This is a genomic window from Agromyces zhanjiangensis (genome assembly GCF_040496055.1).
GTDB classification, from domain to species: Bacteria; Actinomycetota; Actinomycetes; order Actinomycetales; family Microbacteriaceae; genus Agromyces; species Agromyces zhanjiangensis.
In genome coordinates, this window is sequence record NZ_JBEPKB010000013.1 from 1 (window position 1) to 57,232 (window position 57,232).

Annotated in this window: 49 protein-coding genes and 3 tRNA genes (1 of these 52 cut by a window edge); 32 read left to right on the forward strand and 20 right to left on the reverse strand. The window is 72.2% G+C overall.

Annotated features, from left to right (window positions below; translation table 11 throughout):
• Positions 1-164: 164 nt before the first annotated feature.
• On the reverse strand, positions 165-1,430 hold the full coding sequence (locus tag ABME02_RS18020; protein WP_353816742.1) for an ABC transporter substrate-binding protein: 1,266 nt from the start codon (positions 1,428-1,430) through the stop codon (positions 165-167).
• 271 nt (positions 1,431-1,701) lie between these two features.
• Here ABME02_RS18020 and ABME02_RS18025 point away from each other — a divergent pair, with 271 nt between their 5' ends.
• The 4 genes from ABME02_RS18025 to ABME02_RS18040 all read left to right on the forward strand — a co-directional run bounded on the left by ABME02_RS18025 (position 1,702) and on the right by ABME02_RS18040 (position 6,252).
• Complete coding sequence (locus tag ABME02_RS18025; RefSeq protein WP_353816743.1) at positions 1,702-2,433, forward strand: amidase domain-containing protein; 732 nt, start codon at positions 1,702-1,704, stop codon at positions 2,431-2,433.
• A 65-nt stretch (positions 2,434-2,498) separates the two neighbouring features.
• Complete coding sequence (locus ABME02_RS18030; protein WP_353816744.1) at positions 2,499-3,239, forward strand: M15 family metallopeptidase; 741 nt, start codon at positions 2,499-2,501, stop codon at positions 3,237-3,239.
• 64 nt (positions 3,240-3,303) lie between these two features.
• On the forward strand, positions 3,304-4,554 hold the full coding sequence (locus ABME02_RS18035; RefSeq protein WP_353816745.1) for an MFS transporter: 1,251 nt from the start codon (positions 3,304-3,306) through the stop codon (positions 4,552-4,554).
• A 141-nt stretch (positions 4,555-4,695) separates the two neighbouring features.
• Complete coding sequence (locus ABME02_RS18040) at positions 4,696-6,252, forward strand: amidase domain-containing protein (protein ID WP_353816746.1); 1,557 nt, start codon at positions 4,696-4,698, stop codon at positions 6,250-6,252.
• A gap of 4 nt (positions 6,253-6,256) precedes the next feature.
• On the opposite strand, the gene ABME02_RS18045 is transcribed toward ABME02_RS18040, so the two are convergent.
• Positions 6,257-7,486 carry a polysaccharide pyruvyl transferase family protein gene (locus ABME02_RS18045; protein ID WP_353816747.1) on the reverse strand — a complete coding sequence of 410 codons (1,230 nt, stop codon included), beginning with the start codon at positions 7,484-7,486 and terminating at the stop codon, positions 6,257-6,259.
• A 129-nt stretch (positions 7,487-7,615) separates the two neighbouring features.
• Between ABME02_RS18045 and ABME02_RS18050 the strand changes: the two genes are divergently transcribed.
• Both ABME02_RS18050 and ABME02_RS18055 read left to right on the forward strand, forming a co-directional pair.
• Positions 7,616-9,772, forward strand: coding sequence for a glycosyltransferase (locus ABME02_RS18050; protein WP_353816748.1), 2,157 nt, complete (start codon positions 7,616-7,618; stop codon positions 9,770-9,772).
• A complete protein-coding gene (locus ABME02_RS18055) occupies positions 9,769-11,118 on the forward strand; it encodes a nucleotide disphospho-sugar-binding domain-containing protein (RefSeq protein WP_353816749.1) in 1,350 nt (449 codons plus the stop codon). The genes ABME02_RS18050 and ABME02_RS18055 overlap by 4 nt, the downstream gene beginning before the upstream one ends.
• On the opposite strand, the gene ABME02_RS18060 is transcribed toward ABME02_RS18055, so the two are convergent.
• The 3 genes from ABME02_RS18060 to ABME02_RS18070 form a co-directional block, all read right to left on the reverse strand.
• Positions 11,013-11,723: a hypothetical protein gene (locus ABME02_RS18060; RefSeq protein WP_353816750.1), complete on the reverse strand. Its 711-nt coding sequence runs from the start codon at positions 11,721-11,723 to the stop codon at positions 11,013-11,015. The genes ABME02_RS18055 and ABME02_RS18060 overlap by 106 nt on opposite strands.
• A gap of 82 nt (positions 11,724-11,805) precedes the next feature.
• Entirely contained in the window at positions 11,806-13,437 is a 1,632-nt protein-coding gene (pgm, locus tag ABME02_RS18065; RefSeq protein WP_353816751.1) for a phosphoglucomutase (alpha-D-glucose-1,6-bisphosphate-dependent), read from the reverse strand.
• A 58-nt stretch (positions 13,438-13,495) separates the two neighbouring features.
• Positions 13,496-14,782 (reverse strand): DUF445 domain-containing protein, encoded by a 1,287-nt coding sequence (locus ABME02_RS18070; RefSeq protein ID WP_353816752.1) that lies wholly within the window; start codon positions 14,780-14,782, stop codon positions 13,496-13,498.
• Positions 14,783-15,045: 263 nt separating this feature from the next.
• Between ABME02_RS18070 and pheA the strand changes: the two genes are divergently transcribed.
• From pheA to ABME02_RS18085, 3 genes are read left to right on the forward strand one after another with little or no spacing between them, the layout of a single operon-like run.
• Positions 15,046-16,005, forward strand: coding sequence for a prephenate dehydratase (pheA, locus tag ABME02_RS18075; RefSeq protein WP_353816753.1), 960 nt, complete (start codon positions 15,046-15,048; stop codon positions 16,003-16,005).
• Between the two features lie 5 nt (positions 16,006-16,010).
• Positions 16,011-16,673, forward strand: coding sequence for a hypothetical protein (locus ABME02_RS18080; protein ID WP_353816754.1), 663 nt, complete (start codon positions 16,011-16,013; stop codon positions 16,671-16,673).
• Complete coding sequence (locus ABME02_RS18085) at positions 16,673-16,975, forward strand: hypothetical protein (RefSeq protein WP_353816755.1); 303 nt, start codon at positions 16,673-16,675, stop codon at positions 16,973-16,975. The genes ABME02_RS18080 and ABME02_RS18085 overlap by 1 nt, the downstream gene beginning before the upstream one ends.
• A 49-nt stretch (positions 16,976-17,024) precedes the next feature.
• Here ABME02_RS18085 and ABME02_RS18090 read toward each other — a convergent pair whose 3' ends face one another.
• Complete coding sequence (locus ABME02_RS18090) at positions 17,025-18,269, reverse strand: diacylglycerol/lipid kinase family protein (protein ID WP_353816756.1); 1,245 nt, start codon at positions 18,267-18,269, stop codon at positions 17,025-17,027.
• 93 nt (positions 18,270-18,362) lie between these two features.
• On the opposite strand from ABME02_RS18090, the gene serS reads away from it, so the two are divergent.
• The 12 genes from serS (at position 18,363) to ABME02_RS18150 (ending at position 33,656) form a co-directional block, all read left to right on the forward strand.
• Positions 18,363-19,631: a serine--tRNA ligase gene (gene serS, locus ABME02_RS18095; protein WP_353816757.1), complete on the forward strand. Its 1,269-nt coding sequence runs from the start codon at positions 18,363-18,365 to the stop codon at positions 19,629-19,631.
• The gene (locus ABME02_RS18100; protein WP_353816758.1) at positions 19,628-20,440 is read left to right on the forward strand and encodes an HAD family hydrolase; all 813 of its coding nucleotides are present in this window, start codon (positions 19,628-19,630) and stop codon (positions 20,438-20,440) included. The genes serS and ABME02_RS18100 overlap by 4 nt, the downstream gene beginning before the upstream one ends.
• Positions 20,441-20,531: 91 nt before the next feature.
• Positions 20,532-21,947: an LCP family glycopolymer transferase gene (locus tag ABME02_RS18105; RefSeq protein ID WP_353816759.1), complete on the forward strand. Its 1,416-nt coding sequence runs from the start codon at positions 20,532-20,534 to the stop codon at positions 21,945-21,947.
• Between the two features lie 151 nt (positions 21,948-22,098).
• Positions 22,099-22,183, forward strand: a tRNA-Ser gene (locus ABME02_RS18110).
• Between the two features lie 47 nt (positions 22,184-22,230).
• Entirely contained in the window at positions 22,231-23,541 is a 1,311-nt protein-coding gene (locus tag ABME02_RS18115; RefSeq protein ID WP_353816760.1) for an LCP family protein, read from the forward strand.
• Between the two features lie 98 nt (positions 23,542-23,639).
• A tRNA-Ser gene (locus ABME02_RS18120) sits at positions 23,640-23,728 on the forward strand.
• Between the two features lie 156 nt (positions 23,729-23,884).
• Positions 23,885-25,918, forward strand: coding sequence for an acetate--CoA ligase (gene acs / locus ABME02_RS18125; protein WP_353816761.1), 2,034 nt, complete (start codon positions 23,885-23,887; stop codon positions 25,916-25,918).
• A gap of 91 nt (positions 25,919-26,009) precedes the next feature.
• Positions 26,010-26,483, forward strand: a complete 474-nt coding sequence (locus tag ABME02_RS18130; RefSeq protein WP_353816762.1) for a hypothetical protein — start codon at positions 26,010-26,012, stop codon at positions 26,481-26,483.
• Between the two features lie 188 nt (positions 26,484-26,671).
• Positions 26,672-28,879 (forward strand): glycogen debranching protein GlgX, encoded by a 2,208-nt coding sequence (glgX, locus tag ABME02_RS18135; protein WP_353816763.1) that lies wholly within the window; start codon positions 26,672-26,674, stop codon positions 28,877-28,879.
• Positions 28,876-31,353, forward strand: coding sequence for a malto-oligosyltrehalose synthase (treY, locus tag ABME02_RS18140; RefSeq protein WP_353816764.1), 2,478 nt, complete (start codon positions 28,876-28,878; stop codon positions 31,351-31,353). Before glgX ends, treY begins: the two co-directional genes overlap by 4 nt.
• Complete coding sequence (gene treZ / locus ABME02_RS18145; RefSeq protein ID WP_353816765.1) at positions 31,350-33,116, forward strand: malto-oligosyltrehalose trehalohydrolase; 1,767 nt, start codon at positions 31,350-31,352, stop codon at positions 33,114-33,116. Before treY ends, treZ begins: the two co-directional genes overlap by 4 nt.
• Positions 33,117-33,125: 9 nt before the next feature.
• A complete protein-coding gene (locus ABME02_RS18150) occupies positions 33,126-33,656 on the forward strand; it encodes a ClbS/DfsB family four-helix bundle protein (RefSeq protein WP_353816766.1) in 531 nt (176 codons plus the stop codon).
• A 25-nt stretch (positions 33,657-33,681) separates the two neighbouring features.
• Here the strand turns inward: ABME02_RS18150 and ABME02_RS18155 are convergent, their stop codons facing one another.
• The gene (locus ABME02_RS18155) at positions 33,682-34,449 is read right to left on the reverse strand and encodes a DUF4386 domain-containing protein (protein ID WP_353816767.1); all 768 of its coding nucleotides are present in this window, start codon (positions 34,447-34,449) and stop codon (positions 33,682-33,684) included.
• 90 nt (positions 34,450-34,539) lie between these two features.
• Here ABME02_RS18155 and ABME02_RS18160 point away from each other — a divergent pair, with 90 nt between their 5' ends.
• Complete coding sequence (locus ABME02_RS18160; RefSeq protein ID WP_353816768.1) at positions 34,540-35,184, forward strand: TetR/AcrR family transcriptional regulator; 645 nt, start codon at positions 34,540-34,542, stop codon at positions 35,182-35,184.
• A gap of 52 nt (positions 35,185-35,236) precedes the next feature.
• Here ABME02_RS18160 and ku read toward each other — a convergent pair whose 3' ends face one another.
• Positions 35,237-36,163 (reverse strand): non-homologous end joining protein Ku, encoded by a 927-nt coding sequence (ku, locus tag ABME02_RS18165; protein ID WP_353816769.1) that lies wholly within the window; start codon positions 36,161-36,163, stop codon positions 35,237-35,239.
• A 68-nt stretch (positions 36,164-36,231) separates the two neighbouring features.
• On the opposite strand from ku, the gene ABME02_RS18170 reads away from it, so the two are divergent.
• Together ABME02_RS18170 and ABME02_RS18175 are read left to right on the forward strand one after the other, a co-directional pair.
• The gene (locus ABME02_RS18170; RefSeq protein WP_353816770.1) at positions 36,232-38,703 is read left to right on the forward strand and encodes an ATP-dependent DNA ligase; all 2,472 of its coding nucleotides are present in this window, start codon (positions 36,232-36,234) and stop codon (positions 38,701-38,703) included.
• A gap of 54 nt (positions 38,704-38,757) precedes the next feature.
• Entirely contained in the window at positions 38,758-39,099 is a 342-nt protein-coding gene (locus ABME02_RS18175) for a DUF7882 family protein (protein ID WP_353816771.1), read from the forward strand.
• A gap of 25 nt (positions 39,100-39,124) precedes the next feature.
• Here the strand turns inward: ABME02_RS18175 and ABME02_RS18180 are convergent, their stop codons facing one another.
• The 4 genes from ABME02_RS18180 to ABME02_RS18195 all read right to left on the reverse strand — a co-directional run bounded on the left by ABME02_RS18180 (position 39,125) and on the right by ABME02_RS18195 (position 42,537).
• Entirely contained in the window at positions 39,125-40,279 is a 1,155-nt protein-coding gene (locus ABME02_RS18180; protein WP_353816772.1) for a fatty acid desaturase family protein, read from the reverse strand.
• Positions 40,280-40,373: 94 nt separating this feature from the next.
• On the reverse strand, positions 40,374-41,348 hold the full coding sequence (locus ABME02_RS18185) for a DNA topoisomerase IB (RefSeq protein ID WP_353816773.1): 975 nt from the start codon (positions 41,346-41,348) through the stop codon (positions 40,374-40,376).
• A 10-nt stretch (positions 41,349-41,358) separates the two neighbouring features.
• Complete coding sequence (locus ABME02_RS18190; protein ID WP_353816774.1) at positions 41,359-41,631, reverse strand: DUF7218 family protein; 273 nt, start codon at positions 41,629-41,631, stop codon at positions 41,359-41,361.
• Positions 41,632-41,655: 24 nt separating this feature from the next.
• Positions 41,656-42,537, reverse strand: a complete 882-nt coding sequence (locus ABME02_RS18195; protein WP_353816775.1) for an SDR family oxidoreductase — start codon at positions 42,535-42,537, stop codon at positions 41,656-41,658.
• 114 nt (positions 42,538-42,651) lie between these two features.
• On the opposite strand from ABME02_RS18195, the gene ABME02_RS18200 reads away from it, so the two are divergent.
• Entirely contained in the window at positions 42,652-43,005 is a 354-nt protein-coding gene (locus ABME02_RS18200) for a DUF7882 family protein (RefSeq protein WP_353816776.1), read from the forward strand.
• Here the strand turns inward: ABME02_RS18200 and ABME02_RS18205 are convergent.
• Together ABME02_RS18205 and ABME02_RS18210 are read right to left on the reverse strand one after the other, a co-directional pair.
• Complete coding sequence (locus ABME02_RS18205) at positions 43,002-43,532, reverse strand: SRPBCC family protein (protein WP_353816777.1); 531 nt, start codon at positions 43,530-43,532, stop codon at positions 43,002-43,004. The genes ABME02_RS18200 and ABME02_RS18205 overlap by 4 nt on opposite strands.
• Before the next feature lie 154 nt (positions 43,533-43,686).
• The gene (locus tag ABME02_RS18210; RefSeq protein WP_155840233.1) at positions 43,687-44,010 is read right to left on the reverse strand and encodes a DUF7882 family protein; all 324 of its coding nucleotides are present in this window, start codon (positions 44,008-44,010) and stop codon (positions 43,687-43,689) included.
• A 168-nt stretch (positions 44,011-44,178) separates the two neighbouring features.
• On the opposite strand from ABME02_RS18210, the gene ABME02_RS18215 reads away from it, so the two are divergent.
• Positions 44,179-44,251: transfer RNA gene (locus tag ABME02_RS18215), tRNA-Arg, on the forward strand.
• A gap of 66 nt (positions 44,252-44,317) precedes the next feature.
• On the opposite strand, the gene ABME02_RS18220 is transcribed toward ABME02_RS18215, so the two are convergent.
• On the reverse strand, positions 44,318-46,258 hold the full coding sequence (locus ABME02_RS18220; RefSeq protein WP_436408297.1) for an alpha-amylase family protein: 1,941 nt from the start codon (positions 46,256-46,258) through the stop codon (positions 44,318-44,320).
• Positions 46,259-46,362: 104 nt separating this feature from the next.
• Here ABME02_RS18220 and ABME02_RS18225 point away from each other — a divergent pair, with 104 nt between their 5' ends.
• The 4 genes from ABME02_RS18225 to ABME02_RS18240 all read left to right on the forward strand — a co-directional run bounded on the left by ABME02_RS18225 (position 46,363) and on the right by ABME02_RS18240 (position 52,345).
• Positions 46,363-48,240, forward strand: a complete 1,878-nt coding sequence (locus ABME02_RS18225; protein WP_353816778.1) for a glycoside hydrolase family 15 protein — start codon at positions 46,363-46,365, stop codon at positions 48,238-48,240.
• Between the two features lie 127 nt (positions 48,241-48,367).
• Positions 48,368-49,603, forward strand: a complete 1,236-nt coding sequence (locus tag ABME02_RS18230; protein ID WP_353816779.1) for a DUF998 domain-containing protein — start codon at positions 48,368-48,370, stop codon at positions 49,601-49,603.
• A 41-nt stretch (positions 49,604-49,644) separates the two neighbouring features.
• Positions 49,645-49,959 (forward strand): GNAT family N-acetyltransferase, encoded by a 315-nt coding sequence (locus ABME02_RS18235; RefSeq protein ID WP_353816780.1) that lies wholly within the window; start codon positions 49,645-49,647, stop codon positions 49,957-49,959.
• Between the two features lie 514 nt (positions 49,960-50,473).
• Positions 50,474-52,345, forward strand: coding sequence for a S41 family peptidase (locus ABME02_RS18240; protein WP_353816781.1), 1,872 nt, complete (start codon positions 50,474-50,476; stop codon positions 52,343-52,345).
• A 24-nt stretch (positions 52,346-52,369) separates the two neighbouring features.
• On the opposite strand, the gene ABME02_RS18245 is transcribed toward ABME02_RS18240, so the two are convergent.
• Positions 52,370-52,840, reverse strand: coding sequence for a MarR family winged helix-turn-helix transcriptional regulator (locus tag ABME02_RS18245; RefSeq protein ID WP_353816782.1), 471 nt, complete (start codon positions 52,838-52,840; stop codon positions 52,370-52,372).
• 397 nt (positions 52,841-53,237) lie between these two features.
• Between ABME02_RS18245 and ABME02_RS18250 the strand changes: the two genes are divergently transcribed.
• Complete coding sequence (locus ABME02_RS18250) at positions 53,238-53,588, forward strand: hypothetical protein (RefSeq protein ID WP_353816783.1); 351 nt, start codon at positions 53,238-53,240, stop codon at positions 53,586-53,588.
• A gap of 53 nt (positions 53,589-53,641) precedes the next feature.
• On the opposite strand, the gene ABME02_RS18255 is transcribed toward ABME02_RS18250, so the two are convergent.
• Both ABME02_RS18255 and upp read right to left on the reverse strand, forming a co-directional pair.
• Positions 53,642-54,439, reverse strand: a complete 798-nt coding sequence (locus ABME02_RS18255) for a winged helix-turn-helix domain-containing protein (protein ID WP_353816784.1) — start codon at positions 54,437-54,439, stop codon at positions 53,642-53,644.
• Positions 54,440-54,982: 543 nt separating this feature from the next.
• Positions 54,983-55,615 carry a uracil phosphoribosyltransferase gene (gene upp / locus ABME02_RS18260; RefSeq protein ID WP_353816785.1) on the reverse strand — a complete coding sequence of 211 codons (633 nt, stop codon included), beginning with the start codon at positions 55,613-55,615 and terminating at the stop codon, positions 54,983-54,985.
• Between the two features lie 49 nt (positions 55,616-55,664).
• On the opposite strand from upp, the gene tadA reads away from it, so the two are divergent.
• Positions 55,665-56,147 (forward strand): tRNA adenosine(34) deaminase TadA, encoded by a 483-nt coding sequence (gene tadA, locus ABME02_RS18265; protein WP_353816786.1) that lies wholly within the window; start codon positions 55,665-55,667, stop codon positions 56,145-56,147.
• A 7-nt stretch (positions 56,148-56,154) separates the two neighbouring features.
• On the opposite strand, the gene ABME02_RS18270 is transcribed toward tadA, so the two are convergent.
• Both ABME02_RS18270 and ABME02_RS18275 read right to left on the reverse strand, forming a co-directional pair.
• Positions 56,155-56,904, reverse strand: coding sequence for a glutamine amidotransferase-related protein (locus tag ABME02_RS18270; RefSeq protein ID WP_353816787.1), 750 nt, complete (start codon positions 56,902-56,904; stop codon positions 56,155-56,157).
• Positions 56,901-57,232 carry the 3' portion of a cation diffusion facilitator family transporter gene (locus ABME02_RS18275; RefSeq protein WP_353816788.1) on the reverse strand. It continues 631 nt past the right edge of the window, so 332 of the gene's 963 nt are visible here — the last part of the coding sequence; its start codon lies beyond the right edge, outside the window; the stop codon is at positions 56,901-56,903. The genes ABME02_RS18270 and ABME02_RS18275 overlap by 4 nt, the downstream gene beginning before the upstream one ends.

A 57,232-nucleotide genomic window follows, 5' to 3' on the forward strand; every position in this document is an offset into this window, starting at 1 on the left:
GGGGGGGGGGGGGGGGGGGGGGGGGGGGGGGGGGGGGGGGGGGGGGGGGGGGGGGGGGGGGGGGGGGGGGGGGGGGGGGGGGGGGGGGGGGGGGGGGGGGGGGGGGGGGGGGGGGGGGGGGGGGGGGGTGCGGGCCGATGCGGGCCCGCACCCCCGTGTCGGCCTTAGAAGGCCTCGACCTCGCCGACCCAGGTGTTCCAGGACGACGACGCGTCCTCGGACCCGTCGAACACGCGGTTGACCGCGTTCTGGAGCGCGTCGTGGTACTTGAAGTAGTCGGCGTCCTTGTACGGGGCGACCGACACGGCCGCGGCGCGGCTGGAGAGGATCTCGCCGGTCGGCGCGTCGTTGAAGTACTCGTTGGTCGCGCTCGCGAGCTCATCGCCCTCGAGGGCCTCGAGCTGGCTCGGGAACGTGCCCGCGTTGGCGAAGGCCTTCATCTGCGTCTCGGGGCTGGTCAGCCAGTCCGCGAGCTCGAGGGCCGCCTCGACGTTCTCGCCGTCGGCCGGGACGGTCAGGTAGGACCCGCCCCAGTTGCCGCCGCCGTTCGGGAAGACGTCCGCGACGTCCCAGCCGGACACGTCCGCGGCGGAGCCGGAGATGACGCCGAGCATCCAGCCCGGGCAGAGCATGGTCGCGAACTCGCCGTTCGCCATCGAGGCGAACCAGTCGTCGGACCACTGGCCGGAGTACGCCGAGTTGGGGATGGCGCGCTCGGTCACGAGCTCGTAGGCGTCCGCGATCTCGGGGTTCTCCGTGGCGATCACGGTGCCGTCGGGCTCGGTGTAGGTGTACTCGATCTGGTTGACGATGCCCTGGAGCACCGAGTTGGCCGAGTCGATCATCGGCTTGCCGGTGGCCTCGCGGTAGTCGTCCGCGACGTCGAGGAAGTGCTCCCAGTCGCCGTCGAACAGCTCGGCGACCGACTCGCGGTCGCTCGGGAGTCCGGCGGACTCGAAGAGGTCGGCGCGGTAGCAGATGCCCTGCGGGCCGATGTCGGTGCCGAAGCCGATGAGGCGACCGTCGGCGTCCGTCGCGGCGGCTTCCTTCCAGTCGAGCCAGCGGCCCTTGACGCTGTCGGGCGCCTCGGCGAGCAGGTCGGAGTACTGCATGGCCTCGGCGAACCAGTCGATCTCGACCGCCTCGATGTCGGCCAGGCCGCCCTTGCCGAGCTTCTGGAAGTAGTTGGCGCGGGCGTCGCCGGACTCGGCGGCGACGTTGTGGACGATGGTCACGTCCGGGTGCTCGTCCATGTACTCCTGGAGGAGCTCGTCGGTGTAGCCGAAGTTGTTGAACGTGGCGACGGTCAGCTCGATCGGGCCGCCGTCGTCCGAGGCGGTGTCGTCGCCGGCGGCGCAGCCGGTGGCGATGAGGGCGAACGATGCGGCGCCTGCGAGTGCGGCGATCGCCTTGGTGCGTCGTGAAAGCATCACGGTCACTCCCTTGTGTGCGTGGAATCGGATTGCGGGCGCGTCGTTCAAGCGCCGGTGATCTCGGGTGAGAGCGCTCTCACGATGCGGTTCACGAGACTAAGCAGTCGTCAGTGCATCTGTCAAGAGAGCGCTCTCATGTCGCGATGATCGTGACCGTCGCGTGACCGTCCCGCGCCCCCGGCGGCGCACACCTCCGGCACCGGCGACGCACCGCTCGCACGCAGCCCGCTCCCGGCTTCCTCAGAGGCGTCGCGGTTAGCGTGAACGCGTGCCACGAACCCGAACCTCCCGTCGCCGTGCCGTGGCGACCCTGCTCGGCGTGGCCACCCTCGGCGGGCTCTGCCTGACCGGCTGCGGCGGCATCCCGCCGCTGCCTCCGCAGGTCGCGTCGGCCGACTCGGCATCGCCGACGCGGAACGGCGGAATCGACGCCGACGACGGCGAATCCCCCGACGACGAGTCGGGTTCCGACGTCGCCGGCTTCGGCGACGAGCTCGGATTCGTGGCCGACGAGACGAGCGACCCCGCCGTGCTGGCGCAACTCGACTACGCCCTCGCATACTGGTCGGACTACAACGTCGAGGAGTGGGGCGTGCTGGAAGGCAACGATTGCGTCAACTTCGCCAGTCAGGCGCTGGTCGCGCGCGGGTGGGCGCAGACCGAGGAGTGGAACCACGGCGGCGACCCGTACTCGTCGACCGCGTCGTGGCGCAGCTCGACCGCGATGCACGACTGGCTCGCCGACCACCCCGAGCTCGCGACACCGCTCGACGACGACGAACGCGAGCTCGTGCGGCTCGGCGACGTCGTCCAGTTCGACTGGGACCGGTCGGGCGACCGCGACCACACGGGCATCGTGACGCGCATCGCACGCGGCGACGGAGAGGTGCGCATCTACTTCGCCGGGCACACGAAGGACAGCGCCTACCGCGACGTCGACGTCGCGATCACCGAAGAGCACCCCGGGGCCGAGGTCTACTACTGGAGCCTCGCCGGGTGATGTCGTCCGGAACCGGCCCATCTCCTCGCGTCCGACGCAACCGCCTGATCGCCGCCCTCATCGGAATGGTCCTGGTCGCCGCCGTCGCCGTCTGGGCGATCCTCGCGTTCACCCCGTCGGCCGACTCCGCCGCGCCGACGCCGACGCCGACGCCGTCGCCCGCACCGACCGCGACCCCGCGCCCGGCCCCGACGGCGACGTCGACGCCGACTCCCGTCGACACCTTCGACAGGACGGCGCACTCGATCGACGACCCGGACAGCATCTGGGTGGTCGTCGACAAGCTCCGTCCGCTGGATCCGGCGGACTACGAGCCCGCCGATCTCGTCGTCGTCCCCGTCCCGCACACGTGGGAGCCGCTCATGCGCGCCGAGGCATCCGACGCGATCGTGAAGATGTTCCAGGCCGCGTCCGCCGAGGCGGGGCTCTCGCTCGCCTCGAACAGCGCCTATCGGTCCTACGAGGCGCAGGAGCGGGTCTACGACAACGACGACGAGCTCACCGCGCGCCCGGGGTTCAGCGAGCACCAGACCGGTCTCACCATGGACATCGGCCCGGAGTCGGGCAACTGCTCGCTGGCCGTGTGCTTCGGTGACACGCCCGAAGGCCAGTGGCTCCGCGACAACGCGTACCGCTTCGGGTTCCTCCTCCGCTACCCGGCCGACAAGGTGCAGGTCACGGGCTACCAGTTCGAGCCGTGGCACTTCCGCTACATCGGCACCGATCTCTCGAACGAGATGCACGAGAAGGGCGTGACGACGCTCGAGGAGTTCTTCGGCCTCCCGGCGGCGCCGAACTATGAGTGATCGGAGCCCGGAACCGTCGGGTGCCGCTGCGGCGGGACGCGCCTCGCCGAGTGCCGGTGAGCGGATGCCGGGTCACGAGCCCGCACGTGGCCGCCAGGGCCTGCAGCTGGGCCTCCTGATCGTCAACCAGCTGCTCGCGGGCATCGGCGTCGCGACCGGCATGACGCTCGCCGCGATCCTGGTCGCGGACCTGACGGGCGTGACGGCGCTGGGCGGCCTCTCGCAGTCGGCCAGCGTGCTGGGTGCGGCGGTCGCGGCCATCCCGCTCGCGCGGCTCGCCGTCCGCTCCGGCCGGCACGTCGCACTCGCGACGGGCTACGCGTCGTCGGCGCTCGGCGCGGTGCTCATCGTCGTGGCGGCGTCGACCGGCCTCGTGCCCGTCGTCTTCCTCGGCCTGGCCGCGTTCGGAGCCGGCACCGCCGCCGGCCTGCAGGCGCGGTTCGCCGCGACCGAGGTGGCATCGCCCGGGTTCGAGGCCCGCTCGATGTCGCTCGTCCTCTGGGCGACCACGATCGGGTCGGTCGCCGGGCCGCTGCTGTCGTCGACCGGCGACCAGCTCGGCCGGGCGATCGGGCTGCCGGCGCTCGTCGGGCCGTTCGTGCTGTCCGGCGCGGTCTTCGCGATCGCCACGCTCGTCGCGGCCGCCGTGCTCAGGCTGCCGAAGGCCGGCCGGCTCGTCGCCGACGACTCCGGCGCCGGATCGAGCGAGCGCGTCGGGTCGTGGCCGGCCTTCCGTGCGGCCTTCCGCGACGCTCGCGGGCGCCTGGCGATCCTCGCGATCGTGTGCGCGCACACGGTCATGGTGGGCGTGATGGTCATGACGCCGGTGCACATGACCGGCCACGGGGTGCCGATCGCCATGGTGGGCGTCGTCATCAGCATCCACATCCTGGGCATGTACGCGGCGAGCCCGCTGATGGGCTGGCTCGTCGACCGGGTGGGCGCGCCGCGGGTGATCGCCCTCGGCGGCGCCATCCTGCTCGTCTCGACGCTCATCGGCGTCTTCGCGCCCGGCGATTCGATGGTGCTCATCCCGGTCGCGCTCGGATTGCTCGGGCTCGGGTGGTCGGCGGCCCTGATCGGCGGCTCGACGCTGCTCACGACGACGGTCGAGCCGGCCTCGCGCGTCGCGCTGCAGGGGGCGACGGATGCCGCGATGAACGTCGCCGCCGCGGCATCCGCCGCGCTCTCGGGTGTCGTGCTCGGGCTCGCCGGCTTCGCGGGCGTGAACGTGGTCGCGATGGTCGTGCTCGTGCCGCTGGTGGTGGCCGGCGTCGCGCTGGCGCGCCGAGCGCGCCGCGAACGCACCGCCTGAGCGGCCCGGGCGTCCGAGGCGACGACGGCGCCGATGATCGCGCTCTCACGGTCCTCCCAGTAGGCGCGAGGGAACCTCACAAGATCGCGTGATGGGCTGTGGTGTCCCCCGAAATGCCGACACGGAACAGCCCCACGCCTCGTGCCACGAAACCTCCTCCAGCCTGCCCACCGCCGCTCGACGTACCGCGCTCCCCACCCTGATGCCGCGCGCGACTTCGACCTGACGCAGCCCTCCGCCGACGTCGAGCCCGACGGCCGTCGGGGCGCGGCGCTCGCCGCGATCCGCGCCGAGCTCGACCTTCCCGAGTCCGGTGTGGTGCGGACGGCATCCGCGGAGCCGACCCGCCCCGGCGCGGCCCGGTCGACGTTCACCCCGGCCGCGCCCGGACCCCGGACCCCCATCGACTCGACCGTGCCCGATCCGGCCGAGCCGAACCCCGATGCCGCGGCCGCCGGTGCGGCGACGTCCGTCGACTCGACCGTGCCCGATCCGGCCGAGCCGACCGCCCCCGAGCCGAGCGCCGGCGACCCGGGCGCCCCCGACCCGGCCGCGCCCCACCCGGGCGGTGCGGATGCCGGCGCCCGCACCGCCGGCATCCGCGGAGTCGGCGCGAGCTTCGGGTTCCCGCGGCACCGCGCCGACCGCCGGGGCAACCGTCGCCCCTCGAGCGGCCCGCGCCGGCCCCTCCTCGTGGCGTGCGCGGCGTTCCTCCTCGGCAGCGCCGTCGGCGGCGGCGTGCTCGTGAACGGCATGGACGGCACGGCCGCGGCGAACACGTCCGCGCGGGAGGCCGCGATCGACGAGCTCGCGGCGTCCACCGGCGAGGACGACAGCGTCATCCCCCCGGTGACGACGGACGACCGCCCGGTCGTCACGACCGAGTTGTCCGCGAGCGAGGCGCCGTTCACGGGCGGCACGCGGATCACGGTCGAGGGCCGCAACCTCGACCACGTCGCCGAGGTCACCGTCGCCGGCGCCCCGGCGGAGATCGTGGAGTCCGACGCCGCCACGATCACGTTCGCCGTGCCCGCGGTCGACGACTCCGTGCGGGGCGACGCCGAGGTGGTCCTCGCGGGCGCCGACGGCTCGACCGTCGACGTCGAGGTGCCCGTGGCATCCGCCCCCGCGTCGATCACGACCTCGGTCCAGGGCATCATCGAGGCGTCCGCCCCGCTCGAGGCCCACGAGGTCGACCGCGAACCGCTCTCGATCACGTACACCGACGACCCCGGCATCGAGGCGCAGGTCTCGTACGTGCTCGCGCACTGGTCGAACTACAACACCGCCGAGTACGCCGTCCTGGGCGGCGTCGACTGCGCGAACTTCGCCAGCCAGTCGCTCATCGCGCGCGGCTGGGAGATGGACGCCGCGTGGAACTACGACCGCGGCACCGGGCAGATGACGAGCGCGTGGTCGAGCTCGACCGCGCTGCGCGACTACCTGCGCACGCGCACCGACGTCGCGACCGAGCTCACCGACGCGCAGCGCGGCGAGGTCAAGGTCGGCGACATCGCCCAGTTCGACTGGGACGGCTCGGGAGACCGCGACCACACGGCCGTCGTCACCCGGGTCGAGCACACCGACGACGGCACGAAGGTCTGGGTCGGCGGCCACACGAAGGACGCCGACTACTGGGACGTCGACGTCGCGCTCGCGACGGGCGGCGGCTCGGTGTCGTACTTCTCGCTGCGCTGAGCGCTCACCCCGCGACGATACCGGCGACGCGGTCGAACCAGCTCGCGGACTCCTCCATCGCCCGGTCGCGCAGCGCCAGCGCCGTCGTCCGGGTCGTCGCCCGGCGCTCCCAGACGCGACCGAGCGCGTCGTCTCCCTCGCCGGACGCGGCCAGGCCGAGCGGGATCACGCCGTCCTGGCCCCACCAGCCGGTCGCGCCCCGCAGCTTCACGGCGGTGTAGTCGTCGGCCGAGAGCGCGGCGACCGGGACGCCGGCAGCGGTGGCGAACACCGCCGGGTGGTAGCGACTCGTCACGAGCATCGCCGCGGCGCGCGCGAGCCGCGCCGCTGAGCGCGCGTCGCCGGGCTGGAGCACCTCGGCGGGTGAGCACATGGCGTCGCGGACGGCGGCGTGGAGCACCTCGTCGCCGGCCTCGATCCCCGGATCGAGCGAGCCGAAGTGCGGGTGGAAGCGCACGGGCGCGCCGACGCGATCCGCCACGCGGTCGAGTGCCGAGGCGAGGCCTCGGACCGTCTCGTCGCGCGGAAGGCCGCCGAGGTGGAGCGAGAGGCTGGCGAGCACGTACGGCTCCGAGCCGCCGGCGCCGGGGCCGGCGTCGAGGTCGGGGCCCGCATCGGACCGCGGGTCGCCGATCCCGAGGAAGCTCGCATCGTCGCGGGTGCCGGCGAGTCGATCGGTCGGCACGCCGAGCTCGCGCGCGAGCGCCAGCGACGCCGGTTCGCGCACGCCGACGAGCCGGGCGGATCGCAGGAGCTCGGCGACGAGCGCCCGGTCGGGCCCATCGAGCCACGGGCCGAGGGTCTGGCCGGAGACGACCAGCGGGCGTCCGAGTTCCTCCGCGATCGCGCCGAGCGCCGCGCGCTCGAAGACGTGCGTCGGCCAGTTCGACGCGAGGTTCCCCCCGCCCGCGATCACCACGGCGTCGGCCCCGGCGACGGCCTCGATCACGGCCGCAGCCGGGTCGCCGTCGGCGAGGGTCGGCGCTCCGCCCGAGGCGGACCGCACCGCCTCGAGCCGCTCATCCATCCGTGCGCGCGTTCCGCTGAAGCCGATGCGCGCGACGGCGGCGAGGTCGTACCGGTCCGCGGTCTCCTCCGGTGCGGCGGAGATCGCCGTGACCGCGTCGACGCCCCGATCGCGAAGCGCGTCGACCATGGCGTCGAACATCGCCTCGTCGCCGATGTGCATCATCCCGTCCACGACGCCGACGTCGCCGATCGCCACGATCCGCATGCGCGCCACCTCCCAGCGAACTGTCAACCGGGTGACAGGAACGTCCATTGTGCCGAAGTATCATCCAGATCGCATGCGCCGTCGACGTCGGATCCAGCCGCGTCGAGCGCCGCGGGCAGGGGGATCGCCATGGGGGTCATGACCGCACTCGACGACGTGCTCGCCGCGCCCACGATCATCGACGCGATGCGTGCGGCGGACGATCTCGCGTTCGAGGCCGGGCGCGACCCCGGCGCACGCACCATCCGGATCCTCCATCGGGTGGCACGCGGAGACGACGAGCTCGCCGCGATCGCCGCGACGCACGCGCTCGCCGGAATGCTCGACGAGGAGGCGTCCCGCGTGCTGGTCGACCTCCTGGCGGACGATCGGGAGTTCGAGCGCGAGCACGCCGCCTGGGCGCTCGGATCCGGCCTGCCTCGGCATGCGGCCGTGGGGGGCCTCCTGCGCATGGTCGTCGCCGGCGGATTCACCGGCATGCTCGCCCAGCGCACCCTCGAGCAGTGGTCGGGATTCGCCCCGGCTCCGCTCGTGGCGGGCGTCGAGGGCGGCCTGCTCGGCATCGACGATCCGGCCCGGCGGGCGCGGCTCGTCGAGACGCTGGGACTCGTCCGGGATCGGCTCGCCACCGCACCGCTGGTGCGCCTCGCCTCGGACCCGGCCGAGCCGGAGCAGGTCCGCATCGCGGCGGTCGCGGCGCTCGGCCAGCGTCCCGACCCGGTCGCGGTCACGGCGACGCTGGAGTCGATCGCCGCGGCCGGCGGAACGCTCGGTGCGGTCGCGCGCCTCGCGCTCGTCGACGTGGCCGCGACCGGACCGATCCGTTCACGAGGCGCGACGGGTGCGACGGTGGCGCAGCTGTTCCTCCACGCCGACATCGACCCGGCGATGAGCACCGCCGGCGCGGGGGACAACGGCGGCATCGCGACCCTGCTCGTCCGACTCGGCGACGCCCTCGTCCGCGATCCCGGGACCGCCGTCGACCGGGTCATCACGCTGTCGCGCGGCTCCGTCACCGGTGCCCTCGACGATCTCGTCTCCGTCGAGGCGTCGGAGCGGGGACACGAGTACGGCCGCATCCCGCTCCTGCACGACCCCGTCCCGGCCTCCGACGCGTGGCCGCTGCGCGTCGCGGCACGGCGGGGCATCCGTCGGATCCTGCGCGCCGCGGGCGGCGTCGACGTGCTCCACCTGCGGATGGCCGACGTCGGGAGCCTCGCCGCGGCGGACGTGGCACGCGAGCTCGGCACGCCGGTGGTCTTCACGCTCGCACCCGATCCGCACGCGGTGATCGACTCGCTCGACCGGTCGGGCCGCGTCGGTCGTGGCGACTTCGGCCGGGTCGACCTGGTGGAGCACTTCTGGTTCCGCACCCGGCTGGTCCACCGGCTGGCCGCCAACGCCGCGCACACGGTGCTGTTCCCGCGACCGCGGCTCGAGGAGGACCTGCGTCGCCTCCTCGGAGTCGACTCCTCCTCGGACGACGGACGGCGCACCGTCGTGCCGGAGGGCGTCGACGCCCCCGCGATCGACCGCGCTGTGGCCGAGGCGGAGGCCTACCGTCACGACACGGGCGCGTCGCCCGCGCTCGACGAGCTCCGCGACCTCGTCGACGGGCTTGCCCCCGAACGTCGCGGCCTGCCTCTGATCCTGAGCGTCGGCCGCCTGCACCGCGTGAAGGGGATGGCCTCGCTCGTGGAGGCGTGGGCGGCCTCGTCGATCGCGTCGCAGGCGAACCTCCTGCTGGTCGGCGGCGACCTCGACTCGCCCTCGGAGGACGAGCGCGAGCAGCTCGATCGGATCGACGCCCTCGTGCCGGCGGCCGAGCGGGCGCATCGCGGGCTCCTGATGCCGGGCCACCGGCCCAACGACGTCGTCGCACGCTGGCTCGCGGGAGCCCGGCTCGGGGTGCCGCGGGCGGTCGCTCCCGGCGGCGTCTACGTGTGCGCCAGCCTGAAGGAGGAGTTCGGCATCGCGCTGCTCGAGGCGATGGCGGCCGGGCTGTTCGTAGTCGCGCCCGACGGCGGCGGACCGGCGACCTACGTCGACGACGGCGAGACGGGCATCCTCACGGCCACGTGGGATGTCGCGCAGCTGGGCTCCGCGGTGGATGCGGCGGTGACCGCGGCACGGGCCGAACCCGACGACCGACGGGCGGAGCGCTCGCGCACCGTGGTCCGCGAGCGCTTCACGGTCCAGCGGATGGCCGAGGCCCTCGGCGGCGTGTACCGGACCGTCGCGCGCGACGAGGCGGGCCTGCTCGAATCCGCGGAGCGCGCGCGATGACGCTCCTCGTGATCAGCCCCGACTACGCGTCCCACCTGCTCCCGCTCGCGACGCTCGCGACGGCGTGGCGGGACCGCGGCGAACGCGTCGTGGTCGCGAGCGGACCGGCGACCGCCGGCATCGTCGGGGCGTTCGGGTTCGAGCGCCGTGACCTCCGACTGGGGCGCGGCTCCAATCCGGGCGTCATCGCCGCGGGGGAGCAGCCGCCCGACGAGGGCGCGTCGCTCCGCGGCTTCTTCCGCGCCACCGAGGAGGGTGCGCTGGCGACGCTCGGCTACCAGGCGCGGGAGCGGCTCACCGACCTGATGTGGGACCCGGTCGGCCGTGCCGCGGAGACCGCGCGGATCGTCGACGACCTCGCTCCCGACCAGGTGCTCGTCGACCACCTCGCGTTCAGCGCGCGACTCGGGCTGCTGGGCGCGGGCACGCCCCACGGCGACGTCGTGCTGGGCCATCCGAGTGCCCTGCCGGTGGGGACAGAGGTCTACGGCCTGCCACCGGCGTGGCCCTCGGCGTTCGACCCCGATCCCGGCGGGCTCGAGGCGTTGGAGCACCTGTGCCGAACCGTCGCGGAGCGGTTCACCGGCGAGTGGAATCGCGCGGCGAGCACCCTCGACCCGGGCCATCGCGCCGTCGACGACGCGTTCGCCGAGCACGGCCCGCTCGTGCTGTACAACTACCCCTCCGAGCTGGTGGACGACGCCCGGCGACGCCTCCTCCCGCCTCACCGGTTCCTCGGTTCGGCACGACGCGACGAGGCGGAGGACGCGGAGGTCGAGGCGTGGCTCGAGCACCGTCGGTCCTTCGTCTACGTGAGCTTCGGGAGCTTCCTCTCGGTCCGCGGCGACGTCCTCGCGCGGGTCGCCGACGCGCTCCGCATGATCGGCGCGACCGCGGCCGTCGCGACGGGGTCGACCGACGCGGGGGAACTCGGCGACCTGCCGCGCGACTGGCTGGTGCGCGACTACCTGCCCCAGGTGCGGCTGCTGGGCGCGGCGGCCGCGGCCGTCACGCACGGCGGCAACAACTCCGTGACCGAGGCGATCGGGTCGGGCGTGCCCCTGGTGGTCCTGCCGTTCTCGACCGACCAGTTCGCCGGTGCCGCCGCGGTGGAGTGGGCGGGCTTCGGCGAGGCCCTGGATCCGAACGGCGCGACCACGGAGGAACTCGCGGGCGCCCTCCGCCGCGTGCTCGACCTTCCCGCAGACGCTCGTCGGAGTCTCGACGCCGTCGCTGCGGCTCAGGCCGCGAGGCCCGGGCCCGAGGTCGCGTTCGAGGCCCTCACGGCCAGGCCCTCGGCGACGAGCGCGGTCATCTCGTCGACGTCGCAGAATGCGTCGCGATAACGCCCCATCAGTGCGGCGTTCCGGTCGTACTGCGCTCCGGCGCGCACCTCGGGCTCGTGCGAGAGCGCGTAGACGGTGCCCCCGTGCCGCTGCGGTGGTGCGCCGAGGAGGGTCTCGTGCGCGAGCCGCCAGGCGGAGTCCTCGAACCCCCACCCCCGGAACCGCTCGTCCTGCCCGCCGTGCGCCGCCCACGTCCGCGCCGTCGTGACGTAGACCCCGGAGCAGGCCCCGTCGACGACCACGTGCGAGCAGTCGGCCGGCGAGACGCCGGTGGCGAGTTCGGCGGTGCCCTCGGGCCCGAGCCAGCGGTACGTCGTGTAGGGCAGGTGCACCCGCCCGCTCGTGCGAGCTGCCGCGATCGCCTCCCGAAGCGTCGCCGCCTCGGGCAGGGTGTCGGCGTCGTTGATGACGACGACGTCGTCGGGGTCGGCGAGTCGGGCGACGGCGAGGTTGCGCGTGCGCGCCAGCACGAACACGTCGTCGTCGCTGTCGATCGTCTCGATGCGGAACTCCGGCAGCTCGGTCCGGTACCAGGCGAGGACGCGGTCGAACGAGGGGATCCGCGACGGCGCCGGACGCCAGGGGATCACGACGAGGTTGGTCACGACGTCATGCTAGGCACGGCGGCAGCGCCGCGCCCCGGCTTGACAGGGACGCGGCGGTGCGCTTGCCCGGGCGCGCGCCCGCCTACGCCGAGCCGAGCGCCGCGTCGACGATCCGCTTGGCCTCGGCCTGCACCTCGGCGAGGTGCTCCGGGCCGCTGAACGACTCCGCGTAGATCTTGTAGACGTCTTCGGTGCCGCTCGGCCGCGCCGCGAACCACGCGTGCTCCGTCGCGACCTTCACACCGCCGACGGCGGCCCCGTTGCCCGGTGCGTGCGAGAGCTTCGCCGTGATCGGCTCGCCCGCGAGCTCGGTCGCCGAGATCGCGTCGCCGTCGAGCTTGCCGAGCGCGGACTTCTGCGCAGCGGATGCCGCGGCATCCGTGCGCTCGTAGGCCGGCGCGCCGAAGCGCTCGACGAGTTCGGCGTACAGCTCGCTCGGCGACTTGCCCGTCACCGCGCGGATCTCGGAGGCCAGCAGGCACAGCAGGATGCCGTCCTTGTCGGTCGTCCAGACGGTGCCGTCCTTGCGGAGGAACGACGCCCCCGCGCTCTCCTCGCCGCCGAACGCGACCGAGCCGTCGATGAGGCCGGGCACGAACCACTTGAAGCCGACCGGAACCTCCCAGAGGCGGCGGCCGAGCGACTCTGCGACGCGGTCGATCATCGAGCTCGAGACGAGCGTCTTGCCGATCGCGGCATCCGCCGGCCAGTCGGGCCGGTGCGTGTAGAGGTACTCGATCGCGACCGCGAGGTAGTGGTTCGGGTTCATCAGGCCGCCGTCGGGCGTGACGATGCCGTGGCGGTCGGCGTCGGCGTCGTTGCCGGTGAGGATGTCGTACCCCTCGCGGTTCGCGAGCACCGAGGCCATCGCGTTGGGGCTCGACGGGTCCATGCGGATCTTGCCGTCCCAGTCGAGGGTCATGAACGACCAGCGCGTGTCGACCTTCTCGTTCACGACCGTGAGGTCGATGCCGTAGCGGTCGCGGATCGCGCCCCAGTAGCCGACCGACGCGCCGCCCAGCGGGTCGGCGCCGATCCTGATGCCGCTCGCCCTGATCGCGTCGAAGTCGATGATGCTCGCCAGGTCGTCGACGTAGCGGCCGCGGAAGTCGTAGGTCTCGACCGCGCTCGGCTCGGCCTGGTTCACATCGCGGCACCCGTCTGCGATGAGCTCGTTGGCGCGGTTCGCGATCCAGCTGGTGGCGTCCGAGTCGGCCGGGCCGCCGTGCGGCGGGTTGTACTTGAAGCCGCCGTCCTGCGGCGGGTTGTGGCTCGGGGTGATGACGATGCCGTCGGCCTCGCCCTCGGCGCGGCGCTCGGGGTCGTTGTTCCAGCTGAGGATCGCGTGGCTGAGCGCCGGCGTCGGCACGTAGTCGTCGTACTCGTCGGTGAGCACGCGCACGCCGTTGGCGACGAGCACGTCGAGCGCCGTCGTCTGGGCGGGGCCGCTCAGTGCGTGCGTGTCGGCGCCGATGAACAGCGGGCCGGTGATGCCCTGCCCCGCGCGGTACTCGACGATGGCCTGCGTGATCGCGAGGATGTGGTCCTCGTTGAACGCGGTGTTCAGCGACGAGCCGCGGTGGCCCGAGGTGCCGAAGACGACCCGCTGCTCGGGGATCGAGGCATCCGGATGCAGGTCGTAGTAGGCCCTCAGCAGGGCCTCCACGTCGATCAGGTCGGATTCGGTCGCCGGGGTTCCCGCTCGCTCGTGCATGCCCCAAGTCTGCCGCGCACGCCTGCCGCGCGACACCCCCTCTCGGCGGGCTCGGAGGTCAGGCGAGGGCCCCGATCGCGGTGGCGATCGAGTGGATCGCGAGCCCGGCCAGCGCCCCGACGACCGTGCCGTTGATGCGGATGTACTGCAGGTCGCGCCCGACCTGCAGCTCGATCTTCTGGGTCGTCTCGGTCGGGTCCCACCGCTCCACGGTCTCGGTGATGACCCCCGCGATCTCGTGGCGGTACTTGCCGACGACGTAGGCCGCGGCATCCGTCACCCAGACGTCGACCTTCGCGGCGAGCTCCTCGTCGGCGGCGAGGCGGGTGCCGACCTCGATGAGCGCCGAGCGCACGCCGGTGCGCAGCTCGCTCGCCGGGTCCTCGAGCGACGCGGCGATCGAGACCTTGACCGAGTCCCACACCTCGCCCGCGAACTCGCGCAGGCGAGGGCTCTCGACGAGGTCGAGCTTCAGCCGCTCGATGCGCTCGATCATCGCCGGGTCGTGCTGGAGGTCGTCGGCGACCTCGGCCAGCCAGCGGTCGATCGCGAGGCGCAGCGGATGCCGCGGCTCGTCGCGCACGGACCTGGCGAACGCGAGCACCTCACGGTAGGCCCGGTCGTCGACGAGCCCGCCGACGAAGCCCGGCACCCACTTCGGCAGCCGGCTGGAGACCATGGTGCCGAACGCCTCCGGGTGCGCGGCCAGCCACGTCTCGACCTTCTCGAGCACGGCGTCGACCGCCGCGCGCTGCTGGTCGGCGGCGACGAGCCTGGCGCCGACCCGTCCGATCGCGGGCCCCCACTCCGGCTCCAGCAGGTGCCGTCGGGCGAGCTGCTCGATGACGTCCGCCACGTCGTCGTCGCCGAGGAGCGAGAGCACGCCGCGTCCGGCGACGGAGGCCTCGGCGGTCACCCGCTCGGCGTTCTCGGGCTCTCGCAGCCACTCGCCGAGTCGCCGGGCGACGCCCATCGAGCGCAGCTTGCCGGTGACGACGGCCTCGGAGAGGAACTCATCCTCGACGAAGGCGCCCAGGGTCGCGCCGATCTCGTCCTTCCGGCGCGGGATGATCGCCGTGTGCGGGATCGGCAGCCCGAGCGGATGCCGGAACAGCGCCGTGACCGCGAACCAGTCGGCGATCGCGCCGACCATCGCGCCCTCGGCCGCGGCGCGCACGAAGCCCATCCAGGGCATGCTCTCCTGGAGGGGGAAGGCGACCGCGAAGACCGCGGCGGCCACGAGCAGCAGGCCGAGGGCGATGCGCTTCATGCGACGCAGGGCGATGCGCCGCTCCTCGTCGGTCGGCACCGCGCGGCGCGCCGCCGCGGCATCCGTCGTCGTCATGTCGCCCCCGCCCCGACTCGTCAGGTCTCGCGTCGCCTCGCTCCCGTGCGAGCGTCCAGAATTCAGGATCGGCTGACGACCAGCCTGCGCGCAATCCAGGACGCGGACGAGGGGGCACGCGGTGGGGCGCCGATTCGCCTCGTGCCCGGCCCGGACCGAGCCCGCCCATCCTGAATCCTGCGCGCGCGTCCCGAGGTGACGCGCCCGGCCGTCCCGAATTCAGACCGAGGTCATGCGTGGACCTCGCGCCGTAGGCTTGCGGCATGACGGATGCCGCCCACCCACACCCCGACGAGACGTACTCGTACCTCGGGCCGGCCGGCACGTTCACCGAGGCCGCGCTCAAGCAGGTGCCCGAGGCGGCGGGCAAGCACTGGCGCAGCGTCAACAACGTGGGGGAGGCCCTCGCCGACGTCGTCGACGGGCGCTCCACCGCCGCGATGATCGCGATCGAGAACTCGGTCGACGGCGGCGTGTCTGCCACGCAGGACGCGCTCGCGACCGTCGCCGGCCTCCGCATCGTCGGCGAGTACCTCGTGCCCGTGAACTTCGTGCTCGTCGCGCGCCCCGGCACGCGGCTCGACGAGGTCCGCGTCGTCAACGCCCACCCGGTGGCCTACGCGCAGTCGCGCGGATGGCTCGAGCGCGAACTCCCCGACCACGCCCACCTGCCCGCGACGAGCAACGTCCAGGCCGCGGCATCCCTCTTCGAGAACGGCCTGGCGGATGCCGCGGTCGCCCCGCCCGGCATCGTCGACCACCTCGACGTCGAGGTGCTGGCCGAGTCGATCGGCGACAACCCGAACGCCATGACCCGGTTCGTGCTGGTCAGCCGGTCGCGGCGGATCCCGGCGCGCACCGGTGCCGACAAGACGAGCGTCATCGTCGAACTGCCCGACGACGAGCCGGGCTCGCTGCTGGCGATGCTCGAGCAGTTCTCGACGCGCGGCGTCAACATGTCGCTCCTGCAGTCGCGCCCGATCGGCGACGAGATGGGCCGCTACCGGTTCGTCATCGACCTCGACGGCCACGTCGAGGACGAGCGCGTGTACGACTCGCTGCTCGGCCTCCGCCGCTTCAGTCCGAAGGTGATCTTCCTCGGCTCCTACCCACGCGCCGACCGCCGCGAGGTCGAGTACCACTCGAAGTACGACGACGAGATCTTCATCGAGGCGCGCGACTGGCTGCGCGGCATCCTGAGCGGGGAACCCGAGGAGGACTGACGGTCATGACCGACCAGCCCGGGCGCGACATCGACCCGCGGTACGACCCGCGCTTCCAGCGAGGCTGGGACGGGTCTGCGGATGCCGGGGTGCCGCGACAGCCCGAGGAGGTCCGCGATCAGGACCCCGGGCCGCCGCCGGTCGCCGCGCCGACCGATGATCCGACCGGCGACGCCGCGGGGATGTCGGTCGCTGCCGGAGTGGACGAGGGCCGCGGCGGGCCGCAGGCGCTCCCACCGGCGACGTCCGAGGCGGTCACGTCGGCCTCGGCCTCGGTGGCCTCGGAGCCGACCGGGGACTCGGAGCCCACCGACGTGCCGGGCCCCCTCGCCCCGAGCGGAGCCGCCCGGGTGCCCGGACGCCCCGTCCGGCAGGCGGAGGCCGACCGCATCATGCGCGTCGCCTTCGGCGTCGCCTGGGGTGTGGCCGCGCTCGCGCTGCTGATCGGGATGTGGTCGGTCTCCGTCGTCGTGGACCAGGGCCCGTTCGGCGCGCCGGGGCAGGGCTCGGGCGACATGACGATGCGGGCGTTCGCCTATTCCGCCGGTCCGGCCCTGCTCGGTTCGGCGGTCACCGGAATCGCGGTGCTGACCGTCGCCGACGGCATCCGACGGACCCGGCGCCCCGTCACGCGAACCAGCCGGACGTCCGCGACCGGAGCCCGCTGATGGAGGTCCGTCGGGCGATCCTCTCGCCGAACGTCATCGCGCTCGTCGTCCTCGGCGTGCTCGGGCTCGTCGTGCTCTGGGTCATGACCTCGTGGCTCGTCGAACTCGACTCGGGCGCGATCTTCGACGACACCGACCGAGACGCGCAGCGGCGCTACTACCTGATGTCCACGCTGCCGTACATGCTCTCCGGGGCTGCGGTCTCGGCCCTGCTCGCCAGCCTGCTCGGGCTGCCGCTGCTCATCGGCGCCCGGCTCGTCGCGATCAGGCAGGAGCCGACGGCGACGTCCACGAGTCCGTGACGCGCACGACGAGCGCCTTCGGGTCGATCGTGAAGCGGGCCGCGGGGAGCTAGCGTTCGGCGGCGCCCGGCTCGGGATCGGGTCCGGCGCCCGGGTCGGCGTCCTCGCCCGACGTCGGCTCATCCGGGTCGGGCTGCGTCGCCATCGCCTTCCGCGCTTCGACCTCGGCCAGCTCGAGCTCGGACGTCGCGAGCTCCTCGTGCGGTTCCCGTTCCGACGGTCGGTCTCCGCTCGCCGACGGTGCGACGGTGCGCTTGCCGACTCCGCCGGTCGTCCGCCCGGCACCCTGCTCGGACACGCGGACGATGAGCGCCTTCGGGTCGATCACGAACCGTGCCGCGGTGATCGTGCCCATCTCCTCGCCGTCGATCTCGAACTCCTGCGCCTCGCCGTCGATGATCACGTCGATCGAGTTGCCGCTCGAGTAGACGACCTCGCGGCCCTTGTTGCCGCCGGTGAGGTCGATGAGCTGGCGGCCGAGCGCCGTCTTGCGCAGCACCCGGTTCTCCCACGCGATCTTGCGCCAGACCAGCAACCATCCCCAGAAGTTCTTCGGCTGCAGCCGGACGACGTCGAGACGCCCGTCGTCGATCTCGGCGTCGGGGATCAGCTCGATGTTGCCGGGCAGGTAGCCGAGGTTCGCCACCAGCATGCTCGCGACCCTCGAGCGGTGCGTGCGCCCGCCGTCCATGCGGTGCGCCACCCTGAACGGCTCGGAGTTCGGGATGGCCCGGATTCCCGCGTCGACGTAGGCGAGCCATCCGACGCGCTTCTTCAGCTCGGGGTCGGTGTTCGCGATCATCGCCGCGTCGAAGCCGATGCCGCTCATCACGAGCGACACCTCGCTCTCGGTCGAACCGTCGGCACGGCGCACCTTGACCCGGAGCACGTCGACGGCGCGGTCGGTCCCGGTGAAGGCGAGCTTCGCTGCGCCGGGGACGTCGTTCACGGGGATCCCGATGTTGCGCGCGAACAGGTTGCCCGTGCCGAGCGGCACGATGCCGACCGGGATCTTCTCGCCCTGGAGCCCCTCGGCGACCGCGCGGGCCGTGCCGTCGCCGCCCGCGGCGATGATCAGGTCGACGCCGGCCTCGACCGCTTCCTTGGCCTGCCCGGTGCCGGGGTCGTCCTCCTGGGTCTCGATCCAGAGCGTGTCGGAGAACCCGTGCTCGCCCTCGAGCTCGTGCACCGCCGTGCGGAGCTGATCGATGCCCTGCTTCACCGGATTGAAGATGACCGCGACGCGCTTGGTTCCGCCGCCGGCATCCGCCTGATTCCCATCGACCCCGCTCATGGGTCGAATCTAGGGCATCGCGCCTGTGCGGATGCCGGTGGATGCCGGCGTGCGTCGGAAGGGGCGCCGGGGGCCCTGACTAGACTGGCTCGGGTGATCGACCCCGTGCTGCTCCGCGAGAACCCCGACCTGGTCAAGCGATCGCAGGAGGCGCGCGGCGAGTCCCCGGCCTTCGTCGACGACGCCGTCGCCGCCGATGCCGCCCGCCGAGCCGCGATCTCCGCATTCGAGTCGCTCCGCGCCGAGCAGAACGCGTTCGGCAAGCAGGTCGCGAAGGCGCCCAAGGAGGAGAAGGCCGCGCTGGTCGCCCAGGCGCAGGAGCTCGCGGCGAAGGTCAAGCAGGCCAACGCGGATGCCTCGGCCGCCGAGGACGCGTTCGCCACCGCGGTGCAGCGCATCGGCAACGTCGTCATCGAGGGCGTTCCCGTCGGCGGCGAGGAGGACTTCGAGGTCCTCCGCGAGGTGGGCGAGATCCCGGCGTTCGGCTTCGAGCCGCGCGATCACCTCGAGATCGGCGAGCTGCTCGACGGCATCGACATGGCCAGGGGTGCCAAGGTGTCCGGGGCCCGGTTCCACTTCCTCAAGGGCGTCGGCGCGCGCCTGCAGCTCGCGATCATGAACATGGGGCTCGACAAGGCGATCGGCAACGGCTTCACGCCGCTCATCACCCCGACGCTCGTTCGCCCGGAGATCATGCAGGGCACCGGCTTCCTCGGCGCGCACGCCGAGGAGGTCTACCACCTGCCCGCCGACGACCTGTACCTCACCGGCACGAGCGAGGTCGCGCTCGCCGGGTACCACGCCGACGAGATCCTCGACCTCTCGGCCGGTCCGATCCGCTACGCGGGCTGGTCGACCTGCTACCGCCGCGAGGCCGGCAGCCACGGAAAGGACACGCGCGGCATCATCCGCGTGCACCAGTTCGACAAGCTCGAGATGTTCAGCTACGTCGACCCCGCCGACGCGGAGGAGGAGCACGAACGGCTCCTCGCCTGGCAGGAGGAGATGCTGCAGGCGCTCGGCCTCGCCTACCGCGTCATCGACGTCGCCGCCGGCGACCTCGGCTCGAGCGCGGCGCGCAAGTTCGACGTCGAGGCCTGGGTGCCGACCCAGCAGGCGTTCCGCGAGCTCACGTCGACGTCGAACTGCACCACGTTCCAGGCGCGCCGCCTCGACATCCGCCACCGCACCGAGAGCGGGAAGACGGCGCCCGTCGCGACGCTGAACGGCACGCTCGCGACGACCCGGTGGATCGTCGCGATCCTCGAGACGCACCAGCAGGCCGACGGCTCGGTGGTGGTGCCCGACGGGCTCCGGAGCTGGCTCGGCGGCCTCGAGGTGCTCCGCCCCGTCGAGCGATGATCGCCGCTGCCGACGAGCGCTGGTTCGTCGCCCTCGACGTCGACGGCACCATCATGCACGAGGACGAGTCGATCGATCCGGTGGTGGTCGACGCCGTGGCGTCCGCCGTCGCCCGCGGCCATGTCGTCACGCTCGCCACCGGACGCTCCTGGTCGACGACGCGGCCCGTGCTCGAGCACCTCGGCCTCGAGCCCGAGTACGTCGTGACCGCGAACGGCGCCATCACGATGCGCCGCGACCCGTCGTCGCCAGACGGGTGGACCCAGGCGCACGTCGAGACGTTCGACCCGACCGACGTGCTGCTGCGCATCCGCGACGAGCTCCCGAGCGGCCGGTTCCTCGTCGAGCTCGCCGACGGCTTCCGGCTGTTCACCCGCGGAATGTCCGACTGGAACCTCCAGCGGGCGCGCGAGGTGGAGTTCGACGGACTGCTCGGCCAGCCTGCGACCCGTGTCGTCGCGACCTCGGTCGATCACGGCCTCGACGAGTTCTTCGGCCTGGTCGAGCGCATGGGGCTGCACCACGTCAGCTACGCGATCGGCTGGACCGCGTGGCTCGACATCGCCCCCGACGGGGTGAACAAGGCCACCGCCCTCGAGCGGGTGCGCGGATGGCTCGGGGTGCCGCTGCGGCGCGTCATCGCCGTCGGCGACGGGCGGAACGACATCGAGATGTTCCACTGGGCCGGCGCCGCAGGCCGCGCGGTCGCGATGGGCCAGGCGCCGGCCGAGGTCGCCGCCGCCGCGCACGAGCGCACCGGCAGGATCGAGGAGGCGGGACTCGCGCCAGTGCTCGACTCGCTCCCCTGAGTCGTGCTCGCGGCCCGTTGCAGCGACCCGCGGGGCCATGTTCCCGCCCTGATCAGGGCCGACGTGGTTAGGATCGCCAACGGGGGGCCGCGTGAGCGATCTGATCGACGCACCGCAGGACGGCACGCCGACGGATGACGACGGCGTGCCCGACGGCCATGTCCGGCTGCCCGCCGTCATCCCGCCCCCAGCGCCGCCGGCATCACGGCTGCCGCCCGTGCTCACCGACGCGGCGGTGCCGCCCGCCCATCACGGGAGGCTCCGGCGCCGCAGCGCCGTGCGGGCCGTGGTCGGCGCCGTCGGCGCGACGCTCGCGGTGCTGCTGGTGGCGATGGGCGTGATCGCCGCCTACGCGGTGAGTTCGATCGTCACGCCGGTCGCGGCGAAGCCGAGCGTGAAGTTCGAGAGCGAGCAGGTGCTCGAGAGCGTGCCCGACATCGGCGCGATGGAGGGAGGCCTCAACTTCCTGCTCGTCGGCAGCGACAAGCGGCCCTCGAACGGCGCGTTCGGCGACCCCGACATCGAGTCCGGCGTCCTGAACGACGTGACGATGCTCCTGCACATCTCCCAGGACCACCAGCACGCCGAGGTGGTGAGCTTCCCGCGCGACATGCTCGTCGACGTCCCCGAGTGCCCCGATCCCGAGGATCCGGAGGGCTTCGGCTACTCCGCGCGGTACGGCGTGAAGATCAACACGATCCTCAACGACGGCGGGATGGGCTGCATCGCGACGACGCTGGAGCAGATGCTCGGCATCACCATCCCGGTCGGCGGGGTGGTGGAGTTCGACGGCGTCGCAGCGCTGTCGGAGGCCGTCGGCGGCGTCGAGGTCTGCGTCGTCGACCCGATCTACGACGCCTACACCGGCCTCGCGCTCGACGCCGGTTCGCACGCCATCAAGGGGTACGAGGCGCTTGCGTTCCTCCGCACCCGGCACGCCGTCGGCGACGGCAGCGACCTCGCCCGCATCTCGAGCCAGCAGTCGTTCCTCGCCTCGCTCGCGCGCACGCTCCAGTCGGCTGGGACGCTCGGCGACCCCGTGAAGCTCTACGGCATCGCGCGAGCCGTCGTCACGAACATGACGCTCTCCTCCGGGCTGCAGGACCTCGGGCGCCTGGTCTCCGTCGCCCGCGCGCTGCAGTCGACCGACCTCGACCGGATCGCCTTCATCCAGTACCCGACCGTCTACACGGAGGACCTGAGCGCGGTCGTCCCGGCGGAGTCCGCGAGCGTCGTCGCCGCCGCCCTGCAGCAGGACGTCGCCGTGCAATTCGATCCGACGGCGACCGACGGCACCCCGTTCGGGACGGTCGATCCGAACGACACGGAACTCCCCGAGGAGCCCGTCGCCGAGCCGTCCGACACACCCGAGGCGAGCGAGCCGGCCGCCCCCTCCGGCACGGCGACGCCCGAGCCGACGCCCGAGCCGACGGCCGAGGCGCTCCCGGGCAACGTGAGCGGGCAGACCGCGGCCGAGGTGCGCTGCGCGGCGGCGAATACGGGCTGATCCGGTGTTTCGCGCCCCCGCCCGCCGGGATGGTTCAGGGCGCTCACAGCCGGGACGTGGAAACCTGTTCCGAATACGGTTCGGCTAGAATCGGGGCCTGCCCAGCCCGTCGACGTGCCGCGGAAACGCGGTCCGACGGCGTGCCGGGCGAGGAGGGCTGTCCGAGCGGCCGATGGAGCTGGTCTTGAAAACCAGTGGGCAGCAATGCCTCGTGGGTTCGAATCCCACGCCCTCCGCCGAAAGCCCCAGGAACGAGACCGACCGAGATCCGAGAGGAGACCGCGTGAGCCGCCCCTCCCCGCAGGCCAGCTCCCGACCCGCCGCCTCGAGCACGCGCCACGGGCGCCTCCGGCGGAACGGCGTCATCGGAACGGTCACGAAGGCACTCGCCTCGGTCGTCGCTGTGGTCCTCACCTCGGGTGCCGCCGTCGCCGCCTATGCGGCGTTCGACCTCGCCGCGACCGCGAAGCCGACGGTCACGCTGGGCAACGAGGACATCCTCGATGGGGTGCCCGACGTGGGCGCCATCGAGGGCGGGGTGAACCTGCTCGTGATCGGCAGCGACAGCCGTCAGGGCCAGGGCATGCAGTTCGGTGATCCCGACGTGGAGACCGCGGTCCTCAACGACGTGACCATGCTCATGCACATCTCCGAGGACCACTCGCACGCCGAGGTCATCAGCTTCCCCCGCGACATGCTCGTCGACGTTCCGGCCGGCTGCACCGACCCCGAGACGAACGAGGAGGTCTGGGAGCAGTACGACGTCAAGATCAACTCGGTGCTCTCGTACGGGGGCATGCCGTGCGTCGTGAAGACCGTGGAGCAGCTGACGGGCGTGCCGATCCTGTTCGCGAGTGTCGTGCAGTTCATGGGTGTCGCCGGACTCTCGGAGGCCGTGGGCGGCGTCGAGGTCTGCGTGGCGGAGCCGATCGAAGACGAGTACACCGGCACCTTCCTCGATGCCGGCACGCATTCGCTGGCGGGCATGGAGGCCCTGCAGTTCCTCCGCACCCGTCACGGGGTGGGCGACGGCTCGGACCTCGGCCGCATCTCGAACCAGCAGGTGTTCCTGTCGGCCCTCGCGCGCAAGCTGCAGAGCGACGGCACCTACACCGATCCCGTCAAGCTGTACGGCATCGCGAAGGCCGCCCTGGCGAACATGCAGCTCTCCGACAGCCTCACCGACCCGGCACGCATGGTCTCGATCGCGAAGGCGCTGAAGGACACCGATCTCTCCAAGATCGCGTTCATCCAGTACCCGACGGGCTACGTCGACGGCGGCGGTGCGGTCGCGCCGACCGAGTCGGCCTCCCTCGTGAACCAGGCGCTGCAGAACGACACCCCGGTCCTGCTCGACCCGAACGCGTCGGAGGACGTGTCGTTCGCCTCCGCCGGCGACCCGAACGCGACGCCGACCGAGGAGCCGGCCGCCGAGACGCCCACGGAGGAGACTCCCGCCGAGGAGCTGGCGACCGAGGCGCCCGCCGAGACGACGGCGCCCGAGCCGACGGAACAGGCGCTGCCGAGCGACGTCACCGGTCAGACCGCCGCCGAGACCCGCTGTTCCGCGGGGCGGACGCTCGCCGACCAGTAGCCGGGCGCCGCGCAACGCGGCATCCGCACCCGCCGAATCGTGTTTTCGGCGGGATGGCGGTTATGATGGCAGTCGCGTTCGCCTTCGGGTGTCCGCGAGGAGACGTCGCATAGTCCGGTCGAGTGCACCACCCTGCTAAGGTGGAGTCCCCGTAAGGGGACCGCGGGTTCAAATCCCGCCGTCTCCGCTCCGAGTTCCGAACCGAACGGTCGCGTGCATCGCGGCCGTTTCGCGTTTCCGGGACGTCTCCGCTGTTACGCCGCGGGACGCCGGCGCCGGGCGCCGCGCACCGCGCCGGATAGCGTCGAACGGGTCAGTGCCACCGATCCGTGGAGCCGCCCGCATGCTGCATCCCGCACCCTCGACCGCGCCTGCCGCGGCCGCCCGCACGCCCGCGATCACGACCCTGGCTGCCGAGTCGGCCGCGATCGCGCCGAGCCCGGCCTTCGCTGCGCAGGCCAACGCCGACGAGGCCTTCGTCGAGGCCGCCCGTGCCGACCCCGTGGCGTTCTGGGCGCGCGAGGCCGAGCGACTGGAATGGGCGACCCCGTGGCACACCGCCCACGAGTGGCGGCCGACGGATGCCGCGGGGCGGTCGATCCCCGAGGCGACGTGGTTCGCGGGCGGCCGGCTCAACGCGGCGGTGAACTGCGTCGACCGACACGTCGCGGCCGGTCGCGGTGGGAAGGTCGCGTTCCACTTCGAGGGCGAGCGCGGCGATCGGCGCACGGTGACCTACGCCGAGCTCGAGCGCGAGGTGGCACGCGCGGCGAACGCGCTCGCCGCGCTCGGCGTGGGGAAGGGCGACCGCGTCGTGCTCTACCTGCCCGTGCTCGTCGAGACGGTCGTGGCGACGCTCGCGGTCGCGCGGCTGGGCGCCGTCCACTCGCTCGTGTTCGGCGGGTTCTCGGCCGAGGCGCTGCGGTTCCGCGTCGCGGACACGGGCGCGAAGGTCGTGATCACGAGCGACGGGCAGTTCCGGCGCGGCGAGGCCGTGGCGGTGAAGGCCGCAGTCGACGAGGCGGTCGAGGGGCTCGAGCACGTGGAGCACGTCCTCGTCGTGCAACGGACGGGCGATGAGACGCCGGAGATCCCCTGGACCCCGGGGCGCGACGTCTGGTGGCACGACACGGTCGACGTGGCATCCGCTCACCACCGGGCCGAGGCGTTCGACGCCGAGACGCCCCTGTTCATCATCTACACGTCGGGCACGACGGGGCGCCCGAAGGGGCTGGTGCACACGACGGGCGGGTACCTCACGCACGTCGCGAGCACGTTCCACTCGGTGTTCGACGCGAAGCCGGACGACGTCTACTGGTGCACGGCCGATCTCGCGTGGGTCACGGCGCACAGCTACGTGCTCTACGGTCCGCTCGCGAACGGCGTCACGAGCGTGATCTTCGAGGGCACCCCGAATACGCCGCACCCCGGCCGCCACTTCGAGATCATCGAGCGCTACGGCGTGACGACGTACTACACGGCACCGACCCTGATCCGGTCGTTCATGGGCTGGTTTCCCGCCGGTGTGCCGGGCGAGTACGACCGATCGAGCATCCGCCTGCTCGGGTCCGTCGGCGAGGCGATCAACCCGGCGGCGTGGGAGTGGTTCCGGCGGGAGGTGGGCGGCGGCGACGCCCCGATCGTCGACACGTGGTGGCAGTCCGAGACGGGCGGTGCCGTGATGGCGCCGCTGCCCGGGCTCTCGCACCTGAAGCCCGGGTCGGCGCTGCGTGCCCTGCCGGGGCTCACGACGCGCGTCGTCGACGAACTCGGCGACGACGTCGCGCCCGGCGAGGGCGGGTACCTCGTGATCGACGGCACGTGGCCGGGCATGGCGCGGACGGTCTGGGGCGATGCCGAGCGCTACCGCGATTCGTACTGGGCGCGGTTCGCCGCGCGCGGCTACTTCTTCTCGGGTGACGGCGCGCGCGTCGACGGCGACGGCGACATCTGGCTGCTCGGCCGGGTGGACGACGTGATCAACGTCTCCGGGCACCGTCTCTCGACGATCGAGATCGAGTCCGCGCTCGTCGGGCACCCCGACGTCACCGAGGCCGGCGTCGTGGGCGTGACCGACGAGCGCACGGGCGAGGCGGTCGCCGCATTCGTCGTCGGCGACGGCCCGGGCGGCGGCGATGGCGTCGGCGCGGATGCCGCGGCTCGGGCCGCCGCCCTCAGGGCCCACGTCGCGGCGGCCATCGGGCCGATCGCGAAGCCCCGCGACATCCACTTCGTGCCCGACCTGCCGAAGACCCGCTCGGGCAAGATCATGCGGCGCCTCCTCGTCGACCTCGCCGAGAGGCGCCCGCTGGGGGACACGACCTCGTTGCAGGATGCCGCGGTGCCCGCCAGGATCGCGGCGTTGATCAGGGACTGACCGGCGGACCCGCGCGCTCGTGGCGCTGGATGGATGTCTGCGCGGGGGACTATGCTCCACCTGTTCCACAACACACAGGGGGAGTTGCAGAATGCGACGTTTCACGATGCCCGCGGCACTGGTCTTCGCCGGTGCGCTCGCGCTCACGGGCTGCGCGTCCGGCGGCGGCGGCGACACCGCCGCGACGGGGGAAGAGAGCTGTTCGTCGATCGCGGCGCAGATCCGCGACATCTCGAACGGCGTCCAGAACAACCTCGCCGCGCCGTCCTCGCTCGAGGGGCTCCAGGACTACCTGGGCGAGTCCTCGGAGCGGACCGATGCGCTCATCGAGGAGGCCGGCGACAGCGACGCGCTGATCGACTCGCTCGGCGAGTTCCAGACCGCGCTCAACGAGGTGTCGACCTACGCCGACGGCCTCGAGGAGGTGCCGTCCGAGGACGACCCGTCGGTGATGACCATCGAGCAGGACCCCGACGAGCTCGCCTCGCAGCAGTCGGCCGTGCAGGAGGCCTCGAGCGCCGTGGCCGCGTCCTGCGACGCCGATTCCGACTCCGACTCCGAGTAGGGCTCGACCGGGACGTCCGGTACCACGGCGGCCGGGGTGCGACGTTGTCGCGCCCCGGCCGTCGGCGTCGCCGGGTGCGGTCGGTGCGCGGCCGGCTCGCCGGGCACGGGCGGTAGCCCTGCGTCAACGGACGCCGCGGCGAAACATCCGCCCCCTACGATGGCCGGAAGCTCACCGTTGGGGGATGCATGCACAGTTGGCCCGGCTCCACGTACCCGCTCGGCGCGACGTTCGACGGCAACGGCACGAACTTCGCGCTGTTCAGCGAGGTCGCCGAGAAGGTCGAGCTCTGCCTGTTCGACAACCGGCGCCGTGAGAAGCGCGTCGAGCTCATCGACGTCGACGCCTTCATCTGGCACGCCTACCTGCCGCAGGTGCAGCCCGGGCAGCGGTACGGCTACCGGGTGCACGGGCCGAACGATCCGGCCGAGGGCCTCCGGTGCAACCCGAACAAGCTGCTGCTCGACCCGTACGCGAAGGCCGTCGAGGGCGAGCTCAACTGGAACCAGTCGCTGTTCGGCTACCAGTTCGACGACCCGGGCAAGCGCAACGACCAGAACTCCGCGAAGAGCATGATGCTCGGCGTCGTCACGAACCCGTTCTTCGACTGGTCGGGCGACCGGCATCCGCGCACGCCCTACGCCGCCTCGTTCATCTACGAGGCGCATGTGAAGGGACTCACCGAGACGCTGCCCGGTGTGCCGGAGGAGATCCGGGGCACGTACGCGGGCATAGGGCATCCGGTCGTCATCGAGCACCTGCGGAAGCTCGGCGTCACGGCCATCGAACTCATGCCGGTGCACCAGTACGTCAACGACGGCACCCTGCAGGAGAAGGGCCTGTCGAACTACTGGGGCTACAACACGATCGCCTTCTTTGCGCCCCACAACACGTACGCATCGACCGGCCAGCGCGGGGAGCAGGTGCAGGAGTTCAAGGCGATGGTGAAGGCGCTGCACGCCGCGGGCATCGAGGTGATCCTCGACGTCGTCTACAACCACACCGCCGAGGGCAACCACCTGGGGCCGACGCTCTCGATGCGCGGGATCGACAACGCCGCGTACTACCGCCTCGTCGACGACGACAAGCGGTTCTACATGGACTACACGGGCACCGGCAACTCGCTGAACGTCGGTCACCCGCACGCGCTGCAGCTCATCATGGACTCGCTGCGCTACTGGGTGCTCGAGATGCACGTCGACGGGTTCCGCTTCGACCTCGCGTCGACGCTCGCCCGTGAGTTCTACGAGGTCGACAAGCTGTCGACCTTCTTCGAGCTCGTGCAGCAGGACCCGGTGGTCTCGCAGGTGAAGCTCATCGCCGAGCCGTGGGACGTCGGCCCCGGCGGGTACCAGGTCGGCAACTTCCCGCCGCAGTGGACGGAGTGGAACGGCAAGTACCGCGACACGGTGCGCGACTTCTGGCGCGGCGAGCCGGCGACGCTCGGCGAGTTCGCGTCGAGGTTCACCGGCTCCGCCGACCTCTACGAGCACTCGGGGCGGCGGCCGGTCGCCTCCATCAACTTCGTCACCGCCCACGACGGCTTCACGCTGCGCGACCTCGTCTCGTACAACGAGAAGCACAACGACGCGAACGGCGAGGACGGCAAGGACGGCGAATCGCACAACCGCTCCTACAACCTCGGCGTCGAGGGGCCGACCGACGACCCCGAGATCCTCACCCTCAGGGCTCGTCAGCAGCGCAACTTCATCGCGACGCTGCTGCTGTCCCAGGGCGTGCCGATGCTCTCCCACGGTGACGAGCTCGGGCGCACGCAACGCGGCAACAACAACGTCTACGCGCAGGACGGCGAGCTCAGCTGGATCGACTGGGAGCACGCCGACCAGCCGCTCGTCGAGTTCACGGCGGCGGTCGCGAAGCTCCGGGCGGAGCACCCGACGTTCCGGCGGAGCCGGTTCTTCGACGGTCGACCCGTCCGCCAGCGCGAGGGCGGGCCCGTGCCCGACCTGGTCTGGCTGCGGCCCGACGGCACGACGATGGCGCCCGAGGACTGGGACGCGGGGTTCGGCAAGGCGATCGGCGTGTTCCTGAACGGCGAGGGCATCCGCGAGCGCGACCGCCGCGGCGAGCGGATCGTCGACCGGCACTTCATCGTGCTGTTCAACGCGCACGACGACACGGTCGAGTTCACGATCCCGCGCCACGAGCTCTCGCCGGAGTGGGAGGTGCTCATCGACACGGCCGGTCACCGTGCCGACAGCGCCCCGATCCAGCCGGGCGAGGTGATCCCGCTCGAGCAGCGCTCGCTCGTGGTGCTCCGCCAGCACGACCCGACGCCCGAAGAGGTCGATCACTCCGTCGCCGCGTCGCTGTCGGCGATGGTCGCGGCCGCGAAGGATGAGGCGCCCGCGCCGAAGACGGAGGCGGGCAAGTGACGGATGCCGCGGGGCGGGCGGGGCGCGGGCCGGCGGCCCGGGCGCCGCGGTCGACGTATCGGCTGCAGGTCCGCCCGTCGTTCGACCTGCACGATGCGGCGGACGCGGTCGAGTACCTCGATGCGCTCGGCGTCGACTGGCTCTACCTCTCGCCGATCCTGCCGTCCCGCGCGGGTTCGGACCACGGCTACGACGTCGTCGCGCACGACCGGGTCGACGCGGCGCGCGGGGGCGAGGCGGGGCTCGCGGCGGTGGCGGACGCCGCGCACGGCGCCGGGCGCGGCATCCTCGTCGACATCGTGCCCAACCACGTGGGCGTGGCGGATGCCGCGCAGAACGCGTGGTGGTGGAGCCTGCTGCGGCTCGGCCCCGACTCCCCGCACGCCGACGCCTTCGACGTCGACTGGGCGTTCACGGGTGGGAAGGTGCGCCTGCCCGTGCTCGGCGGCACGATCGAGGAGGCGGCGGCCGCCGGCGGCCTGCGCGTCGAGCACGGCGAACTGCGGTACTTCGAGCACCGGTTCCCGCTCGCACCGGGGTCGGCCGACGGCGCCGCGGACGGCGCGCCCGACGTGCTCGCGGTGCATGCGCGACAGCACTACGAGCTCGTGCACTGGCAGCGCGCCGACGCCGAGCTCAACTACCGCCGATTCTTCGCGGTCAACGAGCTCGCCGGCCTCCGCGTCGAACGACCCGACGTCTTCGACGCGACGCACGAGGCGATCGTGCGCTGGATCCGCGACGGCCTCGCCGACGGCCTGCGCATCGACCACCCCGACGGCCTCGCCCGGCCCGGCGCCTACCTCGCGCGGCTCGCGGAGGCGACGGGCGGCGCCTACGTGCTGGTCGAGAAGATCCTCGAGGGCGACGAGCCGCTGCCGCCGCACTGGTCGGCCGACGGCACGACGGGCTACGACGCGCTCGCCGACATCGACCGGGTGCTCGTCGATCCCGACGGCGAGGCGCCCCTCGACGCGCTCGATGCCAGGCTGCGCGCCGAGACCGGCATCGGCGGGCCGACCGACTGGCACGAGCTGATCCACGGCACGAAGCGCGGCATCGCCGACGGCATCCTGCGCAGCGAGGTGCTCCGACTCGAGCGGATGCTCCCCGAGCCGCGCCCCGCCGACGCCGCCGACGCGCTGGCGGAACTGCTCACGTGCTTCCCCGTCTACCGGTCGTACCTCCCGGCGGGTGCGGAGCACCTCGAGGCGGCCGCGCGCCTGGCGCGCGAGCACCGGCCCGACCTCGCGGCGACGATCGACGCCCTGCTGCCCGTGCTGGGTGATGCCGCCGACCCGGTCGCGGTGCGCTTCCAGCAGACGAGCGGCATGGTGATGGCCAAGGGCGTCGAGGACACGGCCTTCTACCGGTTCACGCGGCTCGGCTCGCTCACCGAGGTCGGCGGCGACCCGTCGGAGTTCGCGATCACCGTCGAGCGGTTCCACGAGCGGCAGGGCCACCGCCACTCCGAGTGGCCCCACTCGATGACGACGCTCTCGACGCACGACACCAAGCGCGGGGAGGACGTCCGCGCCCGCATCGACGTGCTGGCCGAGATCCCCGAGCGCTGGTCGATCGAGCTCGACGGGCTGCGCGCGACCGCCGGGTCGACCGGCGACGGCCCGTTCGACACGCTGCTCTGGCAGGCGATCATCGGTGCCTGGCCGATCCAGCGCGAACGGGTGCACGCGTACGCCGAGAAGGCCGCGCGCGAGGCATCCGTCTCGACGACGTGGACCGCGCCGGACGCCGCGTTCGAGGCCCGCATGCACGCCGTGATCGACCGCGCCTACGACGACCCCGCCGTGCACGCCCGGATCGAGGCGTTCGTCGCCTGGCTCGCGCCCGCCGGCTGGTCGAACTCGCTCTCGGCGAAGCTGCTGCAACTGACGATGCCCGGCGTGCCCGACGTGTACCAGGGGTCCGAGCTCTGGGAGACGAGCCTCGTCGACCCCGACAACCGACGTCCCGTCGACGTCGACCTGCGGCGACGCATGCTCGCCGAGCTCGACGACGCCGCCGGTCGGGGCGGGCTCCCGGTCGCGGATGCCACGGGCGCCGCCAAGCTCCTCGTCACCTCGCGGGCGCTCCGCGCCCGCCGCGACCACCCCGAGTGGTTCACGCGGTACCGGCCGCTCGAGGTGGTCGGGGGGGCCTCGCGGCATGCGATCGCGTTCGACCGCGGCGGGGCGGTCACCGTCGCGACCCGACTGCCCGTCGGGCTCGCCGCCCGCGCGGGCGCGGCGCCGGCGGCATCCGCCCCGATCGGGGCCTGGGGCGACACGGTCGTGCTCACGGCGGCCGGGCCGCTCGTCGACCTGCTCACCGGGCGGCGGCACGAGGGCGGAGCGCTGGCGCTCGCCGAGGTGCTCGCGACGTATCCGGTCGCGCTGCTCGCGCCCGCGGCATCCGCCTCACGTGAACCGGGACCCGACGGCCCGCGGGGCCACCACGAGGAGGCGACGCGATGATGCCCGAACTGTGGGCGCCGAATCCGACACGGGTCGCGCTGCGGCGACCGGGCCGCGCCGACGTGGCGATGCGGCGCGACGACCGTGACCGGTGGCACGCCGACGTCGAGCTCGAACCCGGCGACGAGTACGGCTTCGTGCTCGACGACGACCATCGGGCACTGCCCGACCCGCGGTCGCTGCGCCAGCCGCTCGGCGTGCACGAGCTGAGCGCTGCGTTCGACCTCGGTGCGCATGAGTGGGCGGATGCCGCATGGACCGGCCGGCAGCTCGCCGGCGGCTCCGTGTACGAACTGCACGTCGGCACCTGGACCACCGACGGCACGCTCGACTCCGCGATCGACCGCCTCGACCACCTCGTCGACCTCGGCGTCGACTTCGTCGAGCTGCTGCCCGTCAACGCGTTCAACGGCACGCACAACTGGGGGTACGACGGCGTGCTCTGGTACGCCGTGCACGAGGCGTACGGCGGGCCGGCCGCGTACCAGCGATTCGTCGACGCGTGCCACGCGCGCGGGCTCGCCGTCATCCAGGACGTCGTCTACAACCACCTCGGTCCGAGCGGCAACTACCTGCCGCGGTTCGGGCCGTACCTGCGCACGGCCGAGCGCAACACGTGGGGCGACTCCGTGAACCTCGACGAGCCCGAGGTGCGCCGGTACATCCTCGAGAACGCGATGACGTGGCTGCGCGACTTCCACGTCGACGGGCTGCGACTCGACGCGGTTCATGCGCTCCGCGACAGGTCGGAGCGGCACATCCTCCGCGAGCTCGCCGAGCACGCCGACGCGCTCTCGGCGCACCTCGGCCGGCCGCTCGCGCTCATCGCCGAGTCCGACCTCAACGACCCGACGCTCATCATGCCGCGCGAGGCGGGCGGCTACGGCCTGACCGCGCAGTGGAGCGACGACCACCACCACGCCATGCACGTCGCGCTCACGGGCGAGACCGCGGGGTACTACGCCGACTTCGCGCCGCTCGACGCGCTCGTGAAGACGACCACGCGCGGCTTCTTCCACGACGGCACGTACTCGTCGTTCCGCGAGCGCGACCACGGCCGGACGATCGACCGGGCGGTGCCGGGCTGGCGACTCGTCACGTTCACGCAGGACCACGACCAGGTCGGCAACCGCGCCGCGGGCGATCGCCTCTCGCCGGCGCTCGGCGAACGGCGACTGGCCGTCGCCGCGGTGCTGAACCTCACGACGCCGTTCACGCCCATGCTGTTCATGGGCGAGGAGTGGGGCGCCTCGACGCCCTGGGCGTTCTTCACGTCGCATCCGGAGCCCGAGCTCGGCCGCGCGACCGCGGAGGGCCGCATCGCGGAGTTCGCGCGCATGGGGTGGGACGAGTCGCTCGTGCCCGACCCGCAGGACCCGGAGACGTTCCGGCGTTCGAAGCTCGACTGGTCGGAGCCCGCCGACGCCGGCGGCGAGCACGCGAGGCTGCTCGACCTGCACCGGCGCCTGCTCGCGCTGCGGCGCGTCCGGCCCGAGCTCACGGACCCGGCGTTCGAGCACACGACGGCGTGGGCGGATGACGCGGCGGGCCGGTTCCGGATGGATCGAGGTGCCCCGGATGCCCGGGAGCGGGTCGTGGTGGTGGCGAACCTCGGCGCCTCGCCCTGGGAGGTCGAACTCGACGGGCCGCCGGAGGTGCTGCTCGCGACCGACCCCGACCTCGCCGCCGCGGGAACGCCCGATCGCATGCTCCGGCTCCCGCCCGAGACCGCCGCGATCCTCGCCGTCGGGCACGGATCGTAGGCTGGGCGCGTGAGCATCCCGCAGCACCGTGCCGACCTGGTCCGCCAGGCGGTCGACCGCTTCGCCGAGCTCGAGCGCGCGCTCGACGGCCTCGACGGCGTCGCGCTCCCCGGTCGTGACGAGCCGATGACGGATGCCGCAGCGCCGGAGCCGCGCGACCGCGATGCGGTCGACGTCGTCAACCACCTGCACGCCTGGCACGTGCTGCTGCTCGGCTGGCTGACGGCCGACGCCGCCCGCGAGGCGCCCGCGTACCCGGCCGACGGGTACACGTGGCGCGACCTCGATCGGCTGAACCGCGACCTGCGCGACCGGTACCGGGGCGACGGCGACCCCGCCGCTGCCCGCGAGCGGCTTCGAGCGAGCCACGATTCCGCTCTCGCCCGTCTGGATGGGATGACCGACGCCGAGATCTTCATCGTCGGGCGGGCCTGGCTCGGCGGCGCGAGCCTCGCCGAGCCGGCGCACGAGTGCCTCGGAGGGCACTACGCCTGGGCGCTGGGCGCCCTCGCAGGACCCGGCGCGCCGTCGGCCGGCTGACCCGCGGCGCCCGCGTGAGGGGCGCTCACGCCCGAAGTCGCGTGGTGTCGAGCCCGCGCACGATCAACCAGCCGGCGAGGACCAGTCCCTGCAGGCCGAGCGGTGCGGTGAGGGCCAGGTACGGCACGCCGACCACGTCCACGACGCGCGCCATCAGGAGGAGGCTGGCGGCGATCGCCGACACGACACCGACCATGCCCCAGATCGAGAGCCATGCCGGGACCATGCGCCACTTGAGGAGGATCACGAGGAAGAGGAGGTCGCCGAGCCCCATCGCCGTGATCACCGCGACGTGGTTGACGAGGTCGCGCCCGTTGCGCATGGTCTCGGCGAGGATGGCGTACGTCTCGGACGCCGGCGTGCCGGTCGCCGCGTCGTACCCCTGCGCCAGGTCGAGGAGGAGCGACAGCATGACGATCGCGAGGAGGTGGACCCCGCAGGCGACCAGTCGGAATCCGACGAAGCCGAGGCTGAGGGCCGCACTCGCGCGCCGCAGGATCGGATGGAGGACGAGCGCGAACCCGGCGTACGCGGCGACCATGGCGAACTGGAAGAGCGCGCCCGACACGAGTTCCGTCCGGCGCTGCGTCACCGATCCGAGGTAGTCCGCCTCCTCCAGCACGGGGATCACGCTGAGGATCCCGGCGACCGTCGCCACGAACACCAGGATCCCGGCCGTGCGTGCCGCGCGGCGGTCGGGTGTCGCGCGTGCCGCGCGGCGGTCGGGTGTCGCGCGTGCGCGCACGGCCGATTCGGTCGCACCGCTCCGCGATGCGTCGTGCTTCTGCCCCATCTTCGCCTCCTGTACACCTGTAAAGCCGACATGACAGCCGCAACTATACAGGTGTAAGGTCAGGAGTCCGGAGCCAAGTGAGGAGGCGCCATGTCCGCCCGACGACCGCTCACGCCTGGGCGCATCATCGCCGCCGCCGTCTCGCTGGCGGACGAGGGCGGCGTCTCCGCCGTGAGCATGCGCAAGGTCGCCGACTCGCTCGGCGTCGAGGCGATGGCGCTCTACCACCACGTGCCCAACAAGGACGCGATCGTCGACGCCGTCGTCGATTCGGTGTTCGCCGAGATCGAGGTCGCGCGCTCCGGTGCGGACTGGCGGGCCGACCTCGAGCGGGCGGGCTGGTCGACCCGGGCGGCCGTCGCGCGGCACAGCTGGGTCCTCGGGCTCATCGAGTCGCGGGACCACGTCGGCCCCCATCGACTGCGCCGACACGACGCGGTGCTCGGGATCCTCCTCGACGCAGGGTGCACGCCGATCGAGTCGGTCCTGGCGGTCTCCGTGCTCGACAGCTACGTCTACGGATTCGTGCTGCAGGAGAAGCAGCACGCGCTCGCCGAGCAGGGAGACGTCGAGCAGGCGGCCGGCCTGCTGCTCGACGGGTCCACGGACGACGTCCCGCACCTCCGTCGCGTCGCCGAGGCGGTGCTCGCGGGAGCGGCACCGAGCCAGGACGACGCGTTCGCCCACGGGCTCCGCGTGATCCTCGACGGGCTGCCATGCACTCGGCCGCGCTGACGGGCGGCCGGGGCCGAGCGATCGGTCGACCGAGGCCGATCGTCCGTGCGGGTCAGCCGGCCTTCTTCGTTCGCCGCTTCGCCGCGGGCTTCTCGTCGGACGAGTCGGACTTCGACCGCTTCGCACCCCCCGCCTTCGCGGCCGGCTCCGTCGCCGACCCGGACTTCGGCGAGGACGCCCCGGCACCCGCCCCGCCGCCGCGCTTCGCGGCGATCGACTGGCGCAGCGCTTCCATCAGGTCGATGACCTCGCCGCCCTCCTCCTCGGGCTGCTCGCCGAAGGTCGCGGCCGTGTCGAGTGCGTCACCCTGCTCGAGCTTCGCCTGGATCAGCGTGCGGAGCTCCTGCTGGTACTCGTCGACGAACTGCTCGGGCTCGAAGTCGTTCGAGAGGCTCTCGATGAGCTGCTTCGACAGGTCGAGTTCCTTCGACGTGATCTTCGCGGGCTCGTCGAGGGCGGGGAAGTTCGCCTGGCGGACCTCGTCGCTCCACAGGAGGGTCTGCACCATGAGGACGTCGCCGAACACGCGGAGCGCGGCGAGCCTCGTCTTCTGGCGCAGTGCCATCCGCACGACCGCCGTGCGGTCGGTCGACTCGAGGGCCTCGCGGAGCAGCACGTACGCCTTGTTCGACGCCGAGTCGGGTTCGAGGTAGTAGCTGCGATCGAACATGATCGGATCGATCTGGTCGGTCGGCACGAACTCGACGACCTCGATCTCGCGGCTGCGTTCGGCGGGCAGCGACTTGAGGTCCTCGTCGGTGATGATGACGGTCCGCTCCCCGTCGTCGTACGCCTTGTCGATGTGCTGGTAGGGCACGATCTCGCCGTCGATCTCGCACACGCGCTGGTAGCGGATGCGCCCGCCATCCGCGTCGTGCACCTGGTGCAGGGACACGTCGTGGTCCTCGGTCGCGCTGTACAGCTTGACGGGCACGTTGACGAGGCCGAACGTGACCGCCCCCTTCCACACGGCTCGCATGCCCCCAGTACACACCTCGCCCGCCTCGAGCGATACCCCTCGCCCCTCGCGGCGGGCAGGATGGGGACATGGCGCAGGGCCCCGCGCAACTGGTCGACGTCGATGGCCGTCGGCTCCGCCTGACGAGCCTCGACAAGGTCATGTACCCGGAGACCGGGATGACCAAGGGCGAGATGATCGCCTACTACGCCGAGATCGCGCCGGTCATGCTCCCGCACGTCGGGGGTCGGCCGATCACGCGCAAGCGCTGGGTGAACGGGGTCGGCACCCCGAGCCATCCGGAGCAGGCGTTCTTCGAGAAGAACCTCGAGCACGCGCCCGAGTGGATCCGCCGCGGCGTCCAGCACCATTCCGACGGCGACAAGGCGTACCCGATCGCCGACAGCCGCGCGACGCTCGTGTGGCTCGCGCAGATGGGCGCGATCGAGCTGCACGTGCCGCAGTGGCGCTTCGGGGCGTCGGGGGCACCCGCGAACCCCGACCGCATGGTGTTCGACCTCGACCCCGGCGAGGGGGTCGGCCTCGCCGACTGCGCCGAGGTCGCGCGGATGGTCCGCGACATCCTGCACCCGATGGGGCTCGATCCCGTGCCGGTGACGAGCGGCAGCAAGGGCATCCACCTGTACGCCCCGCTCGACGGCGCGCAGACCTCCGAGCAGGTGTCGGCGGTCGCCCACGAGCTCGCCCGCGCGCTCGAGGCCGACCACCCCGAGCTCGTCGTGTCGAGCATGCGCAAGACGCTCCGGTCGGGCCGCGTCCTCATCGACTGGAGCCAGAACAACGGCAGGAAGACGACGATCGCGCCGTACTCGCTGCGGGGCCGGTTCCGCCCGACGGTCGCGGCACCGCGCACATGGGAGGAACTCGATGACCCGGGCCTCCGCCAGCTCGAGGCCGACGAGGTGATCGAGCTCGTCGCCGAGCGCGGCGACCCGATGCTCGAGGTGACCGGCGCGTCCGCCGACGGGCCGCTCACCGCCTACCTCTCGATGCGCACGCCCGGGTCGACGCCCGAGCCCATGCCGGAGTCGGCGTGGGGCGTCGCGAACGACGGCGACCCGCGGTTCGTGATCCAGGAGCACCACGCGAGTCGCCTGCACTTCGACCTGCGCCTCGAGCGCGACGGGGTGCTGAAGAGCTGGGCGGTGCCGAAGGGCGTGCCGGACGACACGGGCACCAACCACCTCGCGGTGCAGACCGAGGACCACCCGATGGAGTACCTGGTCTTCGAGGGCGCCATCCCGGAGGGCCAGTACGGCGCCGGGTCGATGAGCGTGTGGGACACCGGCACATACGAGACCGAGAAGTGGCGCGACGACGAGGTCATCTTCACGCTGCACGGCAGGGTCGGTGGGCCCCTCGGGCGCGTGCGGCTCGCGCTCATCCGCACCGCTGGCGACGGCGAGAAGAGCCAGTGGCTGCTGCATCGCATGAAGGAGCAGCGCGCCGGCCCCGTCGAACCGCGCGGGGCGGATGCCGCGGCCGCGCCGGCCACGACGGAGGCACGGGCCGCGGGGCGGCGCGACGCCCGAGCGGTGCTGCGAGACCCCGTGCCGAAGCCGATGCTCGCGGTCCCCGGAACGGCAGGCCTCGTCGCGGGCGACGACTGGGCGATCGAGTGGAAGTGGGACGGGATCCGCGTGATCGCCCGCGTCGACGACGGCGTCGTCCGGCTCGTGAGCCGCAACTCCGTCGACCGGACCGCGACCTATCCCGAGCTCGCGGCGCTCGCGTCCGCGCTCCGTGCCGACGCCGTCGTCGACGGCGAGATCGTCGCGCTCGATGAGGAGGGGCGCCCGGACTTCGGCCTGCTGCAGCGGCGGATGAACCTCGGCAGGCCGCGCGAGATCGCCGCGGCCGCGGCATCCGTGCCGGTTCGACTGCACCTGTTCGACGTGCTCGAGATCGCGGGGACGCCGACGGTCGACGAGCCGTACGCCCGGCGGCGCGAACGGCTCGAACGCCTCGTGCGACCGGACGCCGAGGCGCCCGTCGACGTCCCGCCCGTCGTCGGACTCGACCCGGCGGCGGCGCTCGAGGAGGCGGAACGGCTCGGACTCGAGGGCATCGTCGCCAAGCGGCGCACCTCGCGCTACTCGCCCGGCGTCCGGAGCGACGACTGGGTCAAGGTCAAGCTCTCGCAGACGCAGGAGGTCGTCATCGGCGGGTACCGGATGGGGGAGGGGACACGGGCCGGCCGCATCCGCTCGCTGCTCGTCGGCGTGCCGACCCCCGACGGGCTGCGATACGCGGGCCGGGTCGGATCGGGCCTCCGCGAGCGCGAGAGCGAGAGGTTGCAGGGAGTGCTCGACGGGCTCGCGGTGGACGCGTCGCCGTTCGTCGAGGTGCCGGCGGCCGACGCCGCGGACGCCGTCTGGGTCAGGCCCGAGATCGTCGGCGAGATCGAATTCGGGGAGTGGACGCGCACGGGGGTGGCGCGGCATCCGCGGTGGCGAGGGCTCAGGCCGGACAAGTCACCCGGGGACGTGCGGTTCGAGGCCGGTTCGGGTTCGGGGGAGCCGGCTGGGAGCGGCCCGTGAGGTCCCGGTGACGGGTGATTTCGCCGGTACCCGCGTGGGGGTTAGTGTTCTGCCGTGGGAACCCTGTATTACGGCGACGCCGGAACGCCGATCGAGATCGACGACCGCGCACTCGCCCACCTGAAGATCGCCATCACGACGAAGCTCCGTCGCAACGAGAGCTTCACCCTGTCGTGGCGTCACGTCGACGGTTCGACGCGCGGCCGCAGTTCGCTGTGGCTGCACCCCGCGATCCCGCTCCGGTTCGTGTTCGAGACGCCCGAGGCGGGCGAGCTCGACCGGGAGTGGATCGAGGACCTCATGCGCGGTGCGAACTCCGGCGGCGGCATCGTGCTCGACCTCGAGCGCACCGACGCCGAGCAGCGCCCGGGACCGAAGCCGGTCGAGGCGGCCTAGCGGTCGAGTTCGGCCGGCGCCCTGCTCAGCGGCGCCGCAGCTCGCCGGCCGCCGGGCAGTCGAACGGGTCGCGGGCCGCGAGGCCGACCCGGTTCAGGTACCGGACGACGATGCCGTACGAGTCCACGAGCGTCGTCTCGGTGTAGGGGATGCCGAGTGACCGGCAGTGCTCCCGCACGATCTCGCGTGCTCGACCGAGGTGCGGTCGCGGCATGCTCGGGAACAGGTGGTGCTCGACCTGGTGGTTGAGGCCGCCCATGAGCGGGCTCGTCCACCGGCCCGTGATGTTGCGGCTCGTCAGCACCTGCTTGCTCAGGAAGTCGAGCTTCGCGTCGGCCGGGACGATCGGCATGCCCTTGTGGTTGGGCGCGAACGAGGCCCCCATGTAGACGCCGAAGACGGCCAGCTGCACGCCGAGGAACGCGAACGCCATGCCGAGCGGCAGCGCCCAGAAGACCACGGCGACGTAGGCGCCGAGCCGCAGCGCGATGAGCGAGAGCTCGAGGGCGCGGCCAGGGATCGCTCGACGCTCGAACAGCGATCGGATCGAGGTCACGTGCAGGTTCAGGCCCTCGAGGAGGAGCAGGGGGAAGAACAGCCAGCCCTGGCGACGGGTGATCCAGCCGATGAGGCCGCGCTGGCGCGCCGCGTCCTCCTCGATGAACGAGATCGTGTCGAACTCGATGTCCGGGTCCTTGCCGATCCGGTTCGGGTTCGCGTGGTGGCGCGTGTGCTTGGTCATCCACCACTGGTAGCTGATGCCGACCATGACGGTCGCGACGAAGCGCCCCACCCGGTCGTTGGCCCGGCCCGAGGTGAGCACGGCGCGATGCGACGCCTCATGGGCGAAGAAGGCGAACTGCGTGAAGATGATGCCCAGCGCGGCGGCGATGAGCAGCTGGTACCAGGTGTCGCCGAGCAGGACGAACCCGGTGATCGCACCCCCCAGCGCGAGGACGAGGCCGCCCACGAGCAGTGAGTAGAAGACCGGCGTGCGGCGGAGCAGCCCGCTCTCCTTGATCACCTGGGACAGTGCCGCGTAGCTCTGGGTCACGCCCGGACGATCGCCGCGCGGCTTCGTGGAGCGGATCGCACCGAGGTGCGATGAGGGGATGAGTGAAGTGCTGATGATCCGGCCCGTCGTCGTCGTCGACTTCCCAGCCGGTGTGTTCACGGGCATCCGCCCGCTGTCGATATCCCAAGCGTACGTGCGCATATGTACCGCCGGACGTACGTGGGGACGATACCCAGCAGACGCACGGTCGGCGTGCGGATCACCCCACGTCGTCGACGAGCAGCTGCAGCAGGGCGCGCTCGCGGCCCCCGCCGAGGCGGGCCAGCCGGCCGTGCTCGTACGCCTCCACGACGCGCGGGTCGACGTAGCTCGCCCTCGCGATCGCGGGGGTGTTGCCGAGGACCTCGCTCGCGCGCATGATCGCCTCGCGGACCGCGGCGGCCCGCGCCCGGGACGTCCCGGCGGTGCCGATCTCGGCGAGCCGGTCCGCGGCGGCGATCGTGCCCCGCAACGTCCGGAAGTCCTTCGCCGTGAAGTCGCCGCCCGTCCGCGATCGGATGTCCTCGTTGACGTCGACGGGGCCGAGCGGTCGCATCCGCCGGCCCTCGGTGAACGCGTACAGCCGCGCGCCGGGCGAGCGTCCGGACATGCCGTCCACGAAGGCCGCGAGCCCCGGATCCACGAGCACGACCTCCTGCGCGACGCCCCCCTTCGCGCGGAACCGGAGCCGCACGGCGTCCGCGCCGTCCAGGTGGGCGTTCCGCACGAGCAGCGTCGTCAGCCCGCGGCTGCGGGCCTGCGCGAGCGACTCCTCAGACCCGATGCGGATGGCGCCGAGGTCGAGCGTGCGGAACGCGGCGGCCAGCACCCGCTCACGCAGCAGTTCATCGCGCGCCAGGTCGCGACGGACGCCGCGGCGCGCGGCGGGAAGCACCCCGGCGAGCGCGGCCATCCGCTCGAACTTCTCCGCGTCCTGCCGCTCGCGCCAGACCGGGTGGTAGAGGTACTGGCGACGGCCGGCGGCGTCGACGCCGACCGCGAGGATGTGCGCGTTCGGCGCCTCGGAGATCCACACCTCCGTCCACGCGGGCGGGATCGCGAGATCGGCGATGCGGTTCCGGTCGGCACGATCGGCGAGCGAGCCGTCGGCGTGCCGGTACGCGAAGCCCCGGCCGCTGCGTCGGCGGGTCAGCCCCGGCGACGCGTACGGTTCGACGCGTCGCAGTCGCGGCATCCGTCGCCCCTCAGTGGTTGCGGAGGGCGTCGATGAGCTCGCCCTTGCGCATGTCGCTGTAGCCCGTGAGGCCGAGCTCCTTGGCCCGCTCCTTCAGCTCGGGCACGGTCCAGTCGTCGTAGCTGCCGGACTCCCCGCCCGCGCGGCCGACCGAGCTGCGGCCGCGCGCCGCGGCCGCGTTCGAGATGCGGGCCGCCTTCTCCTTGGAGGCGCCGTCGTCGCGGAGCTCCTCGTAGAGCTCCGGGTCCTTCAGCGAGTTCTGCCCTCGTCGGTTGCCGGGCATGTCCTGCTCCTTCCCCTCGCCGCCTCAGAGCGGCGTGCCCCCCGTGACCGGGAGGATCGCCCCGGACGTGAACGACGCGTCATCCGACGCGAGGTAGACGTACGCGCCCGCCAGCTCGGCGGGTTGCCCGGCGCGACCCAGCGGCGTGTCCTGCCCGAAGCGCGGGAGCGTGTCCGGCCATCCCGTCGACGGGATGAGCGGGGTCCAGATCGGCCCGGGGGCGACCGAGTTGACGCGGATGCCCCGGGGTCCGAGTTCCTCGGCGAGCGCCTTCGTGAACGCCACGAGCGCCGCCTTGGTCATCGCGTAGTCCACCAGCCGGGACGAGGGATCGAAGCCCTGGATCGACGACGTCGTGATGATCGACGATCCCGCGTCCATGCGTGGCACCGCCGCCCGGGCCAGGAAGACGCTCGCGTAGAGGTTGACGCGCATGACCTCGTCGAAGTCGTCGGTCGGCACCTCGTCGATGCCGCCGCGGTCGCGCTGGTGCGCGGCGTTCAGCACGAGGAGGTCGATGCCGCCGAACGCGTCGCAGGTGCGCTTCACGAGGTCGGCGCAGTGCTGCTCGTCCACGAGGTCGCCGGGCAGCAGCTCGGCGCGGCGCCCCGCGTCGCGGATCCAGTACGCGGTCGCCTCGGCATCCTCCTGCTCGCCGGCGAGGTACGAGATCGCGACATCGGCGCCTTCCCTGGCGAACGCGATCGCGACGGCCCGGCCGATGCCTGAGTCGCCGCCGGTGATCAGCGCTCGGCGCCCGGCCAGCCGTCGCGCGCCGCGATAGCTGTATTCGCCGTGGTCGGGTTGCGGGGTCATGCGCGGGGTCATGCCCGGTGGGAACTGCTCCTGCTGGGGGAACGGCTCCGCGGTGTGCTTCGTGGTCGGGTCCACCAGGTGGTCGTGCACCGGGACCTCCTCATCCGAATGTCCGTTCGGTCACGCTACGCGGATGCGCCGGATGGTCCGAGGGGGTTGACGGACCCGGCCCGAAGTGGTGGGCGGGAGGGTAGCCTCGTCGCCATGGGAACGCTGTACTACGGCAATGCCGGTACGCCGATCGGCATCGAGGACCGGGCGTTGGCGCACCTGCAGGTCGCGGTGGTCACCAAGCTCCGGCGGGGCGAGTCGTTCACCGTCTCATGGCAGCATCCGGACGAGCAGCCGGACGGACGGAGCACGCTGTGGCTCCACCCCAACATCCCGCTGCGGTTCGTCTTCGACGATCCCGAGCCTCCCGAGCTCAGCCGCGACTACCTCGAGGAGCTCATGCGCAGCGCGAACTCGACGGGCGGCATCCAGCTCGTGCCCGAGCAGATCGACGCGGAGGCGGGCGACGCCGCCGACGGCGACGGGCCCGACTCCGCGGACGGCTAGGGGCGCAGGTCGGGGTCCTGCCCGATGACGCCATCGGTGCTCGACGTGCCCGCGGCCCCCGGCGTACCGCCCTCGTGGAGCTCTCCGCGCCAGGCGCCGGTCTCGACACCTCGGGACTCGATGAACTCCTTGAACCTCCGGAGGTCGTGCTCGACCTGCCGGTCGTCGAATCCGAGCGCGGCGCCTGCCTTCTCCACGAACCCCTCCGGCTCCCACTCGAGCGTGACGGCGACGCGCGTACGGTCGGCGGACACAGGTCGGAACTCCACTCGCCCTCGATGGTCCACCTCGGCCGTGGTGCTGTGCCAGGCGATGTGGTCGTCGGGGACCTGATCGGAGATGTCGGCGTCGAACTCACGGGTCGCGCCGCCGACGGCGACCACCCAGTGCGTGGTCGCGTCGTCGACCTGCCGGATCGAGTCGACGCCGCTCATGAAGTGCGGGAACGTCTCGAACCGGGTCCACTGGTCGTAGGCCGTGCGAACCGGGACGTCCACCTCGATGTCGGCGGTCACGGTCGTGCTCATGGTGATCTCCCTTCCCTCGGCGACGCGCCGGTCGGCGCGCCGGGCGCCACCGTAGGCACGAGCCGATCCGCCGATCGAGGGGTTGCCGGCCCGGGGAGCGGCTGTTATCACGGGAGCGCGACACCGCTGGTGCTGGGAGGCGCCGCCGTTCGACTCACTCGAAGTCGAACGGCTCGTTCTCCTCGGGTTCGGGAACGTTCTGCAGTCCGCTCGTGCTGTTCGCGGAGAGGAGCATCTGCTCGATCCACAGCCGGTTGAGCTTCGGCGGGCGGTTGCCGCTGAACACGAACTGCAGCGGAACGGACTCGTGGAGCCAGAGCGTCGTGCGCCCGCTGCCGTGCTCGATGCCGTGTTCCCAGGTCATGGCGAAGCTCTCGGACCGACGCAGCTTGTTGATGATGGCGACGCGCAGGTGCGCGAGCGTGCGGTCCTCGATCTCGATCTCGCGGTTCGAGGAGTTGTAGATCAGCTTGCCCATGGCGGAATGCTAGTGCCGGTCGCCGTCCACTGGGCCTTCGCCTTCCGATCCGGGATAGGGGTTGACGCGACGCGCCCGGGCGGACGCGCTCGATTGGCGCGCGGGCGCGACGTGGGATAGAGTAACCGGGTTGCCTGATGAGCCGAGAGGTTCCGGGCGACATCCCATGCGCCCGTAGCTCAATGGATAGAGCATCTGACTACGGATCAGAAGGTTGGGGGTTCGAGTCCCTCCGGGCGCGCAAGGTGAAGCCCCGGGTCTCCGCAGCACATGCGGGTCCGGGGCTTCTTCCGTCTCCGGCAGCCCGCTAGAACCGCGGTGGCTCCTCGGCGGCGCTCACCCGCAGCCACGCGACGTGGCACGGCTCGAGCACGATGCCCCGCTCGAGCGAGACCCGTCGGTCGGTGATGAGTTCGTGCGCCTCCGGTGCGAATCCTGAGAGCGTGAGCGCGTCGATCGCCGCCGGTGCGTCGCCGACGTTCGCGAGGCACAGCACCACGGCGCTCGTGCCGGGTGCTGCGCCGCCATCCGTCGTCGCCGGCCGCTGGTACCCCAGCACGGTGGGATGCCTCGGATCGAACGGCACGAGCCGACCGCCCGCGAACTCGGGTGTCGCGCGTCGCACGTTGATCAGGCGGGTGAGGCCCGCGTACACCGCGCCCGCAGGGGTCGCGCGGTCGTGCCGGGCGGCGTACGCGTCGGCGGGGCGGCGCGGCCGATTGACCCACCGGCTGTCGTCCGCCAGCGCTGGGTCGTCGACGTAGCCGTAGTCGTTCAGCTGCCCCACCTCGTCGCCGAGGTACACGAGCGGGATCCCGCCGGTCGACAGTGCGATCGCGTGGGCGAGCAGCACGCGGTCGACGCCGTGCGCGTCGCCGGCCTCGACGCCCGCGAGCGAGGCCGTCGTGCCCGCCACGCGCGCGTCGCCCGTGCGCGGATTCTCCTGGAACGGCACGCCCCGAGCGAAGCTGCCGGGGAACCGGTTCACGTAGAACGCGTTGAGGAACCGCCGGTGGTCGAAGCCGTCGATGCCGAACTCGGCGGCGTCCTCGTCGGCGAAGGTCCAGCCGATGTCGTCATGGCCCCGCACGTAGTTCACCCAGGCGCAGCCGTCGGGGATCGCGTGCCGGCGTTCGAGGGCCTGCCGGAGCATCCGCGGATCGCGGGTCGCGAGCGCCTCCCAGGTGAGCGCCATCTGGAGCGGGTTGTACGAGAGCTGGCACTCGGCGAGCGAGATGTACTCGACGACCTCGTCGGGGTGCACGATCGCCTCCGACTTGAACAGCAGGCTCGGCGCGGCGATGCGCAGCACGGCGTTGAACGCCTGGAGCAGCAGGTGCGCCTCGGGCAGCGACTCGCACGCGGTGCCGAGCCGCTTCCAGATGAACGCGACCGCGTCCATGCGCAGCACGTCGACGCCGAGGTTCGCGAGGAACAGCATCTCGCCGGCCATGGCGCGGAACACCGCCGGGTTGGCGTAGTTCAGGTCCCACTGGAAGGAGTGGAACGTGGCCCAGATCCACCGACCGTCCGGCAGGGGCACGAACGAGCCCGGGTGGTCGTCGGGGAAGATCTCGCGGACCGTCCGCTCGTACGCGTCGGGCATCGTGCGATCGGGGAAGATCAGGTAGAAGTCCTCGTACCCGGCCTCGCCCGCGATCGCACGCCGCGCCCACTCGTGGTTCGACGCGGTGTGGTTGAAGATGAAGTCGAGCACGAGCGAGATGCCGTTCGCCCGGAGCTCGGCGGCGAGGTCGCGCAGGTCGTCGATCGTGCCGAGGTGCGGCGCGACCGCGCGGTAGCTCGACACCGCGTAGCCGCCGTCGGAGTTGCCCTCGGGGACGGCGAACAGCGGCATGAGGTGGAGGTAGGTCAGGCCGAGCTCGACGAACTCGGGGATGCGCGCCCGGACCCCGGCCAGGTCGCCCGCGTAGCGGTCGACGTAGCAGACGCCGCCGAGCATGCCGTTCGAGAGGTACCAGGTCGGGTCCTGCTCCCGGCGGGCGTCGGCGACCTTGAGGTCGGTGGGACGTTCGGCCCAGGACGCCGCCGCGTCGGCGATCACGCCGGCGAGCACGTCGAGGGCGTCATCGCGCTCGCCGTAGAGACGGCGGAACAGTCCGTGCAGCACCGGGAAGGCCGTGGTCAGGCGCCGCTCGAAGTCGGGGTCGGGGGCGGCGGATGCGGTGCGTCCCTCGGGGCGCAACCGGGCGAGGTCGACATCGGCGTCGGTTCCCATTCGTGCCATGACCCCAGCCTGCACCATCCGGGGCCGCGCGGCCCATGGCATCCGCCGACCTTGCCCCGCACCCGCTCGCGTGCCACCATCCCGAGTGGGGGAAGGGACGACGCATGGCGAAGCGGTACCCGGACATCAGCGACCACGGCCTGATCGGCGACCTGCAGACGGCGGCGCTCGTCTCGACGGACGGCACCATCGACTGGTTCTGCAGTCCGAGGTTCGACGCCCCGAGCGTGTTCGGCTCCCTCCTCGACGCCGAGCGGGGCGGCTTCTTCCGGATCCGTCCGGTCGGCATGGAGTACGTCACCCGTCAGCTCTACCTGCCGGACACCGCCATCCTGATCACGAGGTTCCTCACCGACGTCGGCGTGGGGGAGGTCATCGACTTCATGCCGGTCGCCGAGGGCCCGGCGACCGATCGGCACGCGATCGTGCGGATGGTCCGCGTCGTCCGCGGCGAGATGACCTTCGAGGGCGAGATCCAGCCGCGGTTCGACTACGGCCGTGCGCCGCATCGGCTCGTTCCGTCGGGGCCGGGGGCGAAGTTCGTCTCCGACGACCTCGTGCTCACCCTGCACCGCGTCGGCGATCCGATCCTGCACGGCGACGAGCGGGCGGGGAAGGTCGAGGTCGTCGACCGGGGCGTGAAGGTCACGATCACGCTCCGGGCGGGCGAGCTCACGGGCGTCATGCTCGAGTCGGGCGACGTCGACGCGCGCCAGATCAGCGAGGACGAGCTCATCTCGACCTTCCTCGAGACGCGCCGCTACTGGCGCCGCTGGAACGACCGCTCGACCTACACCGGGCGATGGCGCGAGATGGTCGCCCGCTCCGCGATCACGCTGAAGCTCATGACGTACGCGCCGACGGGCGCGCTCGTCGCCGCGCCGACGACCGGGCTGCCCGAGCAGATCGGCGGCGAGCGCAACTGGGACTACCGGTACACCTGGATCCGCGACGCCTCGTTCTCGGTTTACGCGCTGCTCAGCCTCGGCTACCAGGAAGAGGCCGAGGCCTTCGTCGGATGGCTGCTCCAGCGGATCCACGAGGGAGTGGGGTCCGACTCGGCGCCGTTGCGGATCATGTACCGCGTGGACGGCTCGTCGCACCTCGACGAGGAGGCGCTCGACCACCTCGCCGGGTACCGCAAGTCGAGGCCGGTCCGGGTCGGCAACGGCGCGGCCGACCAGATCCAGCTCGACATCTTCGGCGAGGCGATGGACTCGATCCACCTCGCGGACACGCACGGCCTCGAACTGCCGCACGCCGGCTGGATGAAGGTCAGGGAGATGCTCGACTGGCTCTGCGACCACTGGGACACGCCGGAGGAGGGGATCTGGGAGACCCGCGGCGGGCCGCAGAAGTTCACCTACGGGCGCTTCATGTCGTGGGTGGCGCTCGATCGCGGCATCCGCATCGCGCAGTCGCACGGCCGACCCGCGTCGATGACGCGATGGGTGCACGAGCGCGATCGCATCTACGAGCGCATCATGGAGTCCTTCGACCCCGCGCGGCAGGCGTTCGTGCAGCACGACGGCAGCGACGTGCTCGACGCCTCGCTGCTGCTCATGCCGCTCATGGGCTTCATCTCGCCGCGGGACCCCATGTGGATGTCGACGCTCGAGGCCATGGACGAGTCGCTCGTCTCGGACAGCCTCGTCTACCGCTACGACCCGGCGGCCGCCCCTGACGGGCTCAGGGGATCGGAGGGCACCTTCACGCTCTGCTCGTTCTGGTACGTCGACGCGCTCGCCCGCTCCGGGCGCCTCGACGAGGCGAGGCTCGTGTTCGAGAAGATGCTCACGTACGCCAACCACCTCGGTCTCTACGCCGAGGAGATCGGGCTCACTGGTGAGCAGCTCGGCAACTTCCCGCAGGCCTTCAGCCACCTCGCCCTGATCAATGCGGCGGTGAACCTCGACTACCAGCTCGACCACGGGTCGGGCGACGTCGAGCCGGTGCTGCGTCGTCGTCGACGGATCGACTGACCATGTCGCGGCCCGCGCCTGTGAATCCGCCATGGACCCCCGTTGTCCCCCGGACGCGGCCTTCGGAGGGACGGATCCCTCCGGTTAGGCTCTGACCGGTCAGATTCCCGCGATCGAGAGTTCGACTATGAGGGGTGCACGCGCCGCTGCGACCGGCCAGGCGCCGGTCGCCCGTCACGCTGCCCTGATCGCGGCCATGGTCGCCATCGCCGCCGCGGTCGCCGTCGCCGCGGTGAGCCGCCTGATCCGCGTCGTCCCCCATTCGCACGACGGCGAGCTCGGAGCCGGGCACGTCGTGGTCGACGTGCTCTGCATCGTCGTCGCGGTGCTCGTCGCCCTGCTCCTGCTCACGGCGTTGACCGTCGCGTCCGTCCCGGCCGGTCACCGCGGCGGCCGCGGGAGCTGCGCCGCGCCGTGGGCGAGCGCCGGGGTCGGCGCGCTCGCGAACGCGTCGGTGTGGGCGACGATCGCCGCGCTCGCGGTGGGCAGCGCGGCCGGGGCCTTCGACGGGTTCCCCGGCGGCCACCTCGCCGCCTGCGCCGTGCTCGCGGGCGGACTCGGGGCCACGACCGGCGCGGTGCATCGCCGCGCCCATCACCAGTCGGTCTACCGGTCGTTCAACGTGGTCGCGATGCTGCTCGCCGCCGGATGCCTCGCGAGCATGAGCCTGACGGACACGGGCGAGTGGTGGGTGCGCAACTTCAGCACCCTCGGCACGTCCGACGACGTGGCCGCCGCGTGGTTCAACGCGGGCCTGGTGCTCTCGGGCGGCGCGATGGCGGCGATGTCCGGTCGGCTCGTCAGGGGGCTGGCCCGCACCGAGTACCGTGCCCGCCGGGGCGCACGCGTCGTCGTCCACGCGCTCGTCGGCATCATCGGATTCGCGCTCGCCGGTGTGGGCCTCGTTCCGATCGACGCCGACGAGACGCTGCACAACGTGTTCGCGAGCGCCGCGGGTGCGGCGTTCTTCCTCCTCGCCGCCGGAACCCCATGGCTGGTGCGACGGATGCCTCGGAGGCTCGTCGGCACGTCGGTCGGGGCCCTCGTCGTGGAGGTCGCGGCGTGGGTGGTCTACGACGGCCTCGCATGGGCGTCGCTCACGGTGTTCGAGGTCGTCGCGTTCGCGCTCGTGTTCGTCTGGCTCATCGCGCTGGTCGTGACGACGCATCCGGAGCGGGCCGAGGCGCCCCATCCGGCCGCCGCGCGCGCGGGCGTCGCGGCGCTCGCCGCCGCACCGGCGCGCGGTGCGATCGCGCTCGGCGATCGCGTCCGCACGGCGACGATCACGGCGGCGATCCCGACGTTCGCGTTCGGCGGTGCGCCGCCGGCGGGAATGCAGCCGAGCCTCGCGCGTTCCAACTGATGAGCCTGCGGGCCGACCGGCCCGCGCGGAGAGGAGATCCCGTGACCGACGACGATGTCGAGATCGTCCGCGACGACCAGGCGAGCCGCTATCGGCTCCTGCTCGGCGGCGGCCAGGCCGGGTTCGCGAAGTTCCGGGCCAGTCCCGGGCGGATCATCTTCACCCATACGGTGGTCGACCCGGCGTTCGAGGGACGCGGCCTCGGTTCGATGCTCGCGCGGTGGGTCGTCGAGGACGCCGTTCGCCGCGGTGAGCGGATCGTCCCGCGGTGTCCGTTCATCGCCGCGTGGCTGCGCAAGCATCCGGGCTACGAGGACTCGATCGACTGGCCGGGGGAGCCGCGCATCACGGCCTGATCGGGCTGCGATCCGGAACATCGCATCCGTTCCGTGCCCCCCGCTCTGGGGCACTGCCGCCGGTTCGGCGAAACGATACGATTCCTCAAAACCCGAGTCGGGACCCGACCCGACAGATCGCTGCACCGCGGCGAATGCGACCGGATGTCCCAGCACGGTCGCTCGGGAGGTGGCTCGCCGAGCTCAGTTCGGGTCGCTCGGCGGGGAGGGCCTCCTGTGAGGCCGCGGTGGGGCGGGAGGTAGGGTTCCCGTCCCACCGTCATTTCACGGCGTCCCGATCCTGTCCCAGAAAATGAGGACTGGTCATCTCCTCGGGGTGGGAGTAGGACGGGAGTGGGTCATCCGGTGCCCGGACCCCGCGGTGCCGATGAGCCGCCGAGCACCTCGCTCGGCCCGACCGGGCAACGGCAGGCGGAGGCGTGCCGGCCGTGCCACGAGGCATCCGGGGGATGACATGCCGTCGATCAACGTCATCGGGGTGGGGCGGGGCCACGGCCTCGGAGCGGTTCGGACCATGCCGGAGTTCCGCAGCCACGTGGAGGCGAGCGCGCTCACGCAGGCGCAGCGGGCCACGCTCGTCGACCAGGCGGAGATCCTGATCGAGGGGCTCTACGTCCACCTGCCGCTGAAGCGCGCGATGCACGCCGTGGACCCGCTGCAGAGCCTGCGGTTGCTGCGATCCCGCCTCCCGTTGCTCACCGAACCCGAGTTCCACGCCGCGCTGCAGCGCATCTTCCTCGGACTGCGGGACCTGCATACGAACTACATCCTCCCCGACCGCTACACGGGCTTCGCCTTCCTCGGGATCCTGGTCGAGCGCTGCGTCGAGGCCGGCCGGACGCAGTGGCTCGTGACGAAGACGTTCGACCACCTCACCGGAGACCCGGACCTCGTGGTCGGCGCCGAGGTCACGCACTGGAACGGCACGCCGATGGCGATCGCGGTCGAGCGGAACGCCGCTCGCGAGGCGGGGAGCAACAAGGCGGCGAGCCTCGCGCGAGGCCTGGAGAACATGACCATCCGCCCGGTCAGGATGTCGCTGCCGCCGGACGAGGACTGGGTGGACCTGACGTACCGTGTCGGGGGCGTCGAGCACGAGTCGCGGCTGCCGTGGCGGGTGTTCGAGTCCACGAGCGACGTGGGCGGCGGCGACGCGGATGCCGGACTGCCGACGGGGATCGAGTCCCCGGCGTCGCACCTCGTCGGACTGGACCTGAAGACCGAACTCAGCCGTCGGGTCAAGCGGCGGCTGTTCGCCCCGTCCTCGCTGAAGGAGGAGGCCCGGGTCGAGCGCAGCAACCTCGACGTCCCGCGATCCACGAAGGCCCAGCAGGAGGCCGGCATCCTGCCGACGACCCGGCCGACCGAACTCAAGGCCCGGACGGTCGCGACGCCGAGCGGCACGTTCGGCCACCTGCGGATCTTCACCTTCTTCATGGAGGACCGTCAGGTCGGGGCCTTCATCGAGGAGGTCGCACGCCTGATCGGCGTGCTGCCGCAGGACGGCCTGATCCTCGACGTCCGAGGCAACGGCGGCGGCTTCGTCGTCGCATCCGAGTTCCTCCTGCAGTTCTTCACGCCGCGCCGGGTCCGCCCCGAGCCGATGCAGTTCATCAACACCCGGCTCACGGCGGATCTCTGCGGCCGTGTCGCCGACTACCGCGACTGGAAGCCCTCGATCGACGAGTCGATCACGACCGGGGCACCGTTCTCGCGCGCGTTGCCCCTCTACTCGGAGAACGTCGTCAACGACGTCGGACAGCTCTATCACGGCCCGGTCGTGCTGATCACGGACGCACTCTGCTACAGCGCCACCGACATCTTCGCGGCCGGATTCCAGGACCACTCGATCGGGCCCGTCCTCGGCGTCGACGACAACACCGGCGCCGGCGGCGCGAACGTGCTCACCCACGAGGACCTGCGCGCGGACTGGACGGGGGGACCGCTGCGACCGCTGCCCTCGGGTGCGGCGTACCGGGTGTCGCTGCGACGTTGCCTGCGCGTCGGCGACCGGTTCGGCCAGCCGGTGGAGGACCTCGGGATCGTGCCGGACGAGACCCACCGGCTCACTCGACGGGACGTCATGGAGGACAACGTCGACCTCATGGAGGCGGCCGGGAGGCTGCTCGCCGAGCGGACGCCGCGCGTGCTCGAGGTCGGCCTGGGCACTCCGTCGAACGGACGACTCACCCTCTCCGTGCAGACCGCCGCGATCGACAGCGTCGACGCCTACCTGGACGGTCGACCGGTCGGCAGCACGGCGACGCAGGACGGGACGACCGAACTCGACGTCGGAGTCGCGGGAGCGACGCCGGACAGCGTGCTCCGGCTGGAGGGATTCGACGGCGACGACCTCGTCGCCTCGCGGCTGGTCCCGCTGCAGTGACGACGGCGTGGACCTGCGGTGCGATCAGCCGCCGGCCGGCCTGGCACCGGGTCGGGGCGGGTCCTGCGCCTCGCGCAGTCGGTCGCACAGCTCGATGAGGCGCCGCAGTTCGTCATCGTCGAGGGTGCCGCCGACGCGATCGGTGATGGCCTCCATGTGGTGGATGGCGGCGCGGCGGAACTCCTGGAAGCCCTTCGCGGTGAGCTCGACGATCGTGCCGCGGCCGTCGAGCGGATCGTCGTTCTTCTCCACCCACCCGCGTGCGGCGAGGCGGTCGATGAGCCGGCTCACGCTCGGCTGGGAGATGAGGACGTGACGGTTGAGCTCCTTGAGCCGGAGGCGTCGACCGGGCGCGCGGGAGATGTTGAAGAGCACGTCGTACTCGTTCAGCGACATGACCTCGGTGGGGAACTCCGCCGAGAGCCGCCGCATGATCGAGACCTGGGCGCGGAAGAGCGCCTCCCACGCCGCCACCGCCAGCACGCGATCCGCCAAGCCCGGCTCCTCTCCTCGGATGGGCGGCGCACGGCCGCCGATCAGTCCAAGGATAGGGACGCATGGACCCCCGTGGAGCCGCGGCGACCGGGATGGCGCAGAGGGGCCCCTCAACTGGGGGCGGACACGGTTGAGGGCCGGTCGTAGAGGCTGACGACCGGCCCTCTCCCTTGCACCAAGAGTGTCCTGCAATCACATTCCGCACCGGCCGCCACAGCAAACAGCCGGTGCGCTACGAATATATAACGGATCGATAACGGGCGCTAGTGGGATGTGCCCCGAATGCGGGACTTCTTCACGGCGGGCGCCCGGATGACGCGGCCGCGCGCCGGATGTGACCTAGGGCCCGGGACGTGGGCTCGTCGCCGGTCGCATGATGATCGCAGGAGGTGGGGCGATGAGCACGACGCGGACCGATCCCGAGGTCGGACGGGCGGCCGTGGTCTGGGCCTGGGTGTGCGTGGGCCTCATTCCCGTCGCGTACGTGGTCGCGACCCTCGTCGGCGGCGCGCTGCTCGCCGCATCCGGGGGCGCCGAGGGCGCCGCCGAACGCCCGCCGGCGTCGGTCGTCCTCCCGATCGGGCTCCTGTCGGTCGCGATCATGGTCCTCCCGGCCGTCGGCGCGGCCGTGCTGGGGCTCCGCGCGGCCCGCCGTGGACGTCGGAGCGGCATCGCCGCCGCCGTCATCGGCGCGGTGGTCGCGATCGGCGGAATCGTGCTCAACCTGCTCGCCTACCTGTTCGGGTGAACGGTCCGCCGACACGGCCGAATCCCCGTGCGAGTTCCCGGGGGGTCTCCCCGTCAGAAGACGTCGGGGCTCGGCGTCGACGCCTGGCGGATCGAGACGTCCGCGTGCCGGTCGAACCGGTAGCCGAGGCCGCGGACCGTGCGCACGATGTCCTGGTAGTGCGCCAGCTTGGAGCGGAGTCGACGGATGTGCACGTCGATCGTGCGCTCGTTCGGGATCTCGTCGTCGCCGGCCCAGAGCCCGTCGATGAGCTCGTGGCGATCGATCGTCCGACCCTCGCGGAGCACGAGGTACTGCAGCAGCTCGAACTCCTTGTAGGTCAGTCCGGCGGGCTCGCCGTCGAGCAGAACGCGCTTGCGCGAGATGTCGATGATGACGCCGTCCGGGTGGCGGTCCGCGTCGTCGCTGAGGCCCTGCGACTCGCGCTGGCGGGCGAGGGCGGCGGGGTCCTGCAGGGCGAGGCGGACGACGTCGACGTCTCGGCCCCCTGAGCCCTCGGGGGCGAGCGCGACGGCCGCGTAGGTCTCGGCCGAGGGCGCGAGTTCGGTGGTGAGCGTGCGGAGGGCCTCGACGATGCGGTGCAGGCTCGTGCCGTCAGCGGCGGCCTTCAGCTCGTCGATGCCGACGTACAGGACGAAGCCGCGTGCTTCGGTGCCCTCGGGCACGGCGCGGACGCGCGGCGCGGTGGGTGCAGCGGGAGTCGCGGACGCCGCCGCGGCATCGGGCACGGCGGGCGACGCGACCGCGGCGGCCGGGCGCGCAGCGGCCGGCTGGGGTCGGTATGCGGCGGGGTGCGCCGGGCGTGCGACGGGGTGTGCGGTGCGGACGGCGGGAGCGAGGGTGAGAGACATGGCGGATCCTTGTGCTGAAGATGCGTCGACGACCCCGTCACGGCGGGGTCGGAGCGAAGGGCCCGAGTGGGCCGGGGAGAACCCGATCAGTGGTCCCGGGTTCGACGGAGCCGTTCCGATCCGGGTGGGATCGGTCGCGTGCTCGGCGGGGGTTCGCTGGTCAGCGGCACATTCGACAACACATGGGCGCACGCGTCGGCATCATCGTGCCGGGGGTCCACTGAGCCTCGAGGGCGGTCAGGGAGCGTGCGGTGTCAGTCATGGGCGAAAGTCAAACCCAGGTCCCCGGATGTGTCAAACCGTGACCCTCCGATGACCGTGCGTGACGTCGCACGCGATGCGCGAGCGGGCTCGTCGAGAGGGGAGGTCCCAAGGACCGACGGTCAGACGCGCAAGATCCTTCGAGCGGGGATCGATTCATCGAATCTTGCCGGATCGTATCCGCCACGGCGTGTCTCACGGCGAAGATCCTGCGAGGTGAGGCGTTCGTAACACGAATCGCACGCCGCCGCCACGCCATGACGCGGTCGGCGGAAGGAGGCGTCAGACGGTGCCGTACAGGCGGTCGCCGGCGTCACCCAGGCCGGGAACGATGTAGCCGTGCTCGTTGAGTCGCTCATCGACCGCGCCGAGCACGACCGTGACCTCGCGGCCCGCCATCGCCCGCTCCACGGCCTGCAGGCCCTCGGGCGCCGCGAGGATGCAGATCGCCGTGACCTCCGTCGCGCCGCGCGCGAGCAGGAAGTCGATCGCCGCGATGAGCGACCCGCCCGTGGCGAGCATCGGGTCGAGCACGAAGCACTGGCGGCCCGACAGGTCGTCGGGCAGGCGCTCGGCGTACGTCGTCGGCTCGAGCGTCTCCTCGTTGCGGGCCATGCCGAGGAATCCGACCTCGGCGGACGGCAGCAGCTTGACCATGCCCTCGAGCATCCCGAGGCCCGCGCGGAGGATCGGGACGATCAGGGGCTTCGGGTCGGCGATGCGCACACCCGTCGTGGGCGCGACCGGGGTCACGATGTCGACCGGCTCGACCCGCACCTCGCGCGTGCCCTCGTAGGCGAGGAGCGTCATCAGCTCCTCGACGAGCGAGCGGAACACCGGCGACGGCGTCGTCTCGTCGCGGAGCACCGTGAGCTTGTGGGTGACGAGCGGGTGGTCGGCAACGTGGACTCGCATAGGCTCGAGTCTAGTTGCGGGGGTTCCGCCGATGAGAAGGGGCGAACGGATGCCGGTGCAGCGCCCTGAGCACGTCGAATGGATGCGGCTCGCCCTCGCCGAGGCATCCGCCGCACTCGGCTCGGGCGACGTGCCCGTCGGCGCCGTCGTGGTCCGCGACGGCGAGGTCGTCGCGACCGGGCGCAACGAGCGCGAACTCCACGAGGACCCCACGGCGCACGCCGAGTTGCTCGCGATCCGCGAGGCCGCCCGCGCCATCGGCGACCGCCACCTCACCGACTGCACGCTCGTGGTCACGCTCGAGCCGTGCGTGATGTGCGCGGGCGCGATCCTCGCGGCACGCCTGCCGACGGTCGTGTTCGGCGCGTGGGACGAGAAGGCCGGGGCCGCCGGCTCGGTCTACGACGTGCTGCGCGACCGACGGCTGAACCACCGGGTCGAGGTCCATGCGGGGGTCGAGGCGGATGCCGCAGCGCGCCTGCTCCGCGACTTCTTCGAGGATCCGCTGCGCCGCCCCTCGACCGCGCGCTGAACGACCCCTAGCTCGCGCGCTGCAGCGTGTCGCGTCGCGCGAGGCCCTCGACGAACTCGCCCAGGATCGACGCGGACGCCGTGGCGGCGGCGGGGCCGCAGGACGCCTGCAGCTCGCGCATGCCGTCGACCGAGAGCCCGTACTCCGGGAGCTCGTCGCCCCAGGCGGCGAGCCAGTCCTCGTGGATCTCGCGGTCGACCTCGGGGTGGAACTGCACCGCGAGCAGCCAGTCGCCGCGTCGGAACGCCTGGTTGGCGTACTGCGGCGATCCTGCGAGCCGCTCGACGCCCTCGGGCAGGTCGAACGTGTCGCCGTGCCACTGCACGAATCGCACGCCGGCCGCGTGCCGCACCGGTGAACCCTCGCCCGCCTCGGTGAGCTCGACGCCGAGCCAGCCGACCTCCTTGCGCGGCCCGCGGTAGACGTCGGCGCCGAGTGCCGCGGCGAGCAGCTGCGCGCCGAGGCACACCCCGAAGACCGGCGCCTCGGCCGCGATGCGGCGGCGCAGCAGGTCGAGTTCGTCGGCGAGGTACGGGTACTCGTCGGCCTGGTAGACGCCCTCGTCGCCGCCCAGCACCACGACGAGGTCGGGTGCCAGCGGGTCGACCGCCGTGACGTCCTCGGTCGGCGCGTCGAGGAACCGCACCTCGTAGCCGTGCGCCTCGAGCGTCGGCCCGAGGTTGCCCAGGCCGATCGCGGAGTCGTGGCGGAGCACCAGCGCGACGGGCCGGCCGGCCGCGCCGGCGGCATCCGTCATTCGAGGCCCTTGATGACGATGGCGTCGGTGGGCGGCGCCGTGAGGTTCGGATCGACGTAGATGTCGGGCTCGACGTAGATGACGCGCGCCGCCGGCACCGCGCGGCGGATGCGCTGCTCGATGACGTTGATCGCAGTCGACACCTCGGCCAGGGTCTCGCCGCCGTGGAAGCCGAGCTTCGCGGCGACGAGCATCTCGTCGGGGCCCAGGTACAGGGTCTTCATGTGGATGATGCGCTCGGCCTCGGGGCCGGCGAGGATCGCGTCCCGGATCTTCTTCACGTCGGCCTCGTTGGCGCCCTCGCCGACGAGCAGGCTCTTCGTCTCGA

Bases quoted from the DNA above. Each gene is read 5' to 3' on its own strand.
- ABME02_RS18100 (WP_353816758.1), top strand. From the start codon at position 19,628: ATGATCGCCGCTGCCGACGAGCGCTGGTTCGTCGCCCTCGACGTCGAC.
- ABME02_RS18205 (WP_353816777.1), bottom strand. From the start codon at position 43,532: ATGAGCACGACCGTGACCGCCGACATCGAGGTGGACGTCCCGGTTCGC.
- ABME02_RS18200 (WP_353816776.1), top strand. From the start codon at position 42,652: ATGGGAACGCTGTACTACGGCAATGCCGGTACGCCGATCGGCATCGAG.
- ABME02_RS18220 (WP_436408297.1), bottom strand. From the start codon at position 46,258: ATGGCACGAATGGGAACCGACGCCGATGTCGACCTCGCCCGGTTGCGC.
- ABME02_RS18180 (WP_353816772.1), bottom strand. From the start codon at position 40,279: ATGCCCGTGAACACACCGGCTGGGAAGTCGACGACGACGACGGGCCGG.
- treZ (WP_353816765.1), top strand. From the start codon at position 31,350: ATGATGCCCGAACTGTGGGCGCCGAATCCGACACGGGTCGCGCTGCGG.
- ABME02_RS18055 (WP_353816749.1), top strand. From the start codon at position 9,769: ATGACGCTCCTCGTGATCAGCCCCGACTACGCGTCCCACCTGCTCCCG.
- tadA (WP_353816786.1), top strand. From the start codon at position 55,665: ATGCCGGTGCAGCGCCCTGAGCACGTCGAATGGATGCGGCTCGCCCTC.
- ABME02_RS18240 (WP_353816781.1), top strand. From the start codon at position 50,474: ATGCCGGAGTTCCGCAGCCACGTGGAGGCGAGCGCGCTCACGCAGGCG.
- ABME02_RS18270 (WP_353816787.1), bottom strand. From the start codon at position 56,904: ATGACGGATGCCGCCGGCGCGGCCGGCCGGCCCGTCGCGCTGGTGCTC.
- ABME02_RS18185 (WP_353816773.1), bottom strand. From the start codon at position 41,348: ATGCCGCGACTGCGACGCGTCGAACCGTACGCGTCGCCGGGGCTGACC.
- ABME02_RS18160 (WP_353816768.1), top strand. From the start codon at position 34,540: ATGTCCGCCCGACGACCGCTCACGCCTGGGCGCATCATCGCCGCCGCC.
- ABME02_RS18130 (WP_353816762.1), top strand. From the start codon at position 26,010: ATGCGACGTTTCACGATGCCCGCGGCACTGGTCTTCGCCGGTGCGCTC.
- ABME02_RS18035 (WP_353816745.1), top strand. From the start codon at position 3,304: ATGCCGGGTCACGAGCCCGCACGTGGCCGCCAGGGCCTGCAGCTGGGC.
- ABME02_RS18080 (WP_353816754.1), top strand. From the start codon at position 16,011: ATGACCGACCAGCCCGGGCGCGACATCGACCCGCGGTACGACCCGCGC.
- ABME02_RS18020 (WP_353816742.1), bottom strand. From the start codon at position 1,430: ATGCTTTCACGACGCACCAAGGCGATCGCCGCACTCGCAGGCGCCGCA.
- ABME02_RS18070 (WP_353816752.1), bottom strand. From the start codon at position 14,782: ATGACGACGACGGATGCCGCGGCGGCGCGCCGCGCGGTGCCGACCGAC.
- ABME02_RS18255 (WP_353816784.1), bottom strand. From the start codon at position 54,439: ATGTCTCTCACCCTCGCTCCCGCCGTCCGCACCGCACACCCCGTCGCA.
- ABME02_RS18170 (WP_353816770.1), top strand. From the start codon at position 36,232: ATGGCGCAGGGCCCCGCGCAACTGGTCGACGTCGATGGCCGTCGGCTC.
- ABME02_RS18045 (WP_353816747.1), bottom strand. From the start codon at position 7,486: ATGCGGATCGTGGCGATCGGCGACGTCGGCGTCGTGGACGGGATGATG.
- glgX (WP_353816763.1), top strand. From the start codon at position 26,672: ATGCACAGTTGGCCCGGCTCCACGTACCCGCTCGGCGCGACGTTCGAC.
- ABME02_RS18190 (WP_353816774.1), bottom strand. From the start codon at position 41,631: ATGCCCGGCAACCGACGAGGGCAGAACTCGCTGAAGGACCCGGAGCTC.
- ABME02_RS18250 (WP_353816783.1), top strand. From the start codon at position 53,238: ATGAGCACGACGCGGACCGATCCCGAGGTCGGACGGGCGGCCGTGGTC.
- ABME02_RS18230 (WP_353816779.1), top strand. From the start codon at position 48,368: ATGAGGGGTGCACGCGCCGCTGCGACCGGCCAGGCGCCGGTCGCCCGT.
- acs (WP_353816761.1), top strand. From the start codon at position 23,885: ATGCTGCATCCCGCACCCTCGACCGCGCCTGCCGCGGCCGCCCGCACG.
- ABME02_RS18050 (WP_353816748.1), top strand. From the start codon at position 7,616: ATGGGGGTCATGACCGCACTCGACGACGTGCTCGCCGCGCCCACGATC.
- ku (WP_353816769.1), bottom strand. From the start codon at position 36,163: ATGCGAGCCGTGTGGAAGGGGGCGGTCACGTTCGGCCTCGTCAACGTG.
- ABME02_RS18210 (WP_155840233.1), bottom strand. From the start codon at position 44,010: ATGGGCAAGCTGATCTACAACTCCTCGAACCGCGAGATCGAGATCGAG.
- upp (WP_353816785.1), bottom strand. From the start codon at position 55,615: ATGCGAGTCCACGTTGCCGACCACCCGCTCGTCACCCACAAGCTCACG.
- ABME02_RS18085 (WP_353816755.1), top strand. From the start codon at position 16,673: ATGGAGGTCCGTCGGGCGATCCTCTCGCCGAACGTCATCGCGCTCGTC.
- pheA (WP_353816753.1), top strand. From the start codon at position 15,046: ATGACGGATGCCGCCCACCCACACCCCGACGAGACGTACTCGTACCTC.
- ABME02_RS18090 (WP_353816756.1), bottom strand. From the start codon at position 18,269: ATGAGCGGGGTCGATGGGAATCAGGCGGATGCCGGCGGCGGAACCAAG.
- ABME02_RS18155 (WP_353816767.1), bottom strand. From the start codon at position 34,449: ATGGGGCAGAAGCACGACGCATCGCGGAGCGGTGCGACCGAATCGGCC.
- ABME02_RS18030 (WP_353816744.1), top strand. From the start codon at position 2,499: ATGGTCCTGGTCGCCGCCGTCGCCGTCTGGGCGATCCTCGCGTTCACC.
- pgm (WP_353816751.1), bottom strand. From the start codon at position 13,437: ATGCACGAGCGAGCGGGAACCCCGGCGACCGAATCCGACCTGATCGAC.
- ABME02_RS18225 (WP_353816778.1), top strand. From the start codon at position 46,363: ATGGCGAAGCGGTACCCGGACATCAGCGACCACGGCCTGATCGGCGAC.